At 42.9% G+C, this 57,671-nt stretch carries 52 protein-coding genes (1 of these 52 running past the window's edge); 20 read left to right on the top strand and 32 right to left on the bottom strand.

Annotated features, from left to right (window positions below; all coding sequences use genetic code 11):
• Positions 1-279 (top strand): transposase (locus F824_RS27200; protein ID WP_154654330.1); only part of this gene is annotated, 279 nt, incomplete at its 5' end.
• On the opposite strand, the gene F824_RS0111745 is transcribed toward F824_RS27200, so the two are convergent.
• The 10 genes from F824_RS0111745 to F824_RS0111805 form a co-directional block, all read right to left on the bottom strand.
• The gene (locus F824_RS0111745) at positions 188-1,252 is read right to left on the bottom strand and encodes an acetolactate decarboxylase (protein WP_019598087.1); all 1,065 of its coding nucleotides are present in this window, start codon (positions 1,250-1,252) and stop codon (positions 188-190) included. The two genes, F824_RS27200 and F824_RS0111745, sit on opposite strands and share 92 nt — an antisense overlap.
• Complete coding sequence (locus F824_RS0111750) at positions 1,249-1,704, bottom strand: DinB family protein (protein ID WP_019598088.1); 456 nt, start codon at positions 1,702-1,704, stop codon at positions 1,249-1,251. Before F824_RS0111750 ends, F824_RS0111745 begins: the two co-directional genes overlap by 4 nt.
• Complete coding sequence (locus tag F824_RS0111755; RefSeq protein ID WP_019598089.1) at positions 1,701-2,675, bottom strand: permease; 975 nt, start codon at positions 2,673-2,675, stop codon at positions 1,701-1,703. The genes F824_RS0111750 and F824_RS0111755 overlap by 4 nt, the downstream gene beginning before the upstream one ends.
• A 10-nt stretch (positions 2,676-2,685) precedes the next feature.
• Positions 2,686-3,069, bottom strand: a complete 384-nt coding sequence (locus F824_RS0111760) for a rhodanese-like domain-containing protein (RefSeq protein WP_019598090.1) — start codon at positions 3,067-3,069, stop codon at positions 2,686-2,688.
• A 4-nt stretch (positions 3,070-3,073) separates the two neighbouring features.
• On the bottom strand, positions 3,074-3,310 hold the full coding sequence (locus F824_RS0111765) for a thioredoxin family protein (protein WP_019598091.1): 237 nt from the start codon (positions 3,308-3,310) through the stop codon (positions 3,074-3,076).
• A gap of 85 nt (positions 3,311-3,395) precedes the next feature.
• Positions 3,396-3,701: an ArsR/SmtB family transcription factor gene (locus F824_RS0111770; RefSeq protein ID WP_019598092.1), complete on the bottom strand. Its 306-nt coding sequence runs from the start codon at positions 3,699-3,701 to the stop codon at positions 3,396-3,398.
• 441 nt (positions 3,702-4,142) lie between these two features.
• Positions 4,143-4,751 (bottom strand): hypothetical protein, encoded by a 609-nt coding sequence (locus F824_RS0111775; protein ID WP_033405321.1) that lies wholly within the window; start codon positions 4,749-4,751, stop codon positions 4,143-4,145.
• A 690-nt stretch (positions 4,752-5,441) separates the two neighbouring features.
• The gene (locus tag F824_RS0111790; protein ID WP_019598096.1) at positions 5,442-5,894 is read right to left on the bottom strand and encodes a GNAT family N-acetyltransferase; all 453 of its coding nucleotides are present in this window, start codon (positions 5,892-5,894) and stop codon (positions 5,442-5,444) included.
• A 276-nt stretch (positions 5,895-6,170) separates the two neighbouring features.
• Positions 6,171-6,614, bottom strand: coding sequence for a UPF0158 family protein (locus tag F824_RS0111800; RefSeq protein WP_019598098.1), 444 nt, complete (start codon positions 6,612-6,614; stop codon positions 6,171-6,173).
• A gap of 236 nt (positions 6,615-6,850) precedes the next feature.
• A complete protein-coding gene (locus F824_RS0111805) occupies positions 6,851-9,556 on the bottom strand; it encodes a phosphoenolpyruvate carboxylase (protein ID WP_019598099.1) in 2,706 nt (901 codons plus the stop codon).
• A gap of 19 nt (positions 9,557-9,575) precedes the next feature.
• Here F824_RS0111805 and F824_RS27500 point away from each other — a divergent pair, with 19 nt between their 5' ends.
• Positions 9,576-9,722, top strand: coding sequence for a hypothetical protein (locus F824_RS27500; RefSeq protein WP_019598100.1), 147 nt, complete (start codon positions 9,576-9,578; stop codon positions 9,720-9,722).
• A gap of 521 nt (positions 9,723-10,243) precedes the next feature.
• Here the strand turns inward: F824_RS27500 and F824_RS26810 are convergent.
• From F824_RS26810 to F824_RS0111845, 5 genes are all read right to left on the bottom strand, one after another.
• Positions 10,244-11,029, bottom strand: a complete 786-nt coding sequence (locus F824_RS26810; RefSeq protein ID WP_019598102.1) for an HNH endonuclease — start codon at positions 11,027-11,029, stop codon at positions 10,244-10,246.
• A gap of 29 nt (positions 11,030-11,058) precedes the next feature.
• The gene (locus tag F824_RS0111825; protein WP_019598103.1) at positions 11,059-11,922 is read right to left on the bottom strand and encodes a GIY-YIG nuclease family protein; all 864 of its coding nucleotides are present in this window, start codon (positions 11,920-11,922) and stop codon (positions 11,059-11,061) included.
• 416 nt (positions 11,923-12,338) lie between these two features.
• Positions 12,339-13,715, bottom strand: coding sequence for an MBL fold metallo-hydrolase (locus F824_RS0111830; RefSeq protein WP_019598104.1), 1,377 nt, complete (start codon positions 13,713-13,715; stop codon positions 12,339-12,341).
• Between the two features lie 527 nt (positions 13,716-14,242).
• On the bottom strand, positions 14,243-15,427 hold the full coding sequence (locus tag F824_RS0111835; protein WP_019598106.1) for an ATP-grasp domain-containing protein: 1,185 nt from the start codon (positions 15,425-15,427) through the stop codon (positions 14,243-14,245).
• Positions 15,428-15,891: 464 nt separating this feature from the next.
• Complete coding sequence (locus F824_RS0111845) at positions 15,892-17,220, bottom strand: alginate export family protein (RefSeq protein ID WP_019598108.1); 1,329 nt, start codon at positions 17,218-17,220, stop codon at positions 15,892-15,894.
• Positions 17,221-17,580: 360 nt separating this feature from the next.
• Between F824_RS0111845 and F824_RS0111855 the strand changes: the two genes are divergently transcribed.
• From F824_RS0111855 to F824_RS0111870, 3 genes are all read left to right on the top strand, one after another.
• Positions 17,581-19,386, top strand: a complete 1,806-nt coding sequence (locus F824_RS0111855) for a hypothetical protein (protein WP_033405330.1) — start codon at positions 17,581-17,583, stop codon at positions 19,384-19,386.
• A gap of 76 nt (positions 19,387-19,462) precedes the next feature.
• Positions 19,463-20,197 (top strand): DUF542 domain-containing protein, encoded by a 735-nt coding sequence (locus F824_RS0111860; RefSeq protein ID WP_019598111.1) that lies wholly within the window; start codon positions 19,463-19,465, stop codon positions 20,195-20,197.
• A 697-nt stretch (positions 20,198-20,894) separates the two neighbouring features.
• Positions 20,895-21,335: an RrF2 family transcriptional regulator gene (locus F824_RS0111870; RefSeq protein WP_019598113.1), complete on the top strand. Its 441-nt coding sequence runs from the start codon at positions 20,895-20,897 to the stop codon at positions 21,333-21,335.
• Here F824_RS0111870 and F824_RS0111875 read toward each other — a convergent pair.
• From F824_RS0111875 to atpD, 9 genes are read right to left on the bottom strand one after another with little or no spacing between them, the layout of a single operon-like run.
• Positions 21,324-22,244 (bottom strand): F0F1 ATP synthase subunit gamma, encoded by a 921-nt coding sequence (locus F824_RS0111875; protein WP_019598114.1) that lies wholly within the window; start codon positions 22,242-22,244, stop codon positions 21,324-21,326. The genes F824_RS0111870 and F824_RS0111875 overlap by 12 nt on opposite strands.
• Positions 22,244-23,794 (bottom strand): alternate F1F0 ATPase, F1 subunit alpha, encoded by a 1,551-nt coding sequence (locus F824_RS0111880; protein ID WP_019598115.1) that lies wholly within the window; start codon positions 23,792-23,794, stop codon positions 22,244-22,246. Before F824_RS0111880 ends, F824_RS0111875 begins: the two co-directional genes overlap by 1 nt.
• A gap of 1 nt (position 23,795) precedes the next feature.
• Positions 23,796-24,578 (bottom strand): F0F1 ATP synthase subunit B family protein, encoded by a 783-nt coding sequence (locus F824_RS25790; protein ID WP_019598116.1) that lies wholly within the window; start codon positions 24,576-24,578, stop codon positions 23,796-23,798.
• 18 nt (positions 24,579-24,596) lie between these two features.
• The gene (locus F824_RS0111890; protein WP_019598117.1) at positions 24,597-24,860 is read right to left on the bottom strand and encodes a F0F1 ATP synthase subunit C; all 264 of its coding nucleotides are present in this window, start codon (positions 24,858-24,860) and stop codon (positions 24,597-24,599) included.
• Positions 24,861-24,888: 28 nt separating this feature from the next.
• A complete protein-coding gene (locus F824_RS0111895; RefSeq protein ID WP_019598118.1) occupies positions 24,889-25,563 on the bottom strand; it encodes a F0F1 ATP synthase subunit A in 675 nt (224 codons plus the stop codon).
• The gene (locus F824_RS0111900; protein WP_019598119.1) at positions 25,547-25,870 is read right to left on the bottom strand and encodes an ATP synthase subunit I; all 324 of its coding nucleotides are present in this window, start codon (positions 25,868-25,870) and stop codon (positions 25,547-25,549) included. Before F824_RS0111900 ends, F824_RS0111895 begins: the two co-directional genes overlap by 17 nt.
• On the bottom strand, positions 25,863-26,222 hold the full coding sequence (locus tag F824_RS0111905) for an AtpZ/AtpI family protein (RefSeq protein WP_019598120.1): 360 nt from the start codon (positions 26,220-26,222) through the stop codon (positions 25,863-25,865). The genes F824_RS0111900 and F824_RS0111905 overlap by 8 nt, the downstream gene beginning before the upstream one ends.
• 4 nt (positions 26,223-26,226) lie before the next feature.
• Positions 26,227-26,631 carry a F0F1 ATP synthase subunit epsilon gene (locus tag F824_RS0111910; RefSeq protein ID WP_026333672.1) on the bottom strand — a complete coding sequence of 135 codons (405 nt, stop codon included), beginning with the start codon at positions 26,629-26,631 and terminating at the stop codon, positions 26,227-26,229.
• Between the two features lie 10 nt (positions 26,632-26,641).
• Entirely contained in the window at positions 26,642-28,111 is a 1,470-nt protein-coding gene (atpD, locus tag F824_RS0111915) for a F0F1 ATP synthase subunit beta (RefSeq protein WP_019598122.1), read from the bottom strand.
• A 605-nt stretch (positions 28,112-28,716) separates the two neighbouring features.
• On the opposite strand from atpD, the gene F824_RS0111930 reads away from it, so the two are divergent.
• The 3 genes from F824_RS0111930 to F824_RS0111940 are packed head-to-tail and all read left to right on the top strand — an operon-like array spanning position 28,717 to position 30,144.
• Positions 28,717-29,577, top strand: coding sequence for a universal stress protein (locus F824_RS0111930; RefSeq protein WP_019598125.1), 861 nt, complete (start codon positions 28,717-28,719; stop codon positions 29,575-29,577).
• A 35-nt stretch (positions 29,578-29,612) separates the two neighbouring features.
• Positions 29,613-29,900, top strand: coding sequence for a hypothetical protein (locus tag F824_RS0111935; RefSeq protein ID WP_019598126.1), 288 nt, complete (start codon positions 29,613-29,615; stop codon positions 29,898-29,900).
• A 13-nt stretch (positions 29,901-29,913) separates the two neighbouring features.
• Positions 29,914-30,144 (top strand): hypothetical protein, encoded by a 231-nt coding sequence (locus F824_RS0111940; protein ID WP_019598127.1) that lies wholly within the window; start codon positions 29,914-29,916, stop codon positions 30,142-30,144.
• Between the two features lie 147 nt (positions 30,145-30,291).
• On the opposite strand, the gene F824_RS0111945 is transcribed toward F824_RS0111940, so the two are convergent.
• The 3 genes from F824_RS0111945 to F824_RS0111960 form a co-directional block, all read right to left on the bottom strand.
• Entirely contained in the window at positions 30,292-31,164 is an 873-nt protein-coding gene (locus tag F824_RS0111945) for a hypothetical protein (protein WP_139189804.1), read from the bottom strand.
• A gap of 637 nt (positions 31,165-31,801) precedes the next feature.
• On the bottom strand, positions 31,802-34,240 hold the full coding sequence (locus F824_RS0111950) for a TonB-dependent receptor family protein (RefSeq protein ID WP_019598129.1): 2,439 nt from the start codon (positions 34,238-34,240) through the stop codon (positions 31,802-31,804).
• A gap of 435 nt (positions 34,241-34,675) precedes the next feature.
• Positions 34,676-35,368, bottom strand: a complete 693-nt coding sequence (locus F824_RS0111960; RefSeq protein ID WP_019598131.1) for a hypothetical protein — start codon at positions 35,366-35,368, stop codon at positions 34,676-34,678.
• A gap of 394 nt (positions 35,369-35,762) precedes the next feature.
• Between F824_RS0111960 and arfB the strand changes: the two genes are divergently transcribed.
• A complete protein-coding gene (gene arfB / locus F824_RS0111970; protein WP_019598133.1) occupies positions 35,763-36,179 on the top strand; it encodes an alternative ribosome rescue aminoacyl-tRNA hydrolase ArfB in 417 nt (138 codons plus the stop codon).
• A 251-nt stretch (positions 36,180-36,430) separates the two neighbouring features.
• On the top strand, positions 36,431-37,192 hold the full coding sequence (locus F824_RS25795) for an EcsC family protein (RefSeq protein WP_019598135.1): 762 nt from the start codon (positions 36,431-36,433) through the stop codon (positions 37,190-37,192).
• 261 nt (positions 37,193-37,453) lie between these two features.
• Here the strand turns inward: F824_RS25795 and F824_RS0111985 are convergent, their stop codons facing one another.
• Positions 37,454-37,879 carry a VOC family protein gene (locus F824_RS0111985; protein WP_019598136.1) on the bottom strand — a complete coding sequence of 142 codons (426 nt, stop codon included), beginning with the start codon at positions 37,877-37,879 and terminating at the stop codon, positions 37,454-37,456.
• Positions 37,880-38,562: 683 nt separating this feature from the next.
• Here F824_RS0111985 and F824_RS0111995 point away from each other — a divergent pair.
• The 10 genes from F824_RS0111995 to F824_RS0112040 all read left to right on the top strand — a co-directional run bounded on the left by F824_RS0111995 (position 38,563) and on the right by F824_RS0112040 (position 53,371).
• Entirely contained in the window at positions 38,563-40,206 is a 1,644-nt protein-coding gene (locus tag F824_RS0111995) for a TldD/PmbA family protein (RefSeq protein WP_019598139.1), read from the top strand.
• A 17-nt stretch (positions 40,207-40,223) separates the two neighbouring features.
• Entirely contained in the window at positions 40,224-41,540 is a 1,317-nt protein-coding gene (locus tag F824_RS0112000) for a TldD/PmbA family protein (protein WP_019598140.1), read from the top strand.
• 55 nt (positions 41,541-41,595) lie between these two features.
• Positions 41,596-42,210: a DUF4159 domain-containing protein gene (locus tag F824_RS0112005; RefSeq protein ID WP_019598141.1), complete on the top strand. Its 615-nt coding sequence runs from the start codon at positions 41,596-41,598 to the stop codon at positions 42,208-42,210.
• A 6-nt stretch (positions 42,211-42,216) separates the two neighbouring features.
• Entirely contained in the window at positions 42,217-43,191 is a 975-nt protein-coding gene (locus F824_RS0112010) for an AAA family ATPase (RefSeq protein ID WP_019598142.1), read from the top strand.
• Between the two features lie 9 nt (positions 43,192-43,200).
• Complete coding sequence (locus F824_RS0112015; RefSeq protein WP_019598143.1) at positions 43,201-44,070, top strand: DUF58 domain-containing protein; 870 nt, start codon at positions 43,201-43,203, stop codon at positions 44,068-44,070.
• A complete protein-coding gene (locus tag F824_RS0112020) occupies positions 44,070-45,248 on the top strand; it encodes a BatA domain-containing protein (protein ID WP_019598144.1) in 1,179 nt (392 codons plus the stop codon). Before F824_RS0112015 ends, F824_RS0112020 begins: the two co-directional genes overlap by 1 nt.
• A complete protein-coding gene (locus F824_RS0112025) occupies positions 45,245-47,494 on the top strand; it encodes a hypothetical protein (protein ID WP_019598145.1) in 2,250 nt (749 codons plus the stop codon). The genes F824_RS0112020 and F824_RS0112025 overlap by 4 nt, the downstream gene beginning before the upstream one ends.
• Positions 47,491-49,107 (top strand): hypothetical protein, encoded by a 1,617-nt coding sequence (locus tag F824_RS0112030; protein ID WP_019598146.1) that lies wholly within the window; start codon positions 47,491-47,493, stop codon positions 49,105-49,107. The genes F824_RS0112025 and F824_RS0112030 overlap by 4 nt, the downstream gene beginning before the upstream one ends.
• A gap of 456 nt (positions 49,108-49,563) precedes the next feature.
• A complete protein-coding gene (locus tag F824_RS0112035; protein ID WP_019598147.1) occupies positions 49,564-51,267 on the top strand; it encodes an amidohydrolase in 1,704 nt (567 codons plus the stop codon).
• A gap of 724 nt (positions 51,268-51,991) precedes the next feature.
• Complete coding sequence (locus F824_RS0112040) at positions 51,992-53,371, top strand: hypothetical protein (RefSeq protein WP_019598148.1); 1,380 nt, start codon at positions 51,992-51,994, stop codon at positions 53,369-53,371.
• Positions 53,372-54,231: 860 nt separating this feature from the next.
• Here F824_RS0112040 and F824_RS0112060 read toward each other — a convergent pair.
• The 4 genes from F824_RS0112060 to F824_RS0112075 all read right to left on the bottom strand — a co-directional run.
• Entirely contained in the window at positions 54,232-54,510 is a 279-nt protein-coding gene (locus F824_RS0112060) for a Txe/YoeB family addiction module toxin (RefSeq protein ID WP_019598152.1), read from the bottom strand.
• A 1-nt stretch (position 54,511) separates the two neighbouring features.
• Positions 54,512-55,042, bottom strand: coding sequence for a type II toxin-antitoxin system Phd/YefM family antitoxin (locus F824_RS27810; protein WP_211218919.1), 531 nt, complete (start codon positions 55,040-55,042; stop codon positions 54,512-54,514).
• A gap of 97 nt (positions 55,043-55,139) precedes the next feature.
• Positions 55,140-55,880 (bottom strand): succinate dehydrogenase/fumarate reductase iron-sulfur subunit, encoded by a 741-nt coding sequence (locus F824_RS0112070; protein ID WP_026333675.1) that lies wholly within the window; start codon positions 55,878-55,880, stop codon positions 55,140-55,142.
• 21 nt (positions 55,881-55,901) lie between these two features.
• A protein-coding gene (locus F824_RS0112075; protein WP_019598155.1) for a fumarate reductase/succinate dehydrogenase flavoprotein subunit crosses the window boundary here: on the bottom strand, positions 55,902-57,671 show its 3' portion. Its footprint extends 147 nt past the window's final position; only the last 1,770 of its 1,917 coding nucleotides appear in the window; its start codon lies beyond the right edge, outside the window; the stop codon is at positions 55,902-55,904.

Consider the following 57,671-nt stretch of genomic DNA (forward strand, 5'->3'; position numbering starts at 1 on the left):
GCAGGAACGGCCCCTTTCCCTAATGAATCTGGTATCTATAGAGGTAAAACAATGACAAGTAAACTTGCCAACCGAAGGATAAAGACATTGTTGACCCTTTGTGCAGGAACCAGCATACAGTATAACCCAGAAATGAAAATCTATTATGAAAAACGGCTGTCAGAAGGGAAAAACAAAATGAGCACACTCAATATTGTAAGAAATAAACTAATCTCAAGAATATTTGCCGTTGTAAACAGGGAAACCCCATATGTGGACACCTTGAAGTATGCTGCATAAAATTTAAAAATTGTACTATTTTACTTGCTTTAACCTTAGAATACAGGCAGGGCGAGGGTTTGCTTACGATTCTTAAGTTGGTTCTGTCAATGGGTTGATTGGGATATAAGACGGTCATGGCTTGTTGCATCGCCAATGCACCGACGACCAAACCATCACATAAATGACCGTGAAATTTCTCCAAATCACTGATGGTGATGTTTTGTTCATTTGTTAATCTTCCTTTGGAAAAGTCAGTATCGATCGTATTAAAAGACAACTTGTCACCCTGCATGGGAGAAAAAGGAAGCAGGACTTTTGTTTTTTGTTTTTCAGAAATCCTGATGTGGTTGACATGCCCCATTTTGGATTGGTCCGAACTGATAAAATGGAGATGTATATTGCTGTCTTTAGCCGTGTAAATGCCTTGACTTTGTTCTGAATAAAACCCCAAGATCTCTCCGGATATCTTGTTGAAAACATATTTCACACTGTTTACACCTTCCTTGAAGCCCGGTATGTTGGATGAGCGCGGTGCTACCACATGAATTGCCAGTTCCTCCATTTCGGTCACTATTCGGAAAGGGAAAGGGGTGGAAGTATCAAATCCCTGCTTTTGGGCCAATTCACGGATGGCCATTTCCAAACTTTTTTGATCAATGATTTCTGCATTGATTTCAAATTCTTTCCAATCCCTGACATAGGCATAAACAAAAAATGGAGCTTTGGCCTTGGGATCTTTGCGCACGATAAGTTGACCGTTTTCATCTGCATAGGCAACGAAGGGCTGTCCTTTTACAATGGTAATTTCTCCCTGCATGAATCCGTAAGGACCCATTCCGTATAGCGTATTTTTGTCTTGCAACAGACTGTCGATTGAAACAGTAGGTTGAAAGCCATTTTTACCCATCTCATCCATCGAACCCACGTGAAGGACTTGGGCTTCGAGTTGGGAAAACAGGAGTAGTATTGCCAATGTCATTGTGAATTTCATAAGCCGTATTTATTGATGATTGCCAATTGTCCAGCGTGGTAAGTGGTGTGCGAAATAATTCTTCCGAAGGCTTCCGCTTTGGTTTTGGTGCCAAATTCCTTGGTGACGATGTTCGTTTCCCAATCTTCATCCGTCTGTTTTTCAACAATGGATTTGAGTTGCTCAAATGAATCAGAAACGTAGCTTTTCAAAGCTTCCAAATCGGTCCATTCTCCCGTATCTCGTTTATCGATCACAGTTTTGGCCATCACTTTTACAGTGCTCTCCCCAAAAACATTTTTGGCAAAAAGCAATTCCACATCACCAATATGGCGCAGGAGAAAGCCAACCGAATTGGGCGAGTCGCCAAGAGTCTTTGTCAAATCACTTTGGGTGATGTTTTCTAACTGATTGGAAAACCGTGTTCTGGCTTCCACCCAAAGTTCAATCAATATTTCTGTTTTCGTTTTCATAATAAAAGGTTAAATAAAAATCCTGAAAGAATTATAAATAAGGTAACCACTCCAAAATAGATGGCTATTAATTTTATCGACATTACTTTCTTGAGCAAAGTAGCCTCAGGAATGGACAAACCTACTGTCGCCATCATAAACGCGATGGCTGTGCCTAATGGAACTCCCTTTGCTACAAACACCTGAATGACTGGGACGATCCCTGCCGCATTGGCATACATTGGTACTGCTAAAATAACAGCGATGGGTACCGTCCACCATTGGCCACCTCCCAAATATTGACCAAAGAAATTTTCGGGTACATATCCATGCATGGCCGCACCGATGGCAATACCGATGATGACATACAGGACAACACCCTTTACAATGTCCCAGGCACTTCGGGTGATTTCCGGCAAACGTTGGCGAAAAGTCAGCTTTTCTTCCTCGTAGTCGCTTTGTTGCATTTTGTTTTCCAAAATTTTCTTTACCCAGTCAGAAAGCATGGGCTCAAGATTGAATTTCCCCAGCAACCAGCCGCCCAAAGTCCCCAGTAAAATCCCTGATGTCGCATAAATAAGGGTTGCTTTAATGCCAAACATCCCGATAAACATGGCGATGGCAACTTCATTTACCAAGGGGGAGGTGATAAGAAAAGCAAAAGTCACCCCCAATGGAATGCCCCCCTGTACAAAACCGATAAAAAGGGGGACTGATGAACAAGAACAAAATGGGGTAATGGCCCCGAAAATGGAAGCAAAAAAATATTCCAATCCATAGAGTTTTTTTCTGTTTAGAAAGTCTTTCAGTTTTTCAATTGGGAAGTAGGCATTGACGACCCCCATTAGGAAAACAATCAAGAACAGAAGAAGGAGGATTTTCAATGTATCGTACACAAAGAAATTCAGGGCGGTTCCCAGATGGGTTTCTGCTCCGATTCCAAATACACTATAAATCAGCCAATCGGCAAAATGTTGGATCCAATCAAACATGGTCTAGTTTTTAGCAACAAGCCGAAGATGCGCAACACGAGTCATTTCCTGTTTCGGTAGATACATCTCCTTTGGTAGGAAATCCTTTTTGGACCCACCGGGTAATTCCATGCTGCATATTGACTACGTGTTTGTATCCGTGATTGACCAAAAATCCAGCTGCTCTCAAACTTCTCGCACCACTTTTACAGACCATGACCACCTCTTTGTCTTTTGGGATTTCGGTATATCGGTCTTCGAATTCGCTCAACGGAATGTTGATGAGGAGGGGAACATCATAGGCAAGTTGCTCCACTTCGTCTTTTTCACGGATGTCCACCAACAAGGCACCGTTTTTTATCCATTCTTGTGTGGTGGTAGGACAGATTTCTTTGACCAAAGATTGGTTTTCCATTGTATTACTTTTTTAAGAGTTCAATGATTTCACTTACCTGAGCAATTCTGCCTTTGACTTTTATTTGGTCGTTCATCATCAGGACAGGAGTCGTGAGAATATTGTATTTCATCATTTCCTCAATGTCTTCCACTTTTTCCACATTGGCTTCAACGTTGGTTTGTTTCAGCGCTTCAAGGACATTGTTGTAAGTGGTTTTGCACTTTGGACAACCGGGACCCAATACTTTTATTTGTAGCATATTCTTCTTGTGTTTGTGATTCAGTTCGTGAATTTACGAACAATTGCTTGAAGTTCGTAATATTACGAACAATATCTCCAAAAAATTATTTCAATACTTTGTTCAGCAAGCTTTTCGCGAGATTGAAATTCTCCCGGTTGATGCAATATTTCGTGGTGGGTGGGGTGATGTCACCTTTTATCAGACCTGCCTCCTTGAGTTCTTTCAGGTGTTGCGATAGGGTAGACTTTGCAATGGGAAGCTCATTTGCCATATCACCGTGATAGCAGCACGATTGTGAATTGAGTAATTCCAAAATGGCTATTCGAACAGGATGGCCAAGCGCTTTGGCAAACCTTGCTGTTTGCTCTTGTTCTTCAGTGAAATAATCTGTGTTGATAGTACTTGGCATCCGTTTCAAGATTTATTGTTCGCAAAGTTACGAACAATAAATCGAATCCCCAATATTTGGCGTGGGTGGATGTTTGGCTAGACTGTCTTTTTTAAAGCCAGTGTTGTCCAGCATGCGTATTTTATCGTAGGATTTGTATTGCCAAACTACTCACTCGACTCTATTCGGGCTTGTGGGAGCTGGATGCCTTTTCCTATCCATGATGGGTAAAGAGATGTTTAATCCCTTCAGGAGCACCTTTCGGAACGCTGTTCGGTTTGATTTGCAATGCTTTTTCGACTGCGGAGCAGCCAAATTTCACAGTTCATCCAGGCGAAAATGGGAATGAAGCTTGTGGTTTGCGTGACATAGGCCTGGAAGGGTAGTGTCCCAAATTTCAAAATATTAGAAAGAGATAGTTTTCGACAACTTCTAGGATCAAACAGTGGAGGAGAGCTTAGGTTAGAATTCCCGTTTCTTTCTTAACAAGCCAATCATTTGTCCAAAACCCAATCCAAAGTATGTCCTTTCCCGGCTGATTTGGACCATTGGTGAAACAGTCAGGCCGTAAAATCTAGAAAAAGGAAATTCGATTTTTGGATTGATGATGAGGCTCACGGTGTTGTATTTGTCATATTCCCAGGTGTAGTTTTCGGTAATAAAATTGTTTTGGGTTTTAACCCAATTCTCTGGTTCTTTGATGGTGGTAAAGCCCATTCCCATAGAAAGATTGGCCCTGATGGTGCCACTTTCATTCAATTGAACAATCTTTCCAACGGTTATTTGGAAGTTTCTTATTTGGTCATAGGGATTTGTCGTCCCATACAACCAAACGCCCACCAGACCGGAAGAATAATCCCTGGGTTGGGTTTTGGGTTGTCTAAAATTTCGGGAATACCCGATTTTGAAAGAATAGGTTTCTTCAAAGACATAATTTAGGCCAAAATCAATACCAGAGTAATTCCCTAGATTCAGTTCGCTTGTCCCATAGATGGCATGGTGTTCAGAAAACTGGGCTTGAGCAGCATGCATGCCTGTGATGCATAGAAATAGCAACAATGTTCTTTTCATCAATTCTGATTTTGGAATGGTTAAACCCGTGGTATGTAAATTAAGATCACTTATTTTGAGTTGTTATTTTTTGAGTCCTTGTCAAGTCAGTCCACCAACTTTTTCGCTGTCAAATTCTAAATGATGCTATAAATAAGCAATGTCCCAATTATAAAGGCAAATGGCGATATCAATTGAAAGTAGAGAGGCTTCAAAATGTCTGCCGCTTTCAATGAAAATTTGTGGTGAAGTTGTCGTGGTACAAAATACAAAACCAAAGAAGTACACAACATAAACCAACCAAAGATCTTAAAAATGTCTGGGTATTTTGAATTGTCTGCTGAAAGAATAAGCCCAAGGGCCGGAATTATCCTAAAGGTTATTTCTGCATAGTTGATGAAATTTGTGCTTCCTGCTTTTCGTAAGATTTCATTCGCTTTTTTTGGCTCAATGAGCATCAAAAATCCAACGCCAATAAAGAATAGCCCGAAAACAATTGTGGTCCAATGTGCGAATATGTTGATCATTTTTCCTGCTTGTTCATATTTTGTACGGTGGATTAGCATTCCAGAAAACAGTTTTCAGACTTATGATGTGGCGGATTTTCAGCACAAAGGCTCAATGAAATTGCTATTGATGAATCTTACAAAAATGATGCATGGAAGCATTTCAGTCACCCTATTGGCAAACCGATTTTAGTGGTTTGGGGTTTTACTCTGCTGCTATTTTCATCCTCAACAAAGGATAATCTTTTCCCTGGTCGTCTTTGGTTGTTCGTTCGTAAGTTATAAAACCGAGTTTTTGGTAAAATTTAATTGCATTTCCGTTTTGCTCATTTACGTCAACTTTGTCGGCTTTTAGTTCTGAAAAAGCAAATTCAGTTAGTTTTCTTCCCAGACCTTTGCCGATGTATTCTGGCGAAAAAAACAACATTTCTATTTTCTTTTCAGCAACTCCAATAAACCCTACAACTTCGCTGTTTTGCTTGAGGCAATACATTTCAAAATCGTTAAAGTCAATTGTCTGTACGAGCGCTTTGATTTCTATAAAGTCTATCGGGTCGAGGAAGTCGTGGGTCGCCAACACCGATTTTTCCCAAACCTCGATAATTTGTGCTTTGTCATTATCGGTGTAAGGTTCAATTTTGAAATTTTGATTTGACATATCGGTTTGTTTTTATGCAATTCAGGTTGTTTGAGTTGTTTAAAATTCGCCTGAAAATATTTTGTATCGTTTCTTAAGGATAAGTTTTTTGCTGTCGTTTTGCCTGACCAATGTTTTGGTGCTTGGCCTTCGGTCGGACTTGCGGACCGCTAACCTCTCCACCGCTGCAGAAGCCCATGCGGAGCAGCGAACATAAAACTGCTATTCTGCCCCGCTATTGTTGGAAAAGCATTTTGCACACCGCCATTAGTTTCTTTTAATTCGTTTATATCCCTGTTATTCATCCGGAAATCCTCGGTTGTGCTGTTCAATCTGGTATTTGACAAATTCAATCAGTCTCTGGTTCTTGTAAGCAAACCATTTTTGTCTGTATTCCCCTGAGTTGTCGATTTCCGATTTGAAGTTCCGAAATGGTTTGGATTTATTCAATGCTTTAAAGAGCCTGTCCTGTAAATTCGGATCCTCAACTGTCTCGGAGAAATCGGTCATCATCCCGAAGCGCTCATGCGCTGTCATTTTTTCAAATTCGAAATAGTCCCCCCAATTTCCATCTAATTTGTCCAGAGTCTCTTGCCAGGGCTCGGTATCCTGTCCAATCCATTCACCTTCAAGAAAATCCGGAGTTGCTTCAATTTCACCCGTTTTCAGGTGGTAAAAACAACGCATTCCCAGGTCAAGATTTTCGGCTATTTCTTTTATTTGTTCTTCCGGTAATTTCATGTCGAGCCATCTTCTATGCTTGTGTCCAAAGTGATGTGATGCAGCACCAAATCAATTCCAGCCTGAAATTGATTATAAATCAGTCAGTTATTTACAGTTATTGCCTCACCATATTGGTGAAATGTTTTTTTTTCAAACTTCAACAGCCATTTCATAGATGACTTCTTCCGAGAGATGCACTTATATTTTCCAATACATGCGTATCCTCTCTTGGTGTATGGATAAGTCAAGGGTACTCAACCAGTGCTTTTCAATCCACTGGACAAAGCATTTATCAGTCCAAGCAACTTGGTTAATATCTCCTCTTTTTCTACACTGTTTTCCTCTTTAATATTCCGCCATGCGCTTAAATAGTGAATGTGTAAATGGTGGAGTAACTCCAGTTTATCATTCCGCCATTTTAGATTGTCATATTGTCTATTTCTTCTGACAGAAGCAGGCTCTTCAAAAAGCGCTTCTATCATTTGAAAACCATTTTGGTAGTCCGTGAGAATTTTGTCCATAAACACTTCTCTTTCTTCCACTTCTTCATCCAATCCGGCATATTGCTTCATGATATTCAGATTTGAAAGAATGAGGTTGGTCTCCGTTTGTATCATTAAAAACTTGAAGAATCCCCAATGGTTAATGGATTTTTTCAATAGCGCATATTCTTCCGGCTTTTCCGTTTTTAATGCCTTTAGTGCCTCCCCAAGTCCATACCATCCAGTGATTGTGGTTCGGGAAAGATTCCAGCTAAACACCCATGGAATGGCCCTTAGGTCGTTTAAAGTTCTGGAACCGGTTCTTCTTGCCGGTCTTGAGCCGATTTTACTTCTTTCCAAAACATCAATACAGGTCACTTTGCTGTAAAAATTTATAAAGCCTTGTGTTTCGATAAGTTTTCTGTAATGCACGTATGATTTTTGAGCCAGGTACTCCATCGTTTGCAGGGGAAGGGCAATTTCTTTCGGATCAACCCTGTTTTTGATGATATGCCTTGCTACCCCCGATGAAAGTGCGTTGAGGTTGTATGTGCCTGTCATTGGGTTGCCAAAGAGTTGCGCTACGGACTCTCCCTGCACCGTAAGCTTGATGGTTCCACTGACTGTGTTTTCGGGCATACTTTCTAAAAACCGATGGTATTTGCCCCCACCTCTGCTGATAGTGCCTCCTGTGCCGTGGAAGAAGTAGATTTCCGTTTTGTTTTTTGTCCCAACCTCGAAAAGTAATTTTTCGGCTTTATATAAATTCCATTTACTGGCAATCGTTCCTCCATCTTTGTTGCTGTCACTGTAACCCAACATGACTTCTTGCTTATGAGATAATTTTTCGGCCCTTTCTTTGGTAATTGGGTGCTGCAGGAATTTCTCCAAAATTTCGGGGCCATTGTGCAGGTCTGTGATGGTTTCGAATAAGGGCACAACCATAATGTTGGAATTCAACAACTGTGCTTCTCTCATCAGCAGATAGACCAGCAATAAATCGCTGAGATTTCTGGTCATGCTGATGATGAAGGAGCCTATTCCGTCTGAGCCATATTGATTTACATGCTGACGGACCACTCTGTAACAGTCCAGAACATTGTCGGCTTCCGCTCCATAGGCAACGGTAACATCGGTAATCGGCGAATTGCGCTCCAATAGGTGATTTAGAAAGTCAACCCGTTTATGCTCGTCCCAATTTTCAAAATCACTCTCTTTTTCGCCGATGGTCCTCAAAATCTGAGAAAAGGCTTTGTCATGAAAATCACTGTTCTGCCTGATATCCAATTTTGCCAAATGAAACCCGAAGCATTTTACAGTCCTTTCAACCGGAAAAAGCAGATCTTCAGCAATGCCATTGAGACCGGTTTCCAACAAGGTTTTTCTTAAAATTTTCAAATCCTCTTCCAAAAATCTACTTGATCTATAATAGACACCTGAATCAGCAAATTTTCCGGAAATGGTATTTTCTGTTTGGAGTACAATTAGATTTACAAATTGTCTCCAAGGTTCGTGGGCATTTCTTTGAACTGCTTTTATGCCAGGCTCTCCCAATGCACTTATTTTCTTTTCTATACTTGCTGTCAGCAAAAGGGGGACGGGATTGGTAATTCCCGATATGGAAAGCTTTTTTGCTAAATGCAACAACTCTTCTTTCACCAGCAGGAGTGCTTTGTTTCTGTGAAGGACCAAAGTTTCCTGTGTCACCGTAGGGGTTACCAGTGGGTGACCATCTCGATCACCACCAACCCAACTACCGAAATTGATTTTGGGAAACGCATCCGGATCTTTCATTTTGTCAGGGTCAAAACCCAATGCTAACCATGAACTTTTTAATTGTTGATCACTTTTCTCCAATACCAAAGGAAAAACGCTATTCAAGTAATGCAAGACATTGGCTCTCTCGTCTTTGATGTCTGGTTTTTCCAAATAGATTTCTCCCGTTCTCCACCACCTTTCCAATAAATAAATAATCTTTTCTTTGATGACATTTTGTTCCCGATTGCTCAATGCCGTATTTTCTCTTCGGACCAGAAGCAAGTACAGCTCCCGGTGAATCTCGATAACGGTCACTCTTTTTGCCTCCGTAGGATGTGCCGTAAGTGTTGGGTTTACTGTAGTTTCGGAAATGGCTTTGCGTATTTCATCCTCATTTACTGAGGCATCTTTCCAGATTTTCAATGCTTCTGCCCAGGAACCTCTGATTGGAGTGACGTTTTCCAAGTCTTCCATTTTCCTCCGGGATTGTGTAGCTGCATTTTCCTCTACCAAAGTCAACAATTGGAAATAAATGCTCAGGGATTGTATTGTCTTTTCACTGGAAATTTTCTTTTCATCTCCATGGATCTGTTGTGAGGTATTCATGATGAGAGAGATGACCTCAACTTCGTTGATGCGGGCCAACATTTCTGTATAGCAATCCACAATAAAATTCCTGTCGTCTGATATTTTCTGATGCGGGGCTTCTTTGATATCCATGTGCTAAAAATGAAGAAAAATGCCTGTTTATAAAAGTGATATTCAGTTTTTAAAGAGTAGGAAAATAGTCTTCGGTCAGATTCAACCTGTGTTTGGCATTGCCGATTCTATTTCAGCCCGAAATGGCTACACAATCAGCAAAGTGTTTTCTGTTTTTGATTTTTAATTTGAGGAATAAGGCCATTTAGAAAACCAATGCAAATTTCGGGTACAAGCTGCTAAGGCCCCAAGTCCTTCTGATAGCAAGAGCCGCTTGGTTGTCTGGTGATTTGGGAAGGGTGGTAAGCCAAATTGAAAGATGCTTTCTAATAAGGGCTACAGCAATGTAGAGAACGGTTGCTTCAATATTTTTTTGAGTCCATGATTCATAGTTCTATAAATGCAAAAGGTTTGGCTTGTTTGAATTTGCTGGAAGTTTCACCTGAATAAGTTTTATGATCCGATAAATCCAATTTCCGAACACTTCCTTTTTCGCTAAAATCAACCTTCTTTAAATCAACCCAAAATTCCAAGTTACAATCTTCAAGTTTTTATTGTTTTAAATACAGGATTGGGTTTTATCTACTAAGAAATAAGATGATTTACAAAACCTAAAACATCTAAAGGCAAAGAACATGATAAGAGGCACAAAGCTTTAACTAAGCACCGAATCCGCTTTTTTCAAATGGATTTTAGCAGCAATAATAATCATTTTTTAAAGATGTAAGTCCTGTGATACTTTAGATATTCTTTGTTCAAATCTTTCTTTTTTGTAGGTAGAAGTTGTTTACCTTTTAGTAATTCCAGTTTGGATTTTAGTTGTTTAGAAAATATTGATTTGTCCGATGCAACAATAACTTTCAAGTCGTCTGTAAAAGATATAAATCCCTTATCAAAAAGCACATCAATTTCAATGTAAAGGCAAATTCCGTTTGAAATGTCACCTCTATAGTTCTTGTTGTGTGACCATGGGATAATATGACTTGCTGTCAATAGGGTTTGCTCAGAAATTTCAGTTAAAGCGCACTTGTTACCAAAGTTTTTTAAAACGCCTTTTCTAAATTTTGACTGTCCAAGTCTGATATTTATTTCTGCTTTGGCATTTTCTATAAAAAAATCGTCTTCGATATCAAAAGAGGCATGTTGAACTAATGGCATTGAATGATAAGAAGAAATATCTACTGAAAGTTCAGAATTGCTACGCATCAAAAATTGGTGGTTTAGAATTACGGCCGTCCATCTATTTGGGTATTTTCCTGTTGTCTTATTTTTTTCAACGAAAAGGTGCTTTAATACTTTAAAAGGTATGCAGTAATAATCATTTTCATCTTGCTGGTCAGTCCAAATAACAATATTGAATTTTTCTCCAAATGTAGTCGTCAGTTTTAAAATTACACTTTCTTGAAAGCCGCTCCATTTGTTGTCAGAACTGGCTTTTAAAATATAATTATTTCCTCCGTCAGACCAGTTTTTGATGTTAAGTGCTCGGTTCATAATTGTTGAGACTAGCGTTTATAGCTTTCTTATACCTTCGTTCCTTTTTCGTTTGTTTCGTAATCTTTTAGTGTTGTCCCATCTTTTTGTTTCCATTCAGTCAGGCCGTTTGCACTTCGACCCATAATCATCACAGCTGCTGAGGAGGGACTGCCAAAAATATAATCTTCCGAGAATTCAAAAAAATCTCCTTTGTTTATAAGGACTCCTTCGTCAATTAATTTTTGTCTAGTAATGAGGTAGTTAGGATTCATTGAATTAACTGTTGTGGCGGCGGATTTTGATCCTTTAAAAACAACAAATCCATCAGATGTTGGTTCTCCTTGTCCGTCTGCTCCGCGGGCTGCCTTAATTGTAAAAATGGCTTGTTTCTGTTTTGTTTTGATTTCCCGTTTTTCCTCAAATGTTTTATGTCCTAAAGTATTCACTAGCATTTTTACATATTCAATAAATTCTTCCATTTCTGCTCGGTCTGATTCTGAAATTGAAGATTGGGTTGGAATAACAAAATTGTCTACTTTGTATCTCTTTGCTGTTTTAGCAATATCATGTAGTCTATTTTCCAAGTATTTAATGTGGGCTTTATTAAGGTTATCATCCTTACTTATAAAAACAACGGCTTCATTCCAAAAATCTTTTTGTGTCAGTTGTTGATTAAGTCTTTTTAAAATTGACTCTGCTTCTCCTATGTAAACTTGATCTTTTTCCTCATCATCTTTTCCAAATAGCAGATAAATTCCTGGACTAGTTAAATCAGATCTATCTGTGCAGTCTTTTATTTTCACCCGCGGTATTTTATATGCTTTACCTGACCAATTTGAAAGTTCAATACTCATGCGTCCATTTGGATCTCCGTCGATTAAGAAAATTTTTATTGTTTTTCCGTATTTCATTTTTAATGGTGTGTGGTCTGTTTTATCAATGAGCTTTAATGCATTATCATCAATACTTGTTGATATTTTTCAATTCATTAAAAGTAAAACTAATCCTTAAATATCCAACCCATCACCGCACTTTTCACTTATCTAAAATCAGCGCGCCAATGGGAGTGGAGTACCGATTTTCTAAACCCCGAACTTTGCGTACCCAATTCCATCCCAGCCTATAATTGCCTAAAAATCCGTCACCTATTTGATGCTTTCGACTTCATCCTATCGGTGCTATTCACAATTCTCCAAACAGATTGATTTCCCTACGGTTTCAATCCCCATTTAGAAATCCAATGCGTATTTCGAGGAAAATTTGAATAAAAAAAAATCGGGCTGCTTTTCAGCAACCCGATTCTATTTATGGATTTTACAGTGTTCAATTAGGCAGTCCAATCATTCCATCCGCCTGCATAGTTTTCGATATTGTCGAAGCCATTTGCCTTCAAGACGGAATATGCGATTGCTGCACGGGCACCACCTTGACAGTGAATGATGACGGGTTTGTCTTTCGACACTTTATCCAGATTTTGATAAAGCTTGCCTAGGAAAAGATTGTCTGCTCCTTCGATATGTCCTTTTTTGAATTCGGATACACCTCTGACGTCGATCACCTGTACATTCCCTTTTTCCAATTTGGCCTTTACATCTTCCTTGTCAATGGGCGTGTAAGACTCCAATGCTCCTTCAAATTCCACCAATTGGGCAGGAGTGATAAAGCCATGGATATTGTCCAGACCGATTCTCATCAATTTCCGGGTGAGGTCGTCGATTTGGTTTTCTTCTGCGATCAAGACGAAGAATTCCTCATAGTTCAGGTACCAACCCATCCATGTTGAGAATGAATTGTTGTTGGTGATGCTCAAAGTTCCCTTCAAGAATCCGTTTCTGTAGTCTTCGGCCGTTCTGGTGTCGATGATTTTCAAAGCCTTCTTTTTGGCGTCTTCAAATTCAGCTTTTGAAAGGTTTTTGATTTTTGGAACTTCTGTCAGCAACTTTCTGTCCACCTTGTTCAACTTCTTCATCATGGCGAAGTATTTGGGTGGTTCTGGTTGGTCTGCCAGGAGTTCTTTGCTGAATGCAGTTTTGTCATCCAGCATCTGCAAGGCCCAGTTTCTGATTTTTTCGTAACCTACGGTCGTCATGGGTACGGCTCCAAGAGCCTTGCCACAGGCCGAACCGGCGCCATGCCCAGGCCATACCTGAATATAATCCTGCAACTGAACGAAGGATTGGAGGGAGTCATACATTTGTGCGGCTCCGATATCCTGTGTTCCGACCAAGCCAGCGGCTTGCTCCAAAAGATCCGGTCTTCCGACATCTCCCACAAACACGAAATCTCCTGTAAACAGCATCGCTGGCTCAGTGGTAGCGGGTTTGTCTGTCAATAGGAAACTGACGGATTCTGGTGTATGACCAGGGGTATGCAATACCTCAAAGGTGATGTTTCCCAACTTGATGATGTCACCATGCTTGATTTTGTTGTGCGGAAACTCATATTTCCAATTTTCGTCGCCTTCATCCGAAAGGTACATTTCTGCACCCGTGAGGGCTGCCAATTCCCTGGATCCACTCAGGAAGTCTGCGTGGATATGGGTTTCCAAAATGTGGGTGATTTTAAAATTGTTGGCTTTGGCGATCTGCAGATAGGTATCCACATCTCTTTTTGGGTCGATGACTGCGGCAATTCCACTTGCTTGACATCCGATTACATAACTTGCCTGCGCAAGGCTTTTGTCATAAACGAGTTCGAAGAACATATTTTTCCTTATTTGTTTGTTTAACCTGATTTGTGAATTTTCAGTCCCATGCTTTCACCATCGGGGGACAGTTGGGTTTAAATTCATTTTATTTACACTGCAAAATAAGGGATTATAATTTTCTGATAATGTGATAAAAATTACCTAAGAAACAGCAATGGAGGAAAAATACCCTATTTAGGGAGTTTTCTTTCCTTATGTGGCATTTGCCATGCTTCCCAAATCTCCTGTTTCCCGAAGACGGGCTGATTTTCTAACAAAACACCATTCAACCCGAAACATGCATTCCGTTTCCAAATGAGATCGAAACTGCAGGAAAATCAGACTATTGGGAGACCAATTCCTGATGCCAATAGGGTGAAGTCAAAATCAATCAACACCTAATTGAATAACAGTTAATTATACTATTGAATTGAGTTCGCAATGCATAAAACGGATTCAATTCTTATTCTGCCTTATTCCTGCTCTTCCAGTCTTTTTTTCTTACAGTTTCATCCCCATAAGGAAACCTGATGCCCATATCGAGTTCAATCTGCTGTTTCTCTGATTTTGACATAGGCTTTCAAATCCGAATGGAGGATCTTTTCCAATTCCTGTTCATTGCCTTTGCTGGTCTCGGTAAACAAGAATCCAAAGACCCCGAATTTGTCGAATTTGATTTTTCGCACATGGAGTGGGTTTTCAAAATCCCGGAGCAGTTTTTCGAAATCGAAAGCTTCTACTTCCTCAGGCTTGTAACCGAGAGGATTGTCCAGCAAAACCAAGCTGTAGATTTTGTCCTTTCTGGTTTTGAAAATGGCTTCCCAGTCTGGTTTTTGGTTGTTGAGAAAATAGGCGTAGGAATTGATCCCATACCCAAACCAGGTCAAATCCGCTGTCGTGCACCAGCCTCCAAACCGCATCGGGTTGACTTCTATGGGGATGATTTTCCCCTCGGAATCCACCCTGATTTCAATGTGCAGCGGAAAATTCCTCAAATCCACCCTTTTACCAATGTCCTGAAGGAAGTCCATGAGGGGTTGATAAAGCGATTCGATGATCTCTTGCGAGCTGGAGTATACACGGTCGCTGACATCCTTTTCCGAAATAAAGACATGGTGCAGAATGTTGAGTATCACCGGACTTCCATTTTCATCAAAATAACAGTCAAAGGCATATTCCTCTCCTTTTATGTATTCTTCAATGATAAAGTCCGTATTGCCCAGCACTTCTTTGGGGTAAAGAGATTGGGTTCTGGAAATGTCTTTTTCGATCTTGGCCAAGGTTTCTTCCCATTCCTCCAAGCCATCCACTTTATAGACCGCGATGCTGAAAAAACCGACGGCGGGCTTGATGATCAAGGGGAATTTGAATCCGGAAACATCGAGTGATTTCAGCCCCTCAAAAGGAACACCCATATAGAAGTAATCCGGGAATGCATCCTTGACCAGTTCCCGAAATTTCACTTTGTTTTTGAAAAGGTCGATGTGCTTGGGGAATTTTGTCCCTTGGGCATTTTTCTGGATCCAACTGATTGAATTTTCCGAATTGGTATAGACCAATTCATTTTCATTGTTCCGAAGTTTCGAAGCCGCATCCTGCTCTGAAATCCAACGAATAGGCTTTCCTTCCGTCAGTTTCTTGGCTTCAGGAGTGGCAATGACTTCAAAATTGTTTTCAACAATGGTTTCAATCAAAAAATCCGATACAAAGGGGTAGTCTAGTAAAATCATAAGAGGGTTTTCAGACAACTAATATATTGCATTCTCAAGTGATGGGGCAATTAATTTTTTAAATGGGGAAAGAAATTTGCGAAATCGATCAATTTTGAACCTAACCCGTTTTATGCATGAACAATTCAATTTGACCTGAAATCGCCCAATAATCTTCAGTTGTTTGCAATTCTTGACTTCACCGCATCGATGATTTGTCTTATTCTTTGGATATTCTGATTTTCTTGCCTTTTCAAGCCCATGGGGAAATCGAATGCACATTTCGGATTGAAAGCCATAGGCTTCTCCGTACTTTTTACCCCACGATTCATTTTGGGGAAAGCAGAATGCAATCCCCGGCTCAAAATGCCATTGTCAGGAGAATACTTTTGCGCGAAACAATAACCCTGGTGGAGGCACGATCCTGATCACAGCAAGACAGCGGCTGCTGCCGCAAACAGGTGATCCTAAATTGCCGCGAAACCTTACAACTGAATCCCGATGAATTTGTCCTTAAGGCTTGGTCTAAAAATCAGCATCAGGTAGGCCCAGTTCTGGTTGTTTTTTGGATTTGGGGCGCTTTGGACAAAGGAAAAGGTATCCGTTTTGAAAAACTGGCTGTATCCGCTTTGGATAGAAAAAACATCATTCACGACATACCCCAGTGAAAAATCCAGTTGGGTACCAAGGAAATCGTCCATTCTTTGCAAGTCTCCGGACACATCAATCCGCAGGACTTTATTGTGGGCAAAAAAGGCATGAAGGTCCCCTTGTAGAAAAAATTTATCGCTGAAAGCGAGCCTGGAGCGAAGGAAAATGTCCCGCAATCCCACACTTTCATCCAGCGTTTCTTCTCTGTAGAAAAGATCCATGTAGCCATTGAAAAGGTGATTGGTGCCATACAAAGGGTTGAAAGAACGGTTCTCTTGAAACTCATTACTGGCAGTCCCACTGAGTTGTTCATATCCTGCGGATAGGGTCCATGACTTTCTCTTTTCGCTGTCAATTGGAAAGGTCTGGTTGAAGGCAAGACTGAAATTATGGGCATTGACTTTTTTTCCCACAGGGTCCTTTCCAAATTGCTGGTAGTGATAGGCCGAAAACTGGGAATTTCCGGAATTGTATTGTAGGGTCGGGATACCCAACGTTTGCCGGTAATAATTTCCTTTTTGGATCAATACACCGTCGCTGTTGAACCGATTGAATTCCCTTCCGTCATTCCAAAACAGGGTGGAAAATCGAAATTTACCCCATTTGTTTTCATACCGGACCATCTGGGCGAGTTTGTATTGGTTGGGCGTGTCAAAGGGACTTTCGAACAGTGCGGCTTTGCTTTGGTTGTAAGCCCCGCCAAAATGCAATTTCATGTCTTCTTTTTCGTGCATCAGCAGCACCAAATCGTGCGCCCTTCCCTGTAATTCCCAGTCTTGGTTCCCCAAAAACCTAAAATTATCATAATTAAGCTCCTGGCGGCCGAGTTTGATTTTCCAATTGTCCGAGATACCCGCCAATGCCCAAGCTTCATGAACGGACAAAAAAGAATCCGTTGACTTGAGTTGCGCAGTGCTTCCCCAAACCCGAACATCCTGGACACTCATATAAAAGGTGAATTTTTCCATCTCATAAGTGGCCTGCAATCTTGCACGATGGGCGATGAATGAAAATGGATCTTGGTCGTCCGGAATGAGTCTTCCGAACCCGTTTCTGAATTCGGCACGCTGGATAATCTGCCCATCGATTTTGAATTGGGCTTGGATATTTTGGGACGAAAGAGAAAGTAAAAAAATCAAACCCAATAGCGATGGCTTTTTCATGGTGGAAGGGAAATAGGTTCATTTAATTTATAAACAGCTGTTTATAAAAGCAATAGGCGCAAAAGTATTGTACTCAATTTACCCAAAAAATTAAAGAAATTCCCAATGCTTCAAGATTATTCAGGTACCCACAATTGAAAACTTCTAACTTGAGAGGAAATTTCTCATTTCCGATGCCACATGGCAGTGGCGGCTTATGGGCAAAGATTTTGGTCATCTCAAAATATGATTTAAATCATACCTTTTTGTCTTAAATTAAGGAGCGGGAAATTAGCAAGAGCAGAAAGGGGGTGATATTTTTGTGCATTGGCGTTGGTTCTCCCGACGATCCTTTTTTGGAATGAAAACAAAAATCTGAATATGTTGCTTCAAAATGCTCCCCACAGCTTCCATATACCCGTAATGGGTTTGGGATATACCATTGATACCCCACTTAAAGTTGCAAAATACGGGATTTCTTCCGTGCTGTCGATTATGGAGGACGGACTGATCGAACAGATGCGGCTTGTTCATAGCCGTAAATTTGACCTTCCATACAAAGTCATTCGGGACACGGAACAGGATTATCGGGCCAGAAGGATCACCGCTTACCTGAACATGCTCCATACCATCGTTAACCTCCAAATTGGCAACATGAAAGCCGCTTCCTTTGAGGATGGGGGAGACCTTAATCGTTATTTTGAACTCCTTCCGGCATCCCATCCCGACAAAGTTTCATATACCCAAATGTTGTCCGCTGATGGCGAGGAGAAAATGAGGCTGCAGTCACTTTTAAGGGAGAGCATCGTTCCCGGCAGCATTGATGTAAACATCATGACCAAATTGGACAAAACCAATTATGATCAGGAAGGAATTGCTTTGCCACCCGAATTTGCGGATGCCATGTCGGCGCTGAGGGCTTTTGCCTTGAGTGAATTGAATGGGGCGATGGTTTTCTCGGCGGGTCTGAATCCCAGGCTTTTTGCTTACATGGAGCAGTTTGAGGATTTTTTTCCCGATGAAAATGGATTTCTCAAAAAGCGCATCGTGCTCAAAGTGAGTGATTATCGCTCTGCACTAATCCAAGGGAAATATTTGGCCAAGAAAGGCCTATGGGTATCTGAATTTCGAATAGAGTCAGGATTGAACTGTGGTGGACATGCCTTTGCCACCGAGGGAATCCTTCTCGGACCCATCTTGGAAGAGTTCAAATCCAATCGCGAATCCCTGAATGAACAGCTTTGGGATTCCTGCCAAAATGCACTTGTGGGCAAAGGGAAATTTCAGTTTCCAAAGGAAATGAAGGTGAAAGTAACCGTCCAGGGCGGGATCGGCAATGCAAATGAAAACCAGTTTTTGATGAACCATTATGCCTTGGACGGAACAGGTTGGGGAAGTCCATTTCTATTGGTGCCGGAAGCCACGAATGTGGATGAAGAAACGCTCCAAAAGTTGATACATGCCAAAAAATCTGACTACTACCTGAGCGACGCCTCTCCTTTGGGCGTTCCTTTCAACAATCTCCGTACGACCAGCTCCGAAATCCAGCGGAAAGAAAGGATCGACAAAAACAGGCCGGGAAGCCCATGTTACAAGAAATTTCTGTCGCTGAATACCGAGTTTACAGAAATTCCGATTTGCTCTGCCTCCAGACAATACCAGCATTTAAAGCTGAAACAGTTGTCGGCCGAGTTGGGAAGCGGAGAAAGTTATGCCAAAGCTGCTGAAAAAGTGATGGAGAAAGATTGTCTTTGTGAAGGTTTGGGGGCTCCGGCACTTCTTGTGAACCAAGTAAACCCGGCCCGAAACTTAAGGGCAGTGACCATTTGCCCAGGACCAAACTTGGCATATTATTCTGCTGTTTTCAGCTTGAAAGAAATGGTGGACCATATCTATGGCAAGGCTTCTGTCATGGTGGATGCCGCCCGTCCCCATATGTTTGTCAAAGAACTGGAGCTTTATGTGAGTTACCTGAAAACAGAGATGGAAAAATTCCTCCCCGAAAAGCCCAAAAAACATGAGGCCTATCTGGATCGATTTCGGAACAATCTTCTTTCGGGAATAGTGTACTACCAAACGCTGATCTCATCGATCAGACCTGATGCGGAGGACATGCTGAACCGGATGAAATTGGAAATCCTTGGCTTTCAAAATGAAATTGAAAAACTAAGTGCTGTGGATGCATAAAAAGGGGCTTTGATTTTCCGTTTTATATGCATTTAATAAAAGTCAAAATCATTTTTATAACTAAAACAAATGTATTATGGTTGATTTCATGCAACTTACCATCGGCGAGATCGTTGCCAACGATTACAGGGCTGCCACCATTTTTAAATCCTTTGGGATTGACTTCTGCTGTGACGGGCAGAGAACAATTCCGGAAGCGTGTGCGTCCAAACAAAACGATCCGGAACTATTGATTTCGCTCTTGTATGGCGTCCTAAAAACGGAAAACCATGAGCCTTTCGATTACAATTCCTGGCCGATTGATCTTTTGGCCGATTATATCGAAAAAAAGCATCACCGCTATACCCGGGAAAGGATTCCCTTACTGCTCAAATTCTTCAAGAAACTTTCGAAAACCGAGGCGGAACTTTATCCCGAGATCCAGACAATCCACGAACTTTTCAAAACCTCTGCCGAGGAATTGTTGGTCAGTATGAAAGAGGAGGAAGCTGTTTTGTTTCCCTATATCCGAAAAATGATCAAATCCAGTGATGGGAAAAAGAAAATCGGTGAACAGCATTTAGGTATCGCTGAGGCATCGATTCGGAAGATACTCCAAGACCATGCTCAGGAGGCAAAAATCTTTCGAAAAATAAAAGCCTTGTCCAACAACTTTATGGCGCCAGAAGATGCCTCCAATAGTTTCAATGTCGCTTATACTTTATTAGCCGATTTCGAAAAAGACCTTCACAAACATTTTCACCTGGAAAACAACATCTTGTTTCCGAAAGCTTTGGAATTCGAAGCCGGATTTCAATCGACTTCCAAATAGGAGGTTCTGGAGATTGGATAGTTTTTGGATTGCTGATTTTCAAAAAGAACAGCATTTCAAAAAACCATCCAATCTGCATTTCAGGGAAGGGAAGATTTGCGTTCGTTTGTGAACCAGCAAGCACAGATCGGGAGATCGACCTGAAATCCTCGAGGTGGGAAAGATGCCATCGTTTTTCTTGGAAAATGTTGACCCCGAAATATGCATTGGCTTTCCCAATGGGGTTGAAGCCCCAAGAAAATCAGGATATTCGAAGAGCCACGGAATTGACCGATTTGGTCAATTTAAAAATTGTAAAGAAAGGAAGAGGATTAGGCGATTTCAGAAGGCGTAGAATTGGTGCTGCATAGCAGGGGTGCATTGGGATAAGGTCCAACTGTCCTGATTTTTTTGGCTAAATGGTCTTCCTTCTGTGAAAAAATGAACCGTTTTCTGGGTAGAGATGCCCAAAGAATATAAGAAAATCGGATGGATTGGGGAATCGATAATCCTGAAAATTAGGCGAACGGCCAAGAGCCGAGTTTCAAGGGGCAACAAATATTACTCAACTTGAATCTTGGAACCGACTTTTTTGTTCACTGACTTGAGGCAATGGATTTTGATCTTGTTGGAGGTTTCTTTTAATTTCCGGAAATAAGGATTAATATCACCTTCAAAGAAATGGCCTTTGGCAGATTAATCAAGAACCAAAAAAAAGATGTTTTCAAAGACTTGTCAATACGGCATTCGCGCGGTGATTTACGTTTGTTCCAAAAGTAGAAATTCTGAAAGAGTAGGGGTGAAGGAAATCTGTCAGGCAATAGATGCCCCTGAATTTTTTACTGGAAAAATATTGCAGATGCTTGCAAAAAACAAAATCATAAGTTCGGCAAAAGGTCCAAATGGAGGGTTTTATATTGATGAAGATCAAAAAGGGATTGCACTGATCGATATCGTCAAAGCCATTGACGGGGATAATCTTTTTATCGGCTGTGGTTTGGGATTGAATAAATGTTCTGAAATCAATCCCTGTCCCATGCACCATGAATTCAAGGTGATCCGAGACAATTTGAAAACGATTCTTTCCAATAAAAGCATTTCGGTACTGGCAGAAGAAGTGGAAAATGGGAGCGTGACACTCAATAGACTAATCGGCTAAGGAGTCTTTTTGCTTATTCCTTGGGTCCTTCTTCAAAGCTTCAAATCCCGACATCAAGTCAAACAGTTCTTCGTCTATATTGCGCTGCCGCATCTGATGGAATTTTTGATGGAGGTCAACCAACATCTCTTCGATGTTTTTTTCTGCTCGCTGCATCGCAGCCAAACGGCTTGCATTTTCGCTCGCCAGAGATTCAGCGCAGGCTTTGAACAAGGAAACAAAAAGAAATTCTCGGATAAGGGCTTTTAAGGTGGGTTCTTTTTCGCCCATCACCTCAGGGATGTTCTTTGAATCCCAGTCAATTTCACCCAGAAGGGTTTTCCACTTTTCATCCAAAGGCAATAATTTTTGCACAATGGGCTGGTATCCAATCACTGGTTTGGGCTGGTTATGAAAGATTTGATATTCCTTGGAGGCATCCATATCCTTGTTTTCTTGACTTTCCAATAAGATTTCCCTGACCAAGGGCGTTATCGCTACCACCGAGTTGGGCACACGAAAAAGCCGTGTAGTCCTGAATCCACCATCGATCAAGCGGAACTGGATGCGTTCACCCACCGCCCAGATTTCTTTTTCACCTGGGAAATCCTTGAGGGTTTTTGCCACAAAATCGGCAAGCGTATCATTGAAACCGCCAACCAACCCTTGATCTGAGCCAAAAACAATCGCACAGATTGATTTTTGGTGATTTTTTTTAGTTCCGGGGAATTCGTTCGCGATAGTATTTTTTTGCTCCATAAAATAGGCGAAAATCCCCATGTTTATCGCCCTATGATAATCTCCCAAGGATTTTACAGACATTTCATATTGGACGATATTGGAAGCGGCCATTGTCTTCATGGTTCTCACGACCGACTTGAGGTCTTCTGCACTTTCCAGTTTTCGGCTCAAGCTCACCAATGTATCCATTATCGAATGTCTTTTTTGGGTTCGAATTCTTCTTTGAAGGAAGAGAGTACTTCTGCAGCAATCTCCAAGATGGATTGGCGGTCTGCTTCGTTCAGTTTTTTATCGGAGTACAATCGACCCACAAGCGCTCTCGGGAGTTCTTTGGCGCTCATCAACAAGGCCTGCTCAGATTCCAACATTCTTTGAAGCGGAATGGAATCAAATAATCCGCTTGTCAAAGCCAACAGGATAAGAATTTGTTCAGGAACAGACATGGGATGGAATTCTGCCTGTTTGAGTCCTTCTCGGATGCGTTGTCCATGGATGATTTTTTTTCGGGTATCATCATCCAGCCGGGTACCAAATCGGGCAAAACTTTCCAGTTCCTCAAACTGGGAATAGGCGAGTTTCAGTGTCCCCGTAATCGACCGAAAAACTGGCAATTGGGCCTTTCCACCCACCCGAGAAACAGATTTCCCGATATCTATCGCAGGCAAAACGCCCATTTCGAATAGCTTGGGAGAGAGAAAAAGTTGTCCATCATTGATGGAGATGAGATTGGTGGGAATATAATCCGAGATGTTTTGGGCCTCGGTTTCGATGATCGGCAAAGCCGTCAGCGATCCGCCTCCGAGTTCTTCGCTCAAATGGGTGGCTCTTTCCAGTAATTTGGAATGGATATAAAAAATATCCCCAGGAAAAGCCTCACGACCGGGCGGTCTTCTGAGCAGAAGGGAAAGTTCACGATAAGCCCGTGCATGGTGGGTGAGGTCGTCATACACGATGAGCACATCCTGACCACGTTCCATAAAATATTCGGCAATGCTCGTGGCCGCATATGGGGCAATGTATTTTAGACCCGGCGAAGAATTTCCCTCAGCCACCACGACAAGGGTGTAGTGCATTGCGCCCTTCTCATGCAGTTGTGCGATTACTTTGGCCACCGAAGAGGAGCGTTGCGAAATGGCGCAATACACACAGATCACATTTTTGTCATGCTGGTTGAGGATGGTGTCTATCGCGATGGCGGTCTTACCCGTTTGACGGTCGCCCAAAATCAACTCCCTTTGTCCGCGGCCAATTGGGATCATCGCATCCACGATTTTCAGCCCGGTCTGCAAGGGGACGGTGACCTCGGCGCGATCCATGATGGCTGGTGCGGGTCTTTGGATGGGGAGCCTTTTGCTAAATCCAATGTGCCCTTTATCGTCCAAAGGCTTTCCCAAGGGATCGACGACCCTGCCTATCAGTGCTTCCCCAACAGGAATGTCCAACACCCGACCGGTTCGTTCTACCTCATCTCCGACATTCAACAGGGAGTCTTCCCCGAGTAGTATCACCCCGATTTCAGTTTCGTCCAGGTTGTAGGCAATGCCAAAAAGGTCCTTGGGGAACTTTAGCAATTCCTTATAACCAGCTGCCTGAAGTCCTGAAACCCTTACTATACCTGCCGAAACACTCATCACATAACCTACTTCCCGAGGAGAAAAAGAAGGGACGAAGCTTTCTCTGCCTTTCTTTAATTTGTCAAAGGCATCGGTGATAGACTCTTTTGATTCGGTCGGGGGCATATCAGGTTTTATCAAAGACTGTTTTCGATTTTTCAATTGCCGTTTCGGCAATGTTTTTTTCCAGCGCATGGAGATATTCGGCAATACTCCAAGCCAATTTGTACCCCTTGGTAGTCAGCTCAATGCCGCTGACCAATTCGGGGACGGTCTTGAAAAGGAAATGGGCTTGTACACCGATAACCTGAGAGACCGTTTGCTCAATTTCTTCCCGCTTTTTTTCGGGCAAATCAAATGCGCTCCGAACCAAAATGGGGGTCGAACTGGATTGGAAAGCTTCCAGAAATTGTCTTTTTTCGGCTTCATTTAGGGTTTTCAACCGGCCTAGGAAGACCTTAATGGTCTGATCTTCCAAATCCATCGAAGCAAGGTCTGACAGCATTTTCTGTGTGATGGCGAAAACTTCCCGATGGACTTTCTCTTGGATTTCTTGCTTAAGGGAATGATGTGCTTCCATTGTGGTCTTCACTAACTGGGTACGCATCGTGGAGGCTTCGTTTCTGGCTTCCTCCAGGAGCTGCAGCCGCTTCTGTTCGGAGTCGTCATGTGCTTTCTTCATCAATTCCATTTTGGCCCTGTCAAAATCCTCGTTTTTGTGGAGAAACAATTCCTTTTCCTTTTCGGCCTCCTCTTTCTTGGAGGCAGCCTCTTCAAGTTGGGAGGCTATTTTTTTTTCTCGGGCATCGATGGCATTGAGAATGGGTTGGTAGAGAAATCGCCTGAGCAATCCCACCAAAATGAGGAAATTGAGTATCTGGGCGACAACAGTAAACCAATCGATTTGCATCTTGAAGTGATTTCGTCCTTAAAGAAAATGATTCCAAAATGGGTTGGCAAACACCAAGATCAACGAAAGCACAAAGCAATAGATTGCCGTAGATTCGATCATGGCCAAACCCACGAACAATGTTCTTGTGATGGTGGGTGCCGCATCGGGTTGCTGCGCAATGGCGGTCAATGCCTGGGAAACCGAGCGGCCTTCGCCAAGGGCAGGAAAGGCGGTTCCGATGGCGGTGGTCAATCCAGCTGTAACGATGGAGGCTACTCCGATAAGTGTAAGACTATCCATTTTAATTCTGTTTAGTTGATTATTGAGTTTAGGCAATGGCTTTGATTCTGATGGCTGCGGCAATGTAAACCGTTGCCAAAACGCTGAAAATATAGGCTTGCACAATTCCCGTCAATAAGCCCAGCATACTCATCACCACAGGGAAAATGAAAGGGGCAATGGTCAAAAGAATGGCGACGATCATGCCACCACTCATGATATTCCCAAACAACCTCACCGCCAGCGCGAGCGTCCGTGAAACCTCAGAGATCAGGTTGAAGGGCAGCATGATGAAGGTGGGTTTCAAGTAGCTTTGTAAATAGGCCAGAAGACCGTTTTTCCGAATTCCATAATACGGAACCGACAGGAATACACAGATTGCCAAACCGGCAGTAGTGGACAGAGAACCTGTGGGTGCTTGGTAAAAAGGAAAAATCATACAGATATTTGCCAACCCAATGAAAAGGAACAAGGTCCCGATAAAGGCGATGTATCTCTCCGGTTTTTCCAGGCCGATTTCCTTGATCTGATTGTTGATCATGATGACGATGATCTCAAGGATCAATTGCCAGCGGGAAATCCGGATGTCCGATTTTAGGTTTCTGGTGATCCATCCGGAAGAAATGACCATCATCGCCATCAGTGCCCAGGTGGTCACCATGGTGAGGTTAATATGGATATATCCATATTCCCAAAAAACCGTTTCGTCAGGACTGAGCTTCATGTTTGGATGGTTTTTTTTTCAGTTGAATTTGCTTTTCCTCACTTGGTTTGGTGGAGTGAAGGATGAGGTGCCGGGCAATCAGAAAACCCAAAATGCCGAAAAGGACGGTTTGCCAACTCCCTTGGGAGAGATAATAAAAACCAAACACCGTGATGCTGGTTCGGACCAAAAAACTGCCTATAAACCAAAACCCCGGTTTTTTTGCAGCAATTGCCTTGTTGACTGTCCACCAAAGGCCCCCAAAAAAGAAGATGCCCAAAACCCAACCGCCGATAAATCCCCATGCAAAATTTATGATCTCATCCATTGTCTTTTTCTTTTTTAAAGTCCAACTTTTGCTGTGCTTCATTCGGGTTCATTTCCCGGTTTTCATTGGCGACCCAGAACCAAGCGATCATGCAACCTGCAAATAGTCCAATGATCAAAAAGGTCAAGGTCCAAGAAAACGATTGGGGATAGTGCTTGTCCAGCCAGATGCCCAAGATCGTTCCCAATAAGGTAGGTACCGTCACCGACCAACCGACCATGCCAAACATCCCCAAGCCAAACCAAATGCTTCTTTTTTTTTCTCGGAGGGTTTTCAGTTTCCGAAGCTCTTTGGCCCCGACCTGTTGACTGAAAAATTCATCTTCCTTTTTTCGTTGTCCGGGAGGTTCCATTTTCTTATCGTTTGCTGAATTTTTCCAGTTGATAAATAAACCCACTTTCCAATTTCGCCATCACAGATCGGACTTTTCTTTCGGTTTCGTCCAATTCCATAAATTCCTTTTCAACCGATTCCCGGAGTTTTCCTAAGTTGGCTCCGCCAATCGCATTGCGGACAGCCACCAAGACTTCCCGTCCCGATTTGATCAGGATTCCCTCATCTATGGCCAGATATTGGACCTCCTCCGAAGCCGTTTCAAAAATCAAAATCCCCGGGACCAATGCCGCCACACCGTCCAATCTCTGCGGAAGCAAACCAAAAGCCCCAGAGCTGGTTTCCACGACTATCCTGATTACATTTTCGATCTCTGCGAAAACCATAAAGGGAAGGAGAATTTTAAGTGTCATCGACTGATTTTCCATGGCGGATTTTTTATTTTACGGGTACCGGGTTTTTTGCGATTTTGGAATCGTGAAGGTTTTCATTATTGGCCATGGACTTGGCCTTTTCCAATGCTTCCTCGATGTTGCCAACCATATAAAATGCGCTTTCGGGCATTTCCTTGAATTCATCTGCAAGGATTCTTGCGCAACCCGAAAGACTATCCTCCAAGCTGACGTATTTTCCGCTGATGCCACTGAATTGCTCGGTGGTGAAGAAAGGTTGCGTTAGAAATCGCTCCAATCTCCTGGCGCGGTTGACCAGGTTCCGGTCTTGTGTGGAGAGTTGTTCGAGTCCCAGCATGGCGATGATGTCCTTGAGGTCTTCATATTGCGCCAGCGTTTGCTTGACCTTTCGCGAAAGGTCATAGTGTTCCTTTCCGACGATTCCGGGAGTGGTCATTTTGGAATTGGATTGCAACAAATCGATGGCCGGATAAAGGCCTTCACTGGCTTTTTTTCGGGAAAGCACGATAGCCGCCGACAGGTGCGCAAAGGTGTGTACCGCTGCCGGATCGGTAAGGTCATCTGCAGGAACATACACGGCCTGTATGGAAGTGATGGCACCCGTAGCCGTGTTGGCGATCCGCTCCTCCAATTTGGACAACTCGGTGCCCATGGTGGGTTGATAGCCCAATCTGGAAGGCATCTGACCCAGTAATCCAGAGACTTCCATACCCGCCTGGATAAAGCGGAAGATGTTGTCGATGAGCAACAAAACATCCTTGAATTCATCATCCCTGAAGTATTCGGCCATCGTAAGCGCTGCGTGTCCAACCCTAAAACGAGCACCCGGAGGTTCATTCATCTGGCCAAACATCATGACCATATTGTCCAGAACACCGGCGGCTTTCATTTCATGATAGAGTTCATGGCCTTCACGGCAGCGCTCGCCGATGCCACAAAACATGCTGACGCCCTTGCCGTGCCCGACCATGTTGTGGATCATCTCCGTCAGCAAAACCGTTTTGCCCACTCCGGCACCGCCAAACAAGCCCGCCTTTCCGCCACGCTCTAATGGGATGAGCACATCGATGGCCTTGATACCCGTCAAAAAAACCTCGGATTTAGTGGATCTACTTGTCAAAGGAATATGTGCCTGATGGATGCTGCGCCATACGACTTCCTTCAACTCTTCTTTGTGGTCAATGGTATTTCCAAAAACATCAAACATCCTCCCCAGTATATTTTTACCAACGGGGACTTCCATTTGCTTTCCGGAAGATTCCACCACCATCCCACGCGCGAGTCCTTGGGTGGCCGTCAGAGCAATGCCCCGAATCCGATTGGCATCTATTTGTGCCATGACCTCTATGGCAATCTCGCCGTCTTTTCCCGTGTGCAGCAAGTTAAAAATGGAAGGCAAATTGTTTTCAAACCAAATATCCACCACGCTACCCCTTACGGAAATGACTTTTCCATAATTCAGAGAATGGTTCTTTTTTGCTGAATTCAACTCCATATCCTGTATGTGTATTTTAGACTACAAAGAATCCGTAAACAAGCCCACCAAAAATGAAATGCAGGTTGGTCATGTCGAAAAGTGTTTATTTCAAAAACAAAACATGTACTACAGTATATTAAAAATAATTAATATTTACATCTAAACGATTTAAATAAACAAAAATTTAATTAATATATTTAAAAATATAATTTTTAAAGAATATTTTAAGTGGGAAAAGGGATTTTTGTTTTTAGGGTTCTTGTTTTGCTCTTTTCACAAAGAAATTCGGGAATTGTCAGCGTTTTTTTTCTGAAGGAAAAACTTTGGTTTCTTGTTATTTAAGGGTGATGGTAGAGTTAAGGTTTTAAAAAATAAAAGCCGTTTTTTTGGGATTCATGCATAAGTAAATCCGGCGCAAAGCAAAAGTTGTAAATACTTTTTGAATTCAAAAGCAGAGGAAAATTGCTCATTTCTACACTAATTTATTGTATTTAAATTTAAAAAATATGCGAAATAACAATTTAATATTGATATAGAGTATAATAATGATATAAAATGTGATTTATATCATTGTCAAATCATCGGCTTTTGACTAACTTCATTTCTAAATCAAAAGGACGACCATGATGAAAAAAATCCTTTTTGCGACCGATTTTTCTGAGAATGCGGCGGCGGCCTTGGTTTTTGCGATAAAAATGGCGCAGAAACACCATGCGTCTCTGGTAATGCTTCATATTTTCGATGTGCCCACTTCCTGGAATTATCCCTATACTGATGATCCTATCGAAATGGAAAGGGAGGCACTCAAGGATTCCTTGAGCAAGTTGAAGGCCTATTTTCAAGAATATGCGAAGGATGACAGTGTGGGGCTGGAAGTGAGTTACCATGCACGTGAAAACCTTTCTCATGTAAAAGGCATTGTTTCATTTGCTCTGGAACAGGAGCCTCAATTGATCGTGATAGGGACCAGAGGGGGGAGCATGGCCAAGGAGATTATAGTGGGTGGAACTGCCAAATCCCTGATCCCAAGATCGCCAGCACCCGTCTTGGCGGTGCCTGAAGTTGCCATTTTCAGGGAGGTAAAAAATGTACTGTACCTGACAGACTTCCATGAAATGGATGTGGAGGCCATTCGAAAGTTGATAGAAATCCTGGCACCTTATGATCCGGAAATCAGCATCACCCATGTGAACACCTATTTAATCGATAGCGGACATGAAAAGAAAGAATGGTTTGAGAACTTGGTCAAGGAAAATCTCCCCGCTAAAAAAATCCATTTTCATCAAATTTTGGCCGATAATATCTACGATGGCATTAATTCCTATCTCAACGACAACCGGTTGGATATGCTCGTGATGCTTGAAAAAAGACGGGAGAGTTTCCTGGATAAGATTTTTCACAAGGATCTTGTCAAGCGCATGGATTTTCACACAACCATGCCCCTTTTGAGTTTCAATGAGCATTATTTGCGTGGACTTCCGTAGGCAAAGCCAAATTTTCATCCTTAACAATTAAAATCATGGTGGCTAGAAGATTGTATTTGGCTTTGATGGTCCTGTCTGTGGCGATGGGGATTTATTTTTACGGAATATCCGTCCAAAATTTCGATCCGGAATTTTTATACTATTTTGCCATGCTGCCTTTTTTTATGTTTGTTACCGGTTTCCATGGGTTTTTGGCGCATTCGCTCAGTACTTTAAAGAAGAGCAAAATGGTTTTTTTTCCGCTCCTCATGGGTTTTCTATTTGTATTCTTGTTCTTTATCCATCTCTTCGTGATTATGCCCCTTTTGTGTCCAAATCTTTAAAATCTCCATCAATATGAATGACTTAAATCAGATCATGAATGAAATCACACAGCTCACTGTCAATATCGAAAACAACTATCCCGAATTGTACACTTTTCTGGATGAAAACCCAATCACGATCCCTTCCGAAATTGACCCTAAGGTCGATCTTGCTGCTTATCAGGATTATCTCGAAAGCCTCAAGCAACTCTTGAAACACCATATCGAAGAGCATCGCATCAAAAGGGAAAATGAAGGGGTTTAGCAGCTAAAATTGATTTTTAAACAGTAATAGGTGTGAAAAAATGAGTTTTGCCCAAACCTCGGTTTCATTTCAATAACAGAACAACTCCAGAATTTTTTCAGGGAGCCTGTTGTCAAAGGAAGTAAAGAGCCGATTGGTGGTCTTATTCTACAGGTTATTTTTGATGGCTTCGCAAGTCAATTTAATTTCAAAGCCACCATCATTCCCGTCAATTGCGTTGAAAACCTCTCCTCCAGTACATTCCATTCCCATGTCTTGTGCGACTCGTAAGCTGTTTTTTCCATTTTCTGTTCTCATAAACGCTTCGAAATCAGACTGATCTAAAACACCGTTTTTTATGGAATGATCCCTTTTCCATTTTTTTCCGGAATCCGATACCACATTCATTCGCTTCAAGGTTTTCAATCCGATATTTTCTGCCCCTGTTGCATTTCCCAAAATTTCTTTCTGCTTTTGGATGGCTTCATTGGCAAAGAAATTTGCCATATATGGATTTCTGAAATTGTCATGCATCTCCCAATTTCCATTTTTGAAGATGTTGTGGAAATAGAGTTGGTGAACTTGAGGGATGAATATGTCAGTCGCGAAATTCTCAAAAGTCGTGACAGAAAAATCTTTTTTATGAACTCTTGAATGCTGTTCAAATTCATCCAATCTGTAGGGATCTTTTCTGACAAGGCGGTCGGCCGCTTCATTGGAATAACTTAAGTCGGTTGCAGCCTCCTTCACTTCTTTTTTCCGGTCTTCCCAAGGTGCTCCTGATGGAGAATTTTCAATGTTGATTTCTTCTCCACCAGATTTCTTCGCCAGGTCATCGACGATTTTAGTCTTGGAGCCATTGTCCGCTGTGCCGATTACGCTCTCTACTTCTTCATTGGTTACCCGCTGTATTGTCCCTTGACTTGGGTTTAAGGACTGGACTTGGTTGATTGATTCCGTTTTGGTAGGGCTTGCCGAACTTCGGTGTTTTTCTTTTTTCTGGACAAATCCTTGCTGTTTAAGGGCATAATTGTTTGCCATTGCTTGTAATTGAGTGCTTTGGCTGGCATGAGGACTACTATTGGCAGCTTTCGTCAAATTCTTCTGAAGACTTGTTTCAAGACGTTTATCCAAAAAATACAATGGAGATGCTTGATTACCATTTTTGATTGACCTTTGATTGGGGCCTGATTTGCCTTTATTTCCGAGTATTTTACCAGCGTGTTGCTTCATGGGGATTCCAAAACTTAAACCTGAATGGTGGAGCAATCCAAAACATCGAAATTTTCGAGATTTGGAGATAGGTGAAAATAGTTTGTAATCAATTGATATGCAAGGGTTAGCCTTAATTTGATCCGCGAATTGCGATTTTAAAATTCAATTTTACTGAAACAGTGCGATTGAAACCGGGAACCAGAGACTCTCATCGATCAAAAAATATTCTTGATTGCCTTGTTCACCATTTACCCCTTTCTATGCTATGGGCTTTCAAGTGGGTTTGAAACTGCCAGAAAATCAGAGTGTTTGAAGCACAAATCGGAGTACCATTCTCAAGTTAAAAAAAGCAAAACAACTCTCTGATTATTTAGAAACTTCAGGCTGGAAGGGTAATTCATATCAGGAATTTAAAGTTGGATTAATTCCAACATTTACCGATCCTTTGCCTAAAATCCATTTCTCAATTCCCCAAAATATCGGATTTCTTGGCTGTCTTGGTTTGCTTGATGCGGTAGTTCAGCGTGAGGTTGATTTGTCTTCGGACATTTTGGAAATCTCCGATGGTGATGAAATCTTCCCCTTCAATTGTGTAGCGATTTCTCCGGGTGTTGAAGACATCCATCACGTTCAAGATCATGGTTCCACGACCCTTGAAGACATCTTTGCTCGCAGAAATATCAAAGAAATAAATGGATTTTCGGGTGCCTTGGGCAGTTTTCTGCTTGGCTTCATAATTGGACCTGAGCTGAAGATCGAGCCCATTCGAGAGATTGAAACGGGAGCTCTGTCTGGCAAACCAAGAATATGTGGTCGCTTGGTAGGAATCCAATATATTGCTGCCGTCGATGTCCGCATAGAAGAGATTGAAATTCACATCCAATTTCCACCAGTCAAAAGGGGAGTAGTCGCTCGAAAATTCCACCCCGAAGGATTTTTCCGACAAGAGATTTTCTGTGACCGTCACCGAATTGCCTCTTTCGTCCACGGTCCTGATGCGGTCGATTTTATCAAGTGTACTTCTGTAATACACCGTCGAAAACAGCGATCCCTTTTCGAAATATTTGATGTGGCCCAATTCATAGGCATTGGTAAATTCAGGTTCCAAGTCCGGATTGCCGCTGAAGAAATTTCTGGAATCCGAAAAGGTGACGTAGGGGCTCAAATCATTGTAAAACGGTCTTCTCACCCTGCGGCTGTAGCTCAATTGAAATGCGTTTTCTGTCGATAGATTATAGGTCAAATGTGCACTTGGGAAGAGGTTGAGGTAATTCCTGGGGTTGACCACATCGGTTTTGACCAAGGTGGTTTTTACGTCTGTCCATTCGGCTCTGACACCTCCCTGATAACTCAGTTTTTTCGTTTTGTTACCCAAAATCCCATAAGCAGCATGGATGTTTTCCTGGTATAGGAAAATATTATCCAAACCCGGAAGGGCAATGAATTCACCTGCCTCATTTTGTTCTTTGACGACAAAATCATTCTCCATATTCCTGAAACTTGTCCGCAGACCCGTCTCGAATTTTCCTTCGCTGCCTATCGGCTTGGTATAGTCTACCTGTAGCAGATATTGTTTTTCGAACTCATCGTTGAGCGAGGTTTGGACTTCCGATTGAGAAGGTATTGGCGTTCCATCGGGTTTGAAGGTGAATTGGGTGAATACCTGGTCCGAACTTTCCCAGTAGTCCAAATGCGTAAATGAAGCGATGAGCTCATGTCCTTTTTGGGCAAAGGACCTTTTGTAACTCAGGATGTATTCGGAATTGGGTTCTTTTTCATCCTCTACCTGTCTTCTTTGGGAATAGCTTTGCAATTCGCTTTTGGAGTTGTAATAGTCGTCATAGCGGATATCCGTAATCCTTCTTGCATCGCTTCTTCGGAGAAGATAAGAAGCTGTCAGAATACTGTTTTCATTGAAATAGTAATCCAAGCCGCCTCGGATATTGTTGTTCATACTTTTTACAGTTCCGCTGGTGTTTTGGTCTGAAATGAAAATAGTATCCCCCCCAAAGACTTCCTGGTAGAGGTTGCCGACTCTTGGCACCCTGCGATGGGCGATTCCATAATTGATAAACCAGTTGATTTTTTTGTGCCGGTAGTTCAGGTTGGCAGCCAAACCCAAATTGGTAGGATTTCCGGCAATGACCTCAAAGGAACCGTTGAAACCCTGGTTGTTTTCTTTTTTCAGGACGATGTTGATTACCCCGGCCATGCCCTCGGCCTCATACCTTGCGGATGGATTGGTGACGACTTCCACCCGCTCCACCATGCTGGCAGGTAATTGTTGCAGGCCGCTGCTCCCCTTGAAACTGACCAAACCGGAGGGTTTTCCATCGATCAAAATCCTGACATTTCCGGAGCCCCTGAGCCGCACGTTTCCTTCGGGATCCACCGAAACCGAGGGCAGGTTCATCAAGATGTCGGAAGCCGTTCCACCGGCATTTGCAAGGTCTCTACCCACGTTGAAAATCCGTTTGTCAAGGGAAAGCTCCATCAGGGTTTTTTCACCTTGGACTACAACTTCGTCTAGATCACCAATGGTTGGCTTGAGCCTGATTTCCTTAAGGTCAATGGATAGGTTGTCTTTGGAGACTTCAAAAGTTGCGGTTTTCAAAGCATCATAGCCCATAAACTCGATAAGCGCATAATAGCTACCAAATGGGATTTCCAGGAGAAAAACCCCTTCGTCATCGGTGATATTCCCTTCTGTCAAAACATCCTGATCAGAATAAATTCCCACGGTTGCGAAAGAAAGAGGAGTGGAGGAAACCGCATCCATTACCTTTCCCTGGATCTTTCCTTTGCGGGGGATTTGCTGACCTAATGAAGTGAAAGAAGTGCACAGTGAAAGCGTAAGGATTCCTAGGATTACTTTCTTTCTAATGGAGGGAATGAAATTCATGAAAGGATGAGAATTAATGTTCTGGGTAAATGAGATAAAACCAATAGCAATGCAGTACGATGATCTTGGTTATTTTAATATGTTCGGTGTAAAAACCTAAATGCAATATATTCTTTCCTGATGAGGGTTTGTGCAGATTTATGATGGAAGCGTGTTTTTTACATTTAAAAATAGGGCATTTTAAGATTGAGTTTAAAGGATCGCCATTCAGGCAAAAAAAAGTATATCCTGTTGTTCCGGACAAAACAATCTATGGTTGTTTGATCGCCAAATTTGATCCTGAAAAAAATGAATAAACCCGCTATCCCTGTGAATTATCAAAAGAATAAAAACTCAAAACCAGGATAATTTTCTTTTGGGAGATTAAAAAATGGGAGGGGAAATAGTCAGGATTTGTAAATATTTACGGATTGGAACAACCCTAATTTATTCTATTTACCAGCCGATATATCTCTTGACAATGATTTGGACCTGCATCAAAATATCGGGATTCACCAATTTGTTTTTCATGTTGTTGCCATCAATTTCCGAGTTGGTCATGGTAATTGCCGTGAATTCCAGGGCATAATCCCAATCAAAATCCAAGTTGGAGCTAACGCCAAACCTAAAGGGGATATAGGCAGCCGTAGTTGATTTATCGGAAATCTCGATGACATTTCCGCTCATTGGTGTAAAATTAGTCACTTTCTGCTCGCGCACCACATGCATGACACCAACTCCCAAGCCTGCATAAAAACTAACCACATCTGGCACTCTGTTGCGCACTTCTGGGTTAAAATTATAGACGGGCATGACATCTGCAAAAAATCCGATGCCCTTAAAATCAAAGGCCTGCCCGTTGTTTCCCCACTCGATCACAGTTTGGTCAGAGATGTTTTCGTACCCTCCACTGTTCATCCATTGCGCACCAATAGTGCTTTTCAGGTCAAATCTGTGTGAGAGTTGTTTGTTGTAGGAAAATGCCATTGCTGGAAGCATCTTGAATTTGAAGGAGCTAAAGTCACCTGTGTTTTCACCATAAACCATTGATGGACCGACGCCTAATGAAACGTGATCTCTAGATTGTTGGGCATGGAGGGCTTCCGAAAAACCAAAGAGGAGAAAGGTAAGGGCTAGAATTTTATACATATCGAGTGGTGAATGGAATGGATTGAAAAATCACTTTGTGAGCGGAATTGATGTCAAGACTCAAAATTTGGTCAATAATTAGGCCAGTTCATGTTTTTGATACATGGAATTGGGCATTTCTTTGGATTGTCCAATTGGGGAAAGATCAATGAAAATATGCGTGAATATAATTCAATCATTGCGAGTGAATGGGATATATGATTTAAAAATATAGGATACATCCTGATCCACAAAGGAATATTCAAAAATGCCGGGAGTTTTTTACACACCTCACAATATTTTTACAAGGGGCCAATCCCTGGAGTTCCCAAAAAACCTGCCTTATTGTCCTAAAGTAAGGGCATAAGTTCCAAATTTTTCCCAACAAAAAGCCCCGTTTTGAGTATATTGAGGCATGCACATCTTAAAAAAAATAGCAGAGCGGGTATTTGATCCCGAATTGGAATTCAAGGCCACCCGCAGCAGTGGCCCGGGTGGGCAAAACGTCAATAAAGTGAATACAAAGGTTAGCCTTCGTTTTGACATCCATAACTCCGAATTTTTGGTGGATAGGGAAAGGCAAGTCCTGCTGACAAAATACGCATCCAAAGTGACCACGGAAGGTGTCTTGATCATCGACGCCCAGGAAACAAGATCCCAACTCCAAAACAAGGAGCTTGCCATCCAAAAATTCTATGAGTTGCTTTCGAAAGCATTCAAACCCAAAAAAATCCGATTGAAAACCAAGCCGGGTAAGGGGGCAGTCCAAAAACGGCTGAATGAGAAAAAAGCGCATGGGGAAAAGAAAGCCAACAGAAGGCGATTGGAATAATGGAGGGCATGATTTTTTGACCTGGAATAAGGTATTCAAAAAATCAGAACCAAAACCCATGACAAGAATTCCCGTTCGACCCTCTGTGGATTCCAGGTTTTGTCCGAGATGAAACATGAAAAACGGATTTGTTCTTGATGTCAAATCTTCCCAAATGAAATTTCAAACAGGCATCTGTCAAAACCCAAAGGAGGAATTTACCGGGTTTTAAACGTCAATTATATCCATTTCAACCTTTCCCGACATCTATTATGGTCACGAAGATCGAAAAAAAACAACTTTGGTACGAGGAAATCGCCTTGAGGGAGTTGAACGAATGGTTGTATAAAAACAAAAAGAAGGCCTCACTCCTGAATCGGGCAGCCAAGGGAATCCAAAACAAGATCAATAACCTCATTCCCGAAAAAGTACATCAGGCCATTACCTATGCCATCGAAAAAATGGTGAAAGGCGTATTGGTTGGCAATAAGTTCATCACCTCGACGCCACAAGCCGAAATGGAACTTTGGGCCGCGGAAATCAAAGTGAAGAAAATGATATCCATCTATACGAAGACGGCTTCTGCCGAAGGCGCCATCACCGGAGCCGGTGGCATCTTGATGGGTTTTGCGGATTTGCCAGCTTTCTTGGCCATCAAGATGAAGATGCTCTTCGAAATGGCATCTGCTTATGGCTACAATGTCAAGGATCTTAAGGAAAGGTTTTTTATCCTCTATATCTTCAAAGTCACCTTTTCCAGCCAAGACACCAGAATTGAGGCCGTCGGTATTTTGGAAAAATGGGAAGCATTCAGCAAAACCCTCCCCGAAAACATGGACGATTTTGACTGGAGGACTTTCCAGCTGGAATACCGCGATTATATGGATCTGGCCAAGTTGGCACAGTTAATTCCCATCATCGGTGCTGGAGTGGGAGCGATCGCCAATTACAAAATGACCAAAATGCTGGGTGAGAATGCCATGAACGCTTATCGGTTGCGGTATTTTGACCGAACGATGGGGGCAAAGGAGTAAGTTATTCCCTTGTAAAAAAAACTTCTTCAAAAACACACTCAAAATAAGGAAGGGTTCCGAGATTTTTGGTCTGGAACCATTCCCTTTTGATGACAATTTTTGGAGTACAGCTTCAATTTTTTTATCTATAACTCAAAGCAATTTTATTTGACCTGTGCTATGCATTAACATTTTTACTCGGGTCAGAATTTACTTAAACATCAGTCAAATGGGAAGCGGAGTGCATGTTTCGGGTTCAATAATTTCGAAACATTGAAAGCATTATTCGGCACTGATCATCCAGTTGATGCCAAATTTGTCAGTGAACATGCCAAAGTAAGCATCCCAGAAAGTATCGCCCATGGGCATGGTTATTTGTCCCCCAACGGATAGTCCGTGGAACAGACGGTCCGCTTCGGATTTGTCATTCGTCTTGAGTGATATCGAAAAATTATTTCCTTGAATGAATTTTGGGGCCCATTCCCCACCGGTATCACTTCCCATCAGGAAAGTTTCTTTGCTGATGGGCAATGAAACATGCATGATTTGATTGGCCATTTCTTCCGATAATGGAGGCATTCCTTCTTGTGGAGGCATTTCGCTGAATCGGGTGAGGTCTTCTAATTCCCCGCCCAACACGGATTGGTAAAAATTGAATGCCTCTTCACAGTTGCCCAGAAAGTTGAGATAGATGTTGGCTGTTAGCATGGTTTTGTCGGTTTAGATAAGTTGAAAATATCGAGACAGGGATTTCCCTATTCAAAATTGTGCTGCTTAAATTTAATTCTTTTTGATGGGAATTACATCCATTTCAAAAAGCCATTCAATATTTTCCGGAAACAATATTGCATTGATAAAATCCGATGTTACCTTCTTTGAATAAAGCCGAATGGATTAAAATCCAATTAATCATTATTTCAATCCGTGTTGAGAATTAAGGGAAAAACAAAAATCGGAGAGGATCAATGCCTTCCCATTCTTGAGGCTGGAAAATTCTTCTTTAGGTTTAGCTGAACAATTTTTGCAACCTTAGAAAAGAGCAACCCGAAGAAGGAAGACTATGATTATCATTTTGGCAAAGACAAGAAATCTTAATTTTCAGCTATTGATTCCCTCATCTTTCAAGATACAGTACAGCGAAGGATACATCCAGGGACTTGAGTTTGGGCTTTCGTCGGCAGGCCTTGTTGATGCCGGTAAGCCATGAGTATCCTTATTCCATTCAAAAGCCCACTTTACCATATAAAAGTAGATTCTTTCAACCAGTAAAATTAAAAACAGATGGAAGACATCTTCTTTGCTTTAGACGGATGGATAACATAATTTTAAGCGTCAACTAGTAAAAATTACAGCAATTTATTTGAACAAGGTTACTTTAAAAAGGAGGTCAATTGAAAAGAAGAGATTTTATCCAGCTATCCAGTTTGGGCTTTGGAGCCATGATGACTCCGGGTTTGATGATGATGGGAAACACGGTTTCGGCAGAGCAGCTGCTTCAACCAGGGTTGGCCAATGCCGCCAAAAAAGTATTGGCGGATATCGCCTTGAATGCCGCGAAGTCGAAAGGGGCAACCTATACAGACGTTCGGATCGGCAGGTATTTGCAGCAGTTCTTGTTTACAAGGGAAAAAAATGTGCAGAATATCAGCAATGCTGAGTCCTTTGGCGTGGGTATTCGCGTCATTGCAGACGGAACTTGGGGCTTTTCGGCCACATCCGATGTTACGCCTGACGGGATCAAAGCCTGTGCTGAAACTGCCGTTGCGATTGCCAAGGCCAATGCAAAACTTCAGATTGAGCCGGTAATCCTCGCACCTGTGAAGGGATTTGGGGAAGTTTCCTGGGCCACGCCCATCACCAAAAATGCATTCGAAATTCCTGTAAAGGACAAAATAGATTTGTTGCTTAAAGTCAACAATTCAGCCATGGACAACGGAGCGGCTTTCGTCACTTCCAATTTGTTTATGGTCAATGAGCAAAAATATTTCGCTTCCACCGACGGTTCCTACATCGATCAGGATATCCACAGGATCTGGCCAACCTTCACGGTGACAGCCATTGACAAAGCCGAGGGAAAATTCAGAACCCGCCAATCCTTAAGTGCTCCAATGGGAATGGGCTACGAGTACCTGGACGGTTTGGCTTCCGAAAAAATGGCAGGGCCAGCCGGATTGATCAGTTATAGAAATTCCTATGATATGGTGGAAGATGCCATCGCTGCATCCAAGCATGCAAACGAAAAACTGACCGCCAAATCTGTTGCTCCCGGAAAATATGATCTCGTCTTGGATCCAGACCATTTGGGCCTGACCATCCACGAATCGGTGGGACATCCATTGGAACTCGATCGGGTACTCGGCTACGAAGCCAACTACGCGGGAACCAGCTTTGCCACATTGGACAAATGGAAAACCAAGGATTTCAAATACGGATCCGATTTGGTCAATATTGTCGCGGACAAAGTGCAGCCCTTCTCTTTGGGTCTGACAGGTTACGATGACGAAGGCGTAAAATGCAAGGAATGGGATTTGATCAAAAATGGCGTCTTGGTGAATTACCAAGCGATCAGGGATCAGGCCAAGATCATTGACGAAAGCGAATCGCACGGTTGCTGCTATGCAGACAATTGGAATTCCGTACAATTCCAACGCATGCCAAACGTATCGCTCAGGCCCGGAAAGGACAAGTTGAGCGTTCAGGACATGATCAAAGGTGTGGAAAAGGGGATTTATATCGTGGGAAGAGGTTCGTATTCCATCGATCAACAGCGGTACAATTTCCAGTTTGGAGGCCAGTTGTTTTATGAAATCAAAAATGGTGAAATCGTAGGCATGTTGGAAGATGTCGCCTACCAGTCCAATACCCAGGAATTTTGGAACTCTTGCGCACAGATTTGTGACCAGGATGATTACAGACTCTTTGGAACCTTCTTCGACGGAAAAGGCCAACCTTCACAGGTTTCGGCGGTTTCCCATGGAAGTTCCACCACCAGATTCAACGGTGTCAATGTGATCAATACGGGAAGAAGGATTTAACCATTAAATGTAAAATCATGGCTATTTTAACGCAAGAACAAGCGAAGCAAATCATAGATAAAGTACTTTCGTATGCCAAGGCAGACGAAACAGAAGTCAATATTTCCGGCGGAAAAACCGGAAACATCCGTTATGCCCGAAATACGGTAAACACCAGCGGCGAATCCAATGAAATCAACTTGAACATCACTTCTGTTTATGGGAAGAAATCAGGTTCCGCCACCATCAACGAACTGGACGATGAGTCTCTGAAAAGAGCGGTCTCCAGGTCTGAGGAAATTGCCCAGCTGGCTCCGGAAAATCCCGAGTACATGCCCATGTTGGGTCCCCAGAAATATGCGGAATCCAGAACATTTGCAGAAGCAACGGATAAAATCAATCCGGAATACAGGGCAAAAGCGGCCATAGACAGCATCCAACCAAGCAAAGAGAAAGACCTCACTGCAGCAGGTTACCTTGAGGATTACTCGGGTTTCAGCGCCATGGGTAACAGCAAGGGGATGTTTGGATACAACAAAAGGACTTCAGTGGACTTTTCCGTGACCGTAAGAACTGCCGATGGAACCGGTTCTGGCTATGCCATCCGGGATTTCAACGATGCCGCGCTTTTGGACACCAAAAACGTAACCAACATCGCCATGCAAAAAGCCATGGCTTCCACCAGTGCGCAAGCCATTGAACCGGGTAAATACACGGTGATCCTCGAGCCAACAGCTGCCAGTGATCTGCTGCGGTTGATCAGTAGGAGCATGGATGCCAGGAGTGCGGACGAAGGAAGGAGTTTTCTGAGCAAAAAAGGTGGTGGAACCCGTTTGGGCGAAAAACTCTTTGACGAGCGCGTCAACATCTACTCAGATCCGACCCATCCAGACATACCATCCTCGCCTTGGACCAATGAAGGGCTTCCAAGGGAAAAAACGAAGTGGATTGAAAACGGTGTGGTCAAAAACATGTACTATTCCCGGTATTGGGCGGAATTGAAAGGCGTGGAGCCCATCGCTTCCCCATCAGGCATCATCATCGAAGGTGGCGATCAATCGCTTGCCGACATGATCAAGAGCACGGAAAGAGGTGTTTTGGTGACGAGATTTTGGTACATCAGGGCTGTGGATCCACAAACCTTGCTGTACACGGGATTGACCAGGGACGGTACTTTTTATATCGAAAACGGACAAATCAAATTCCCGGTCAAAAACTTCAGGTTCAACGAAAGCCCGATCATCATGCTCAACAACATCGAAGCATTGGGCAAGGCGGAGCGTGTCAGCGGAAGCATGATTCCTGCAATGAAAATCAGGGATTTTACGTTTACCAGTTTGTCCGACGCCGTATAAGCTTAGGAATAAAAACCCCGACCGCAAATCTGGTCGGGGTTAATTTAATTTCTCCATGCAGAAATTCATTTTCACCAGAATCAAATACAATTCAGGCAACTGGGACACCGACCAGCGAATGCCTGTGAACCTGCTCAATTCCCTGGTGGAATACACGACCATTCCCATCGATGAAAAGGAAAAAATCGTAGATCTGAGCAGCAATGAAATCTTTAAAAGTCCATTTTGCTACCTCAGTGGACATAAGCTGGTGGAGTTTTCCGAACAGGAAAGAAGAAATTTCAAAACCTATGTCCAAAATGGCGGTTTTGTCTTTGCCGACGACTGCAACCATGACATCGATGGATTGTTTGCCAAATCCTTTGAAGCGGAAATGGCCAAAACCTTCGGAAGTGAAGCACTTCAGAAAATCCCAAATGACCATCCCATTTACAATTGCTTTTTCAAGTTTGAAGAGGGTCCGCCGACCACTTCGTTTGAGTTGAATGGCTGGGGCGATGACCTTGTCCATGATTATCTCAAAGCCATCGTGGTGAAAGGAAGGATAGCGGTGCTTTACAGCAACAAGGACTATGGCTGTGAATGGGATTATGACTTCAGGAACAAACGTTTTCTCAAAGAGGACAACACCAAGTTCGGAGTCAACATTATTGTATATGCATTAACTTGATAGCAATTGGAAAATAACGATTTGACCAAGTTCAAGGAACTGGTCGGTAAATTACCCTTTTTGAAAAAGGAGATAGCCAAGGTGATCGTCGGACAGGAAGGGGTGGTGGAAGAAATTCTCATTGCACTTTTGGCCGGAGGGCATTGCCTGCTTGAAGGCGTACCAGGATTGGCCAAGACATTGATGGTGAAAACCATTTCAGAAGTCATGGAATTGCAGTTCAAAAGGATTCAGTTTACTCCGGATTTGATGCCCGGAGATATCCTAGGAACAGAAATCCTGGAAGAAGACCACGAGACCGGAAAGAAATTCTTTCAGTTCAACCAAGGGCCGATTTTCGCCAACATGGTTCTGGCGGATGAAATCAACAGGACTCCACCCAAAACCCAGGCAGCGCTACTGGAAGCAATGCAGGAAAAACGGGTCACCTACGCGGGTCAGAACCATGCCTTGCCTGATCCATTCCTGATCATCGCCACCCAAAACCCAATCGAACAGGCAGGAACCTACCCACTTCCCGAGGCACAGTTGGACAGATTCATGCTGTACATCCAACTTGGATATCCTTCTGAAAAAGAGGAATTGGAAGTCTTGGAAAAAACCACGGGGACGTATCGACCCGACCATAAGAAAGTGTTGTCAGGACAGGAGATCAAACAGCTTCAGGACTTGACCCGTCAGGTACATATTGATTCGGAATTGCTCGTGTATATCAACAAACTGATCCGATCCTCAAGGCCCGCCACGACGACAGTTCAGGCGGTAAAGGACTATGTGGAATGGGGAGCGGGAACACGCGCTGGTCAGGCTTTGATCCTTTGCTCGAAGGCAAGGGCATTGATCCATGGCAGGTTTGCGGTCATTCCGGAGGATATCAAGACCTTGGCATTCCCGGTTTTGAGACATCGCCTTTCTCTGCATTTCAGGGCAGAGGCCGAAAATGTTCAGCCAGACACGATCATTTCCCAACTTCTAAAATAACATGAACTGATGCAGGCCAATCCTTTGGAAATCATCAAATTGAACAACCTTAAATTGGCTGCCAAAATCATCAGCAGGCAGTTGAAAAACGGTGTTCATTTGGGTAAAAGAATTGGTGCGGGAAGTGAGTTCGAACAATATCGACATTACGAACCCGGTGACGATACCAAAAGGATCGATTGGAAATTGTTTGCCAGATCGGATAAATATATGGTCAAGGAATCCCCCGTGGAAAGCAACCTTCACATTCGCTTTATCCTTGATCTTTCCGGTTCGATGAACTATGAGGAAAAGGGGATTCGGCGGTTGGATTTTGCCAAAAATCTGCTGGCCTCACTTGCCTATTTGGCCCATCAGCAAGGAGATCCCATGACATTCTTCACCTTGCAAAACGGTGCTGTTATCCAAAAAGTAGCGCCTTCACCCAAGAGCTTTCAGAAAATCCTCTATCATCTGGATGCCGATAAGGCCTCTGGAAGTTGGCCGATACAGAAACAGGACTTTCCTGTTTTGAAAAGCAACCAAAGAGAATTGATCATCATGGTTTCTGATTTTTTGCAGAAGGAGAATGAATGGGTGGATATCGTTGCCTCCATGCGGCATCCCAAAAAGGAGATTGTCCTCTTTCAGGTGTTGGGAGAACAGGAAATGCATTTTGACCTGAAGGGGAATTACATGTTCAAAGACCTGGAAACGGATCATATCATCAAAATGGATGGGAAATCCGTCCAGAAAACGTACAATGCAGCCATCGAAAAATATTTGCAGGAACTTGATCAAGCTTTTCATGTGCCACAAGTCCATCTTTTGAGAACGACTTTCCACGAAAGTATCGCGGAAGTAATCAGCAAGTATTTACTGAAAAACCAATTGCACTGATGGAATTGCTCCAACCTGTTTTTCTTTGGGGATTGCTCGGTCTGGGCATTCCTATCCTGATCCATCTTTGGAATGGAAGACAGGGGAAACCCATTTTGTGGGCCGCCACACATTGGCTTTCCGAAAAGGAGAACCAACCTGTAAAGGGACTCAGGATAGACCAATGGCTCGTCTTGCTCTTGAGGCTGTTTTTGTTTCTGCTGCTCGTTTTGTTGTTTGCCCATCTTTTTGTTCCCGCATTCGAAAAAGAGGAAATATCTAAAGTTGTCCACTTGGTACAACCCCATCAGGAACTGACAGCTGCATTTAGGTTTGAGCTTCAGCAAGCATTGGAAAAAGGGGAGGAGATCCATTGGTTCGACCCTGAACTGACGCCTTTGCTTTCACTTGAATCGTCTGCTGATTTTCTGGACCAAGACAATTCCGATTTGCAGAAAGCGCTTGATGCATTTGTGGTGGAGGGAAATGAATTGAGGGTTTATCTGAACAAATCGACAAGTTTTCTGAAAGATGGATTCTTCATCAGTCCGGTAAAACCCATCCTTTTTCTGGAGGGTTTTGAGGGAAGGAATTTATCTAAACAATATATTCAAATAGAGGCAAACAAAATATTGACAATCAATGATAAAGGGTTATTGATTTCTCAGTCAGAATTCCCTCAAAACAGCAAAAAATCCAGCTTGGGGCCAAAGAGTTTCCCAACCTATTTTTCGGATTATACCGATACAGAAGAGCAATTTATTGTCGCCGCTTTGCTGGCCATCACAGAAATTTATGGAATCGAATTTCCTTTGGAAAACACATTGTCCGATGCTACTTTGGTTTTTGAAAAAGGCCTGCCGAAGGAGATTACTCCGGATAAAATTTATCTTTCCTTGGATCCCAATTCATTTTCTATCGAACCAAGTGTAATTGTTTTACCGGTTGGATTTGGGACCGGAAACCCAAATGACTTGGCAAAAGGCATCCTGCCGGAAGCCATTTTGGAAGGCTTGTTGGAAAAGATCGGATTTGAGAAAATGGCTGTTCCGCTGAGTGCATCCCAAATCGCCGCCAGGTTTCTGGTTCAGGAAAGCCCAAACCAAAACAAAAAAGCAAATGTTGCTGCGGTGTTGATGGTTTTGTTTTTATTGATTTTAATGACCGAAAGATACCTTTCACAGACAAAGGGGATATGAGCAGATTGGAAAAACATATCGCATCGCTTGGGCTCCAACTCCATACCAATGGCTTCTTGAAAGCCCTATGTATCGGTTTGGGAATGGGGCTGTTGCTTTCAGTCTTCGGACTTCCGTTTTGGTTGCTTGTCTCATTGGGCGGAACGGGCCTTATTGGGGGCATCGTATTTTTTGGTGTTTTTAGGGACAAGAAAAAAGAAGCCATTGAGATCCTACATCAGGAATTTCCCATGCTAGAATTCAGCCTTGAGCTCGCCGATGTGAAGCAGAAAAACATGGTGGAAATGCTGCAATGGGACCGGATCAATGAAAGCTTCGGCCAACGGCAGAATCCCTGGGTTTTTCAGCGAAAGCTTTGGCCTTTTGTGCTTTTTTTCCTGATGGGTTTGATCGCGAATCAACTGGGGACTTTGGATTGGCGTTCATTGTCCCAAAATCCTGTGAAAATGGGCTTTGAAGAGAACACGATTCTGATTGATTCCGAATCAAAACCTTTGCAGATGAACGCGTTTGAGGTGGTCATTTCACCACCGTCCTATACAGGCCAAGCTACCCGCAGGCAAACGGATTTGAACATCAAGGCCTTGAAAGGGGCTGTAGTGGAATGGAAAGTGACTTTTGAGGGAGACGATGCTTTGAAGGTTGCCCTTGTCAATGTGGAGGGAGCAGAACTGGAATTTGCGGAGAAAAGTGGGGGGTATTTCTTGAAGGACAAATTGACCGGCTCTGGAATTTATGCCATCAGGGCCTACCAAAATGAGGTCTTGGCATTCGAGAGTGCCTACCATTCCCTTGAGGCCGTGACGGACAAACCACCCTTGATTTTCCCTGGGGAGAAGGAATTGTACCGCTACCATTTTCAAAACGATGCCAAGCAATTGAACATTGCTGCTAAGGTTTCCGATGATTTCAAGGTGACAGAGGTCTATCTCGTGGCAACACTCGCCAGCGGATCCGGGGAGAATGTAAAATTCAGAGAAACCAAAATCCCGATAGGGAAAAGTGATTTTGCGAGTGCGGAATTAACCCAGAAGCTGGACCTGAATCTATTGGGACTGAAACCTGGTGATGAGCTCTATTATTATTGGGCGGCCTTGGACAATCAAAAACCGGAGCCGAATTTTTCACGATCAGACACCTATTTTATCCATTACGTCGATACCTCAGGACTGGAAGAATCCCAATTGCCTGGCATGGCGATCCATGTGCTGCCCGAATATTTCCGGAGCCAGCGACAGATCATCATCGATACGGAGAAATTGCTGAAGGCGAAAAAAACGATTGCCGAAAAGGAATTCAACAGCACGTCCAATGAAATCGGATTTGAGCAAAAACTACTTCGGATGCGCTATGGGCAGTATTTGGGGGAGGAATTCGAAAGCACAGCAGGCGGTGGAGGAATGCGTCAGGACAATGCCGAGAATATACTGCAGAGTTTTATGCACAACCATGACCATGAGGGGGAGGACACAGAGGTGCAAGAAGAAAAGACCAAGCGGTTTTTTGGCATCAATCCTACAGGAGAAAGACCGCAGGTGGACAATCAAATCCTACTGGATCTCAATATCGAGGAGGAACACCATCATCACCACGGCGATGAAGAAGGTGGCGACTTGGCCGCATTGCTCGAGGAGTATTTGCACAACCATGATTCCGAGGAAATGAATACGCTGTATGAGGCATCCACCCGCAGTCTGCTGAAAATGGCATTGGAACAAATGTGGCAATCCGAGTTGCATTTGAGATTGTTTGAACCCGAAAAAGCACTTCCCTTTCAGTACAAAGCCTTGGATTATTTGAAAACCGTCCAGCAAAAATCCCGGGTCTATGTGAAGCGAACCGGCTTCGATCCGCCTCCCATCAAAGAGGAAGAAAAGCGGCTTAAAGGCGAAATGAAAGGATTGGACAAGGACATTAAACGGGAGTTGACTGTTGTTCAAAATGAGCTTTCGGCTTTGTCTGGAGCCATTTTGGGTATGATCCAACAAGAAATCATTTCTGCACAGGACAAGGAAACGATTCAGGCATTTGGCAGGCTGTGGACGGAAAGAATGCAGTATTCGGGAATGGAAGATTGGTCGGTTTTGCTGCTCTTGCAGCAACTGAGTTCTGGAGAACTCGATGCAAAAGGCAGAAATGCGCTCCACAACAAACTTTACCCCTTGATCGCCAATGGCAAGCAATTGGATGCTTCCTCCATTGCACATAAAGATTTACAGAAAGCCTTTTGGAAAAACCTTAAATGATTGATTTTACACCATATTTTCCTTTTTCCTGGACAATGTTGTTCGTTTCTGTCCTTGTGGTCCTTTGGGGTTTGCAGCTGTTTTGGTTCTGGAAATCCCGTGCTTCTGGAAAGCGGAAAGCCATAAAATCACTGCTCAGCAGTTGGCTGACCCTAGTTTTGATTGCCTTCTTGTTACAACCCAACTGGCAAACTTCACAATCCTCGGCACCTGTTCTTATTTATTCCAACAAAATCCCAAAGGAAAAGCGCGATTTCCTGAAGGACAGTTTGAAGGTTGATAAGATCCTTGCGAAGCAAGACTACAATCAGGAGGGAAATCCTGTCTATCTTTTGGGTCAGGATTATGGAATGCCTTTCCTCCAATCCCTGAAAGGAAAAACCATCCATTGGATCCCAGACATTCCCAAGGGCCAATTGTCTTTCCTTGAGTGGAAAGGAATGATTCGACAGGGTGAAATCCAACAGGTTTCCGGGAGTTTTTTTCAAAGTGACGCTGCGAAGATCGAACTTCAATTGAATGGCGAAACGATAAATGCACAAGAATTGGGACCGTCCCAAACTACTTTCCGGTTGGAATTCACGGGCAAGATCCCCGGCAAAAATGAGGTGGAATTGCTGCTTGGTGGAGAACGATTGGGGGCGATTCACTTTTTTGTCCAAGAGGCGACTCCCAAAAATATTGTCTTCCAATTTGGCTTTCCCAATCCGGAAATCCGGTTTTTGACACAGTATTTGGCCGAGAAAGGGGAGAAGGTCAGTTCCACCACGCAGGTTTCCCAAAGCTTGGACGTCGTCACCGCTACTGGTTGGCAAGACAGCACGCAGCTGGTGATTACCGAAGTTTCCCAGCTGAACAACAGGACAATTAAAGTCGCTTTGGAACAGGGAGCCTCTCTGTTGATTATGAATCTTTCGGCTCCTTTCAGGGAAATCCCGATGATCAATAAACTTTTGAAGACAGATTTTGAATTAGAGTCAATAGGTACTGGCGAGCAAAGGGAAATTCAAAATGGTTTGTCTGCTTTTCCCGATCGCTTTGTCTCCAAAATGGGTCAAAATGACTTGTTGGAAGGTGCATTTGCTTTTCAACCTACCGGAAATTCCAAAATAGGCATCAGCTTGCTGGAAGGCACATTTCCACTTCTGTTGCAGGGAGACAGCATTGGCTACAACAAGGTTTGGGATCAGATTTTGGGTGCGATGGCGGTGGACGAAGAAACCAATTGGAACATCCCCCAACCTGCTTTCTCACATACGCTGAATAGGATTTCCCTAAATCAAAAAAATGGGCCAGATGAATTTGCTGTGCTCGGTCAGGATACCGTATTCCTCCAACCATCCCTAATCAATCCCTTGAGCGCATCCGGGCTTTGGCAGCCTGCGGAAAGTGGATGGATTTCATTGAATGACTCCTTGGACACATACAGTTACGGGCTGGAAGAATGGGCAGGCCTGGAACCGATCAAAGCCATGTCGGCCTTTTTGAAAGCATCGAAATCCTCAACTCCCGCCGTTGCTACGGTGATGGAAGCCAGAAAAATCGGGGATTGGGTTTGGTTGGTTTTGATTATGGTTGCCTTTGGGTTGGTCTGGCTGGAACCGAGGGTTTGATTTGAACAAAACTCAGGATTTGGTTTTTGGGCTTTGTTTTGGGTGAAATTGGTAAACCTCTGTTATGCATTTCCATTTCTCTTTCAACCCGAAATTGTCTAGTAATCAGTAAGTTGTTTGCTATATGTACCTTCACTATTTTGGTACTTAACCCTATTCTCCAAATAGTCTGATTTTCCTTTAGTTTCGATCTCATTTGGAAACGGAATGCATATTTCCATCTAACTTACCTCAAGTTAGCTTCTTTACGCTACTTTTCCGCTGTCTTGGAATTCGGGTTAAAGTTCTCACCAAAATTAGTTTGCACGAAATTTATCCGAACATCAACTTTTTTGTTCTAAAACATATAATTGCCAATTATGAACCAAAAGATTATTTATCAATACAAAGACTTTACAGGGATGGTTTGGAGCAGCAGTTCAAAAACCCTTAAATTTAGTGGAGAATAGGACCCTTATGAAAAATACAATACTGTTAAGTTTAGCCATGCTGATTCTTTTTTCTTGTGGAAAGAATAAAGAAACTGCGGATCAGGTATTTCTAAATGGAATCGTCTACACCGTAGAAGAGGAGCAACCCACCGCAGAAGCCGTCGCCATCAAGGACGGAATCATCATCGCGGTTGGAACCACAGCAGAAATTCAAGCCTTTGTCGGAAAGAACACTGAGACCATCGATCTTCAAGGGATGACCATGACACCCGGCTTGATCGAGTCCCATGCGCACCTGATGGGGATAGGATACAACAAATTGGACATTGACCTGATGTACGTCAAAACCTATGATGAACTGGTCGCGAAAGTTGCCGAGGCAGCGAGCAAAGCCGAGCCGGGAGAATGGATCACGGGTCGGGGATGGCATCAGGACAAGTGGATCGAAATGCCTGCTCAGTCAGTCAATGGCTTTCAAACCCATGATCAATTGAGTGCGGTCACGCCCGAAAATCCCGTGTACCTGGCGCATGCTTCCGGTCATGCTTCTTTTGTCAATAAAAAAGCCATGGAAATGGCAGGCATCACCTCTTTGGGTAGTGAAAAGCCCAAGCAGGAAGTGGAAGGGGGTGAAGTCATCCGCGACGAAATCGGCAACCCAACCGGTGTATTGGTGGAAAGAGCCTCAGGCTTGGTCAGCAAATTGATTCCAAAAGACACCCCGGAAAGAGCCGAAAAAGCCTTGGTATTGGCATTACAGGAACTTGCGGAAAAAGGGATCACCTCTTTTCATGATGCAGGTGGCAATCAGGATTTGATTGATCTTTTGGAAAAATTTCAACCAGAAGGCAGGTTGACTTCCAGGATGTATGTGATGCTTTCCAGCCGTATTCCCGAACTGGTGGAAGCCTGGTACAAGAAGGGCCCTAAAATAGACCCGGAACACATGGTGACTGTTCGCTCAATCAAGCTCAACATGGATGGAGCACTCGGTCCCTGGGGAGCATGGCTATTGGAAGATTATGCCGACAAGCCGGGTCAAAGGGGACATGAAACCATGCCGATCGACTTGGTCTCACAAATTTCTGAGAAAGGATTGGAGCTTGGTTTTCAGGTGAATTCCCATGCGATAGGGGACAGAACCAATAGAGAAGTGTTGGACAGATACGAAGCTGCTTTTGCCAAATTTCCAGAGGCAAAAGACCACCGATTCCGCGTCGAACATGCCCAGCATTTACATCCGGATGACATCAGCAGATTTGGTGAATTGGGCGTGATCGCAGCGATTCAAGCCATACACATGAGTTCGGACAGGCCTTGGGCCATCGGTCGTTTGGGCGCCAAAAGGATCAAGGATGGTGCCTATGTTTGGCAGAAACTCCTCGGTTCGGGTGCCGTGATCTCCAACGGGACAGACGCCCCGGTGGAACCGCTGGATGCCATTCCTTCTTTTTATGCATCTGTAGCCCGAAAAACCCTAAAAATGACACCCGAAGGAGGCTACGAACCCGATCAGAAATTGACCAGGGACCAAGCATTGAAATCCTATACCTTGAGTGGTGCTTATGCCGAGTTTGAGGAAGATTTCAAGGGTTCCATCAAAGTGGGAAAAGCAGCAGATTTCACGGTTTTTAACCAGAATCTGATGGAAGTTCCGGAAAACGAAATTCTCAACACCAAGGTGATGATGACGGTAGTGGGTGGAAAGATTGTGTACAAGGCAGATTGATTTCTGCCTTTTTTTACTTTCGATGTCTTTTGGGTTTTCTTGTTGGTTAAATGTTGGCCTGAGCTTTGACCCGAAATATGCAATGGTTTCCAAATAGGATTGAAACGGAAAGAAAATCAGACCATTGGGAGAATAATTCCTGATACCAATTGGGCGAAGTAAAAAATAGTCTACACCTAATTGATTATCAGTAAATTAAAGTATTAAATTGAGTTTGTAATGCATAAAACGGGTTTAATTTGTTACCAGAGTGAAATCTACACAGTACAATTGAACATTTTTGTTCAAGGCCTTTTGTTCCAGATATTTGGGAGAGAAGCCTGTCTTCTCCAATAATTTTTCATGACCAAAAACCTTTTAATCAGCAATATGTAGATTTAGGTTTTCCAATTCCTTTAAATCCGTTTTATGCTCATATTTTTTGATAAGGGATGAAATTGTATGAAAATCAGTCTTTTAGAGAATTGTGCTTTTAACCGATAGGGTGAAGTCAATGATTGTAAATATCTGATTGATATTTTTTCAAAATTACAGTCTGGAATGAAATAGGCAATCCATAACACGGTATTAATACATTTTTTTCTGTGAATTATTACCATATTTGACTAAAAACTATTAAGTTAGCAATTGTTTTGTTGAAATTAATTCTTCTTCATTTGAGATTTTTCAGCAACAATTTTATTTGAGTTTACCCTATCACCTAACCAATTAGCGAAATCCGAATATGAATGGATGTTTAAAAATCAAGTTTTCCTTATTCATCGTTTTGATCTTGATGGGGTTAAGTTTGGAGTTGTCTGCGCAAAGTGTTTATACAGCCCGAGGTTTTTGGGAAGAATCCAATAAGCCTACTTACAAACAAATCAAACTAAAACAGGTTCTCGGAGAGCCGATTTCCGATGACGAAATAGGTTATTTAAATGATTTTGAAGTTTTCTTGGCCTCCTATTATGAGAAAATGTCTCCTGAGGAAAGAGCGAAATACGAAAAAATGCGGGTGGAATGGGACAGGGAAATTACAGCTCCCCAAAAAACCATCATTCAACCTGAAGAATTTGAATGGAGAGGAATAGATAGGGCCGTTAATATTGGCTATGGTATTTATTATGGTGCCAGTTTGGTATCGGCTTTTGAAATAGACAATGCAGGGGCTATTGGTATTCCGCTAGTGACTGGCGGGCTTTGGGCACTTGGTCCAATTTTAAACCCAAAAAAATACGATAATATAGATCGGTCGGTTGTCAGAGCTGCCAATGCTGGTAAATTTCTTGGTTTAATTTATGGAGGTTCTCTCGGCTTGATCGCTGTGGGGAATAGCAGTGATGAAGGCAGGGCTGCTTTCATCATGTCTTCCGTAGGAAGTATCGCTTTTGGAGAGGTTGCTTTCCAAATGCAGAAAAACAGAAAATATTCGGATGGTCATATTGAAATCATGAGGCATCATGGGATTTTAGGAGCTTTTGGAGGTCTTTCTGTTGTGGCAGCTGCTCAAGGAGAAACTGGACGTCCTTTTGGAATAGGAGCTTTAGTTGGGAGTACAGTAGGGCTGGCATTGGGAAATATGGCCTCCAAAAAGTATGAATATACCAGAGGTGATGCGCGCTACGCAACCAATATGAGCAGTGTTGGTGTGGGTATCGGGTTTGCAATTTCCAGTCAAATAGCGATCAATGGTGATGGTGGAGAAGGACTTATTCTTATTCCTGCAGGCTTCGGAGTCCTGGGTACAATCATCGGCCAAAGAAATGCTCAAGGTGTAAATCTAACGGGCAGACAGGGGAGCACCATAAATTATGCCTCAGGCGGTGCAGCTTTACTTGGACTCGGAATTGCGGCAATAGTACAAAGCGACTCCCCGGCTGTTATTTTGGGTCTCGCTTCAGGTTTTGCACTTGTTACGCAAGAATATCTTTTTGCGAAGTACAGAAACGAGAACTTGAACCTCAATTTGTCAAGATCAAGCGCTGTTAAAGGGATCAATTACGATTTGACTTTCCGTCCTGAAAATTACATCGTAAACCAAAAACTTCAAGCAGGAGCAACCTTGTTCAGCAATTATTCCCTGTTGTCAAACCCAATCATCAACTTGAATTTTAAATTTTAAAATATTAGGCTCGGTCTTTTGGTATGTTTAAAAATAGGGTCAGTCGGGAAATGTGTCTCCCTTTATCTATAAGTCTCCCAAAATAGTTTCTGACAACTTTGAGAATGGTTTTATCCCGTCCAGATTGTTGAATTGCTGTGGAGAAATATGTGTCCCATCCCTATGGGATTCTAAAAAAAATGTAATCCTTATAACCGAGGATTAAAATCCTCGGTTAAGATTTCTCTCATCGCTACGCGATTTAAAACACGACATCTACGCTTACAAAAGCCATAGGCTTGGTTCAAATCTTAATCCCACAATTCATTTGGGGAAAGGCAGAATTTTTTTGGATGGTCAAAGTGCCAGCAGCACGACTTAAATCTTCGCTGTCTAAAAAACAAGCAAACATGCTCCGATGCTTTCCAAAAATCGAATAAATCTAGGCCGCCCATACTTCATGAGGAAGCATGGGTGCTTAATTTTCGTTCTCTCAATCATATTTTCTATTGAGTTTGAAATATGGTAGGAAGCCAAAAGGCTTCAACTTTTCAATAGCCCCGGGCGAAACCCGAGGACAAGTCACAACGCTTAGTCGGTTTTCTTTGGCCAAAGAATAGGATTGAATCCCAAAGGTTTTCCGCCAAACCAGAAAGTACATACTGGAGGAATTGTCTGATCCTTGTGAAATTGCTTTAGCTCAACTGACCTCACTTTAGATTTTGCCACAACCACCGACCATTCATTTCGGCTATATTGGTCATTGTGATTCCTTGAGGGCAGACCACTTCACAGGCACCGGTGGCAGAGCAGGAACCAAAGCCTTCCATATCCATTTGAGCAACTAGTGTTTTTTTGTTGGCTAAAAGTTTATCTGAGTTTTATTTGTCACCATAGTGAAATCTGCATTGTACAATTGTACATCTTAGATCATGGCCTCTTGTTCCAGACATTTGATAGACCAGTCTGTGTTCCCCATTTATTCTTCTTGACCAAAAACCCCTTAATCCGAATTTTAAAGGTTCAGGTTTTCCAATTCCTTTAAAGGGATCCTGACGAATGGCTTTGATGAGTTCTTTGATTTTTAAAACAATGGCTTCGTCAGTTTCTATCCAATAAGTAAAATCTTCCCAAGCCAAAACGGTGAATTCAATATTCATTTCATTCGAAATTAAAAGGAACAGTTTTATTTTCGCTGATTTGATTGATCGATGCTTGTAATCTATCGGTATTGGCTTTTGTTGATAAGAGATATTCAGTTTCTTTCAAAGAATTGTACTCTTGGATCGACATGATAACAACTGCATCATTGTCTTTATTTCTTGGAACAATGATAACATCAAGAGATTTTGATACGTAATCAAAATATTCTTTCATGTCTTTGCGAAGGTTTGTGATGGTCACAGATTTCATAACGTCATTTTTTATTTCATAAATGTACAAAAAAACGTACTGAATTATGTACGTTATTAAAATCATGAAGGTTGGGAAAAAAGTATTTCCTCTTTTATTCAAATCCCCCCAATGTCGTATATTTCTCCTTAGGAAGCTGGCTGTTTTATTATCATTTCCTCCCACACATATCCAATTGAGTTTGAAATATGGTAGGAAGCCAAAAGGCTTCAACTTTTCAATAGCTCCGGGCGAAACCCGAGGACAAGTCACAACGCTTAGTCGGTTTTCTTTGGCCAAAGAATAGGATTGAATCCCAAAGGTTTTTCGCCAAAGCAGAAAGTACATGCTGGAGGAATTGTCTGATCCTTGTGAAATTGCTTTAGCTCACCTGACCTCACTTTAGATTTTGCCACAACCACCGACTATTCATTTCGGCTATATTGGTCATTGTGATTCCTTGAGGGCAGACCACTTCACAGGCACCGGTGGCAGAGCAGGAACCAAAGCCTTCCATATCCATTTGAGCAACCATGTTTTTGACACGATTGGAGGCTTCTGGTTTGCCTTGGGGAAGCATGGACAAATGATTCACTTTGGCGGAGGTAAACAACATCGCGCTGGCATTTTTGCAAGTGGCCACACAAGCACCACAACCGATGCAGGCCGCGGCATCAAATGCTTTCTCGGCAAGTTCATGATTGATCAAGAGCGTATTGGCCTCAGCCGCTTGGCCTGTATTGACACCAATATAACCGCCTGCCTGAATGATTCTGTCAAATGCCGAACGGTCGATCACAAGGTCTTTTTTGATCGGAAAAGCTCCTGCACGAAAAGGCTCTAAATATAAGGTTTGCCCATCTTGGAAACTGCGTAAATGGGTCTGGCAGGTAGTCGTCCCCTTGTTGGGACTGTGAACGTCACCATTGATGACAAAGCCGCATTGGCCACAAATCCCTTCCCGGCAATCGCTTTCAAAGGCAACTGGATTGCCTCCGGATTTGATGATCTTGGTATTGAGATGATCGAGCATTTCCGGCACGGACATGTGTTCATCCAAATCGTCCAGTGTGTGTCCTTCAAAATAACCTTTTATGTTTGGTCCAGCTTGTCGCCAAATATGTAGTTCAAGTTTCATGGTTTCGTTGTTTTATAGCACTTACTTGTAACTGCGGCTTTTTAACTCCACGAATTCAAAATTCAAATGCTCTTTGTGCAATGCATATTGGTTGTCGCCCTTGTATTCCCAAGCGCTTACATATTTGAAATCCTCGTCATTGCGCAAGGCTTCTCCGTCTTCTGTCTGGTATTCTTGTCTAAAATGCGCGCCACAGGATTCTTTTCGCTGCAGAGCATCTTCAACGATAAGGATCGCCATTTCCAGATAGTCTTCTACGCGAACCGCTTTTTCCAATTCAAAGTTGATTTCTGATGCGTTTCCAGGAATAAGCAATTCTTTCTGAAAACGTTTTTGGAGTGCAAGTAAGGCTTCCCGGGCTGCTTCCATGTCGGTTTGGTTGCGGGAAAGGCCACATTTTACATAGAGTATTTGTCCAAGTTCTTTGTGGAACTCTTCAGCAGTGGTGTTTCCTTTGATTTTCAGTAGATGTTCAAGTCGTTTGCTCACTTCGGCTTTGGAAAGGGCTGCGGCGGCTTCCCATGTGGCATCTTTTTTGGATTTTGCGGAGCCTACTTCTGCCAAGTAATCCATCACGGTACTGGGGGCGATAAAATAACCATCCACACAGGATTGCAATAAACTGTTTGCGCCCAATCGATTGGCGCCATGATCGGAAAAATTGGCTTCACCCAACACAAAAAGTCCGGGCAAATTGCTCATTAATCGGTAATCCACCCAAAGACCCCCCATGCTAAAATGCGCTGCCGGAGCGATCATCATGGGTTCTTTGTATGCGTTCATTCCGGTGATTTTTTGATACATGTCAAAGAGATTGCCATAGCGTTGTGCAATGGCTGGTTGTCCATCGCGATTGAGGGCATCTTTGAAATCGAGGTACACGGCATTTTTCATGGGGCCCACGCCATGACCTGCATCAATCCGTTCCTTGGCGGCACGGGAGGAGATGTCGCGCGGTGCCAAATTCCCAAAAGAGGGATATCGCCGCTCCAGATAATAATCGCGCTCGGCTTCTGGAATATCCTTAGGCGCACGTTTTTCATTCACCAATTTTGGCACCCAAATCCTGCCGTCATTCCGCAACGATTCACTCATCAAGGTAAGTTTGCTTTGGTAATCTCCGAGTTGGGGTAGGGATGTGGGATGAAACTGGGTCCAGCTTGGTGCCGCCATAAAGGCACCTTTGCGGTGCGCGCGCCAAATGGCCGTGGCATTGCAATTCATGGCAAGCGTGCTCAAATAATAAATTTTCCCATATCCACCTGTTGCCAATAGGAGCGCATCGCAATGATGGGAGGTCAGTTCTCCCGTGTCCAGATTGCGAATGGTCACTCCTTTTGCTTCCCCGTTGAGGGTAATGACATCCAGCATTTCGTGGCGTGTGTGGAGGGTGAGGTTGCTGCCCGCATTTTGGCGCATCAATGCCTGATAAGCACCGAGCAAAAGTTGCTGCCCCGTTTGACCCCGTGCGTAAAACGTTCGGCTTACCTGAACGCCACCAAAAGATCGGTTGCTCAGATAGCCACTGTATTCCCGCGCAAAAGGGACGCCTTGTGCAACTGCCTGATCGATCAATGCCATGCTGCATTCTGCCAAGCGGTACACATTGGCTTCCCGTGCCCTGAAATCGCCGCCTTTGAGCGTGTCATAAAACATGCGCCACACGCTGTCGCCATCGTTTTTGTAATCTTTGGCTGCATTTACACCGCCTTGGGCTGCCACGGAATGCGCCCTTCTGGCAGAATCATGAAAGGTAAATACTTCTACCTGAAAACCCAGTTCCGCCAGACT

Source organism: Rhodonellum psychrophilum GCM71 = DSM 17998 (assembly GCF_000381545.1).
GTDB lineage: Bacteria > Bacteroidota > Bacteroidia > Cytophagales > Cyclobacteriaceae > Rhodonellum > Rhodonellum psychrophilum.

What these genes read in the sequence shown, in the direction of transcription:
- F824_RS0111765 (WP_019598091.1), bottom strand. Translation starts at nt 3,310, where the DNA reads ATGCTACAAATAAAAGTATTGGGTCCCGGTTGTCCAAAGTGCAAAACC.
- atpD (WP_019598122.1), bottom strand. Translation starts at nt 28,111, where the DNA reads ATGGAGTTGAATTCAGCAAAAAAGAACCATTCTCTGAATTATGGAAAA.
- F824_RS0111875 (WP_019598114.1), bottom strand. Translation starts at nt 22,244, where the DNA reads ATGGATACATTGGTGAGCTTGAGCCGAAAACTGGAAAGTGCAGAAGAC.
- F824_RS0111900 (WP_019598119.1), bottom strand. Translation starts at nt 25,870, where the DNA reads ATGGATGAGATCATAAATTTTGCATGGGGATTTATCGGCGGTTGGGTT.
- F824_RS0111760 (WP_019598090.1), bottom strand. Translation starts at nt 3,069, where the DNA reads ATGGAAAACCAATCTTTGGTCAAAGAAATCTGTCCTACCACCACACAA.
- F824_RS0112000 (WP_019598140.1), top strand. Translation starts at nt 40,224, where the DNA reads ATGGCTATTTTAACGCAAGAACAAGCGAAGCAAATCATAGATAAAGTA.
- F824_RS0112020 (WP_019598144.1), top strand. Translation starts at nt 44,070, where the DNA reads ATGGAATTGCTCCAACCTGTTTTTCTTTGGGGATTGCTCGGTCTGGGC.
- F824_RS0111775 (WP_033405321.1), bottom strand. Translation starts at nt 4,751, where the DNA reads ATGAAAAGAACATTGTTGCTATTTCTATGCATCACAGGCATGCATGCT.
- F824_RS0111860 (WP_019598111.1), top strand. Translation starts at nt 19,463, where the DNA reads ATGGTTGATTTCATGCAACTTACCATCGGCGAGATCGTTGCCAACGAT.
- F824_RS0111745 (WP_019598087.1), bottom strand. Translation starts at nt 1,252, where the DNA reads ATGAAATTCACAATGACATTGGCAATACTACTCCTGTTTTCCCAACTC.
- F824_RS0112035 (WP_019598147.1), top strand. Translation starts at nt 49,564, where the DNA reads ATGAAAAATACAATACTGTTAAGTTTAGCCATGCTGATTCTTTTTTCT.
- F824_RS0111935 (WP_019598126.1), top strand. Translation starts at nt 29,613, where the DNA reads ATGGTGGCTAGAAGATTGTATTTGGCTTTGATGGTCCTGTCTGTGGCG.
- F824_RS0111880 (WP_019598115.1), bottom strand. Translation starts at nt 23,794, where the DNA reads ATGCCCCCGACCGAATCAAAAGAGTCTATCACCGATGCCTTTGACAAA.
- F824_RS26810 (WP_019598102.1), bottom strand. Translation starts at nt 11,029, where the DNA reads ATGAACCGAGCACTTAACATCAAAAACTGGTCTGACGGAGGAAATAAT.
- F824_RS0111790 (WP_019598096.1), bottom strand. Translation starts at nt 5,894, where the DNA reads ATGTCAAATCAAAATTTCAAAATTGAACCTTACACCGATAATGACAAA.
- F824_RS0111750 (WP_019598088.1), bottom strand. Translation starts at nt 1,704, where the DNA reads ATGAAAACGAAAACAGAAATATTGATTGAACTTTGGGTGGAAGCCAGA.
- arfB (WP_019598133.1), top strand. Translation starts at nt 35,763, where the DNA reads ATGCACATCTTAAAAAAAATAGCAGAGCGGGTATTTGATCCCGAATTG.
- F824_RS0111800 (WP_019598098.1), bottom strand. Translation starts at nt 6,614, where the DNA reads ATGAAATTACCGGAAGAACAAATAAAAGAAATAGCCGAAAATCTTGAC.
- F824_RS0112030 (WP_019598146.1), top strand. Translation starts at nt 47,491, where the DNA reads ATGATTGATTTTACACCATATTTTCCTTTTTCCTGGACAATGTTGTTC.
- F824_RS0111895 (WP_019598118.1), bottom strand. Translation starts at nt 25,563, where the DNA reads ATGAAGCTCAGTCCTGACGAAACGGTTTTTTGGGAATATGGATATATC.
- F824_RS0111870 (WP_019598113.1), top strand. Translation starts at nt 20,895, where the DNA reads ATGTTTTCAAAGACTTGTCAATACGGCATTCGCGCGGTGATTTACGTT.
- F824_RS27500 (WP_019598100.1), top strand. Translation starts at nt 9,576, where the DNA reads ATGCCTGTTTATAAAAGTGATATTCAGTTTTTAAAGAGTAGGAAAATA.
- F824_RS0111830 (WP_019598104.1), bottom strand. Translation starts at nt 13,715, where the DNA reads ATGTTCTTCGAACTCGTTTATGACAAAAGCCTTGCGCAGGCAAGTTAT.
- F824_RS0111770 (WP_019598092.1), bottom strand. Translation starts at nt 3,701, where the DNA reads ATGCCAAGTACTATCAACACAGATTATTTCACTGAAGAACAAGAGCAA.
- F824_RS0112040 (WP_019598148.1), top strand. Translation starts at nt 51,992, where the DNA reads ATGAATGGATGTTTAAAAATCAAGTTTTCCTTATTCATCGTTTTGATC.
- F824_RS0111835 (WP_019598106.1), bottom strand. Translation starts at nt 15,427, where the DNA reads ATGATTTTACTAGACTACCCCTTTGTATCGGATTTTTTGATTGAAACC.
- F824_RS0111985 (WP_019598136.1), bottom strand. Translation starts at nt 37,879, where the DNA reads ATGCTAACAGCCAACATCTATCTCAACTTTCTGGGCAACTGTGAAGAG.
- F824_RS0111940 (WP_019598127.1), top strand. Translation starts at nt 29,914, where the DNA reads ATGAATGACTTAAATCAGATCATGAATGAAATCACACAGCTCACTGTC.
- F824_RS0111905 (WP_019598120.1), bottom strand. Translation starts at nt 26,222, where the DNA reads ATGGAACCTCCCGGACAACGAAAAAAGGAAGATGAATTTTTCAGTCAA.
- F824_RS0111890 (WP_019598117.1), bottom strand. Translation starts at nt 24,860, where the DNA reads ATGGATAGTCTTACACTTATCGGAGTAGCCTCCATCGTTACAGCTGGA.
- F824_RS0111960 (WP_019598131.1), bottom strand. Translation starts at nt 35,368, where the DNA reads ATGTATAAAATTCTAGCCCTTACCTTTCTCCTCTTTGGTTTTTCGGAA.
- F824_RS0111855 (WP_033405330.1), top strand. Translation starts at nt 17,581, where the DNA reads ATGTTGCTTCAAAATGCTCCCCACAGCTTCCATATACCCGTAATGGGT.
- F824_RS0112015 (WP_019598143.1), top strand. Translation starts at nt 43,201, where the DNA reads ATGCAGGCCAATCCTTTGGAAATCATCAAATTGAACAACCTTAAATTG.
- F824_RS25790 (WP_019598116.1), bottom strand. Translation starts at nt 24,578, where the DNA reads ATGCAAATCGATTGGTTTACTGTTGTCGCCCAGATACTCAATTTCCTC.
- F824_RS0112070 (WP_026333675.1), bottom strand. Translation starts at nt 55,880, where the DNA reads ATGAAACTTGAACTACATATTTGGCGACAAGCTGGACCAAACATAAAA.
- F824_RS0111845 (WP_019598108.1), bottom strand. Translation starts at nt 17,220, where the DNA reads ATGAAAAAGCCATCGCTATTGGGTTTGATTTTTTTACTTTCTCTTTCG.
- F824_RS0111950 (WP_019598129.1), bottom strand. Translation starts at nt 34,240, where the DNA reads ATGAATTTCATTCCCTCCATTAGAAAGAAAGTAATCCTAGGAATCCTT.
- F824_RS0112060 (WP_019598152.1), bottom strand. Translation starts at nt 54,510, where the DNA reads ATGAATATTGAATTCACCGTTTTGGCTTGGGAAGATTTTACTTATTGG.
- F824_RS0111825 (WP_019598103.1), bottom strand. Translation starts at nt 11,922, where the DNA reads ATGAAATACGGAAAAACAATAAAAATTTTCTTAATCGACGGAGATCCA.
- F824_RS0112025 (WP_019598145.1), top strand. Translation starts at nt 45,245, where the DNA reads ATGAGCAGATTGGAAAAACATATCGCATCGCTTGGGCTCCAACTCCAT.
- F824_RS0111755 (WP_019598089.1), bottom strand. Translation starts at nt 2,675, where the DNA reads ATGTTTGATTGGATCCAACATTTTGCCGATTGGCTGATTTATAGTGTA.
- F824_RS0111805 (WP_019598099.1), bottom strand. Translation starts at nt 9,556, where the DNA reads ATGGATATCAAAGAAGCCCCGCATCAGAAAATATCAGACGACAGGAAT.
- F824_RS0111945 (WP_139189804.1), bottom strand. Translation starts at nt 31,164, where the DNA reads ATGGCAAACAATTATGCCCTTAAACAGCAAGGATTTGTCCAGAAAAAA.
- F824_RS25795 (WP_019598135.1), top strand. Translation starts at nt 36,431, where the DNA reads ATGGTCACGAAGATCGAAAAAAAACAACTTTGGTACGAGGAAATCGCC.
- F824_RS0111910 (WP_026333672.1), bottom strand. Translation starts at nt 26,631, where the DNA reads ATGGAAAATCAGTCGATGACACTTAAAATTCTCCTTCCCTTTATGGTT.
- F824_RS0112005 (WP_019598141.1), top strand. Translation starts at nt 41,596, where the DNA reads ATGCAGAAATTCATTTTCACCAGAATCAAATACAATTCAGGCAACTGG.
- F824_RS0111930 (WP_019598125.1), top strand. Translation starts at nt 28,717, where the DNA reads ATGATGAAAAAAATCCTTTTTGCGACCGATTTTTCTGAGAATGCGGCG.